Raw genomic sequence first — 57671 nt, 5'->3', positions numbered from 1 at the left:
GCGCGACGGCGAGGACGCGCAGCATCTCGGCGAGACCGAGGATTACGACGCGGTGGTGCTCGACCTCGGCCTGCCCAAGCGCGACGGCGTCTCGGTGCTGCAGGCGTGGCGCGCCGCGGGGCGCACGCTCCCGGTGCTGATCCTCACCGCCCGCGACGGCTGGAGCGACAAGGTCGCGGGCTTCAAGGCCGGCGCCGACGACTATCTCGTCAAGCCGTTCCGCACCGAGGAGCTGGTGATCCGCCTGCGGGCGCTGGTGCGCCGCGCCCAGGCCAGCGGCGCGAGCCGGCTCGTCTGCGGGCCGCTGAGCTTCGACCCCGGGCTGGGCGCCTTCGAGCGCGACGGCCTGCCCCTGAAGCTCACCGGGCTCGAATGGCGGGTGCTGTCCTGCCTGATGCTGCGCAAGGACGCGGTGGTGCCCCGCCTGCAACTGATCGAGCGGGTCTACGACGGCGACGCCGACGTCGACTCGAACTCGGTCGAGGTCATCATCACCCGCCTGCGCCGCAAGATCGCCCCGGCCCAGATCGAGGCGGTGCGCGGCCACGGCTGGCGCCTGCACGCGGACGCCGCCTGATGGCGCACGAATCCCGGCTAGTAGGCGCACCGCGCACGGGCTCGCTGGCGCGCCGCCTGCTCGCGGCCGCCTTCGTCCTCGTCACCGTCGCGCTGGTCGTGGCGGGCATCGCGATCGGCTTCATCCTCCACCGTTTCGTGCGGGGGCAGATCGACGGCCGGCTCGACGCGCAGATCGTGGCGATCCGCTCCGGGCTGGAGCAGGGCCCCGACGGTCCGCGCCTCGCCCGCGACTTCGACGCGCCGCCCTTCGACCGCGCGGGCTCGGGCTGGGCCTGGCAGGTGCGGCGCGGCGGGACGCGCCTGCGCTCCGCCTCGCTCGGCAGCGACGTGCTGCCCGTGCCGGCCGGCCCCCGTCCCGACGACGGGTCGGAGCGGCCGCAGCCCGCCGACGCGACCGATGCGAACGGGCGCGGCCTGATCCTGCGCGTCCTGACGCTGCCGGCGGAGGACGGCGGCGCGCCGACCGTGATCGCCGCCTCCGCGCCCGCCGCGGCGTTGCGCGGGCCGCTGCGCGAGGCCCTGACCACGCTGGCGCTGGCGCTCGCGGTGCTCGGCCTCTGCCTGATCGGCGGGGTGCTGGCGCAGGTGCGCCTCGGCCTCGCGCCGCTGCAGCGCCTGCGCGCGGACCTTGCCGAGGTGCGTGCCGGGCGGCGCGAGCGGGTGCCGGTGGCGCAGCCGACGGAGATCCGGCCGCTGGTCGCCGAGCTCAACGCGCTGCTGGACCAGAACGCGGCCAACCTCGATCGGGCCCGCACCCATGTCGCGAACCTCGCCCACGGCCTCAAGACGCCGCTCGCCACCCTGACCCTGGCGCTCGCCGACCCGGCCCGCGACGCCGACGGCACCTTGAGCGACCTCGTCGGCTCGATGGACCGGCAGGTCCGCCACCACCTGCGCCGGGCGCGCGCCGCGGCGCTGGAAGGCACGGCCCGCGGCCGGATCGACCTCGCGAGCCCTGTCGGGGACCTCGCCGCGACGCTGGGGCGGCTGCATGCGGCCAAGGGCGTGCGGATCCAGGCAAACCTCGCCGAGGGGTTGGCCGTGGGATGCGAGGCGCAGGACCTCGACGAGATGCTCGGGAACCTGATGGACAACGCTTGCCAGTGGTGCCGCGGCGAGGTCCGCGTCTCGGCGGCCCCGGCCGAGGGGGCGGTGGCGATTCGCGTCGAGGACGACGGGCCGGGCCTCGATCCGGCCGAGGCGGCGTCCGTCCTGCGCCGCGGGCAGCGGCTCGACGAGAGCGTGCCGGGCAACGGCTTCGGCCTGTCGATCACCCTGGAGCTGGCCGAGCTCTACGGCGGCGGCCTGACGCTCGACCGGTCCGGCCTCGGCGGCCTGCGCGCGACCCTCGTTCTGCCGGGCTAGAGCCGAACGCGGAAAGCCCTCGACGGCACGAAGCCGGAGGGCTGATTCGGTCTGGATGGGGAGGGAGGAAACGTGGCGCGGGCGACGGGACTCGAACCCGCGACCTCCGGCGTGACAGGCCGGCACTCTAACCAACTGAGCTACGCCCGCACGGCGCATCCGCTCGAAGGCCCGGTGGGCCTCGGCGACGAGCGGGGGTTTATGTGGGGGGGCAGGGAGTGTCAAGCGCGAGCTTGCCACGCGGAGCGCGATTGTCCGCATGGCCCGATCCCGGTGCCGCCGGGCCGGCTCGGACCTTGCCGGGCCTGCGCCGATCTGCCGTGTTGGCGAAGGCCTGACACAGCGCCACCTGTCTGTCTCAAGCCGCGATTGTGCGACGCGCAAACGGCTTGTTTCACCGGGTCGGCTCGACTAAGCCTCGGCCCGCGCGCACTCTGGCATTGGAGCAATTCCATATCGCCGTTCGGTGAAACTCAGGGCGGCGCAGTCCAGCGCGTGAGAGGTGTCGCATGACCGGTCTCCTGGCGGATTACCTGCCGCTCATCGTGTTCCTCGGCGTATCGCTGTTCATCGCGGCGGCTCTCCTGGTGGCCCCGTTCCTGGTGGCCTATTCGAGCCCGGATCCGGAAAAGCTCTCGGCCTACGAGTGCGGCTTCAACGCCTTCGACGACGCCCGCATGAAGTTCGACGTGCGGTTCTACCTCGTCGCCATCCTGTTCATCATCTTCGACCTCGAAGTCGCCTTCCTGTTCCCCTGGGCCATCACGTTCGGGGATCTCGGCTGGTTCGGCATGTGGTCGATGATGGCCTTCCTCGGGGTCCTCACCGTCGGCTTCGTCTACGAGTGGCGCAAGGGCGCCCTCGAATGGGATTAGCCCGCGTCGTCGCCCCGCCCGTCCGCTCCTGAGGCATCCATGGCCTTCACTCCCGAACTGTCCCGCGCCCCGGCGATCGCGCCGCAGGCCAAGGGGCTCGTCGACCCGAACACCGGACGTCCGATCGGCGCGGACGACCCGACCTTTCTGACGATCAGCGCCGAGCTCGCCGACCGCGGGTTCCTGATCACCTCCACCGACGACCTGATCAACTGGGCCCGCACCGGCTCGCTGATGTGGATGACGTTCGGGCTGGCCTGCTGCGCCGTCGAGATGATGCAGATGTCGATGCCGCGCTACGATTGCGAGCGCTTCGGCTTCGCCCCGCGCGGTTCGCCCCGCCAGTCCGACGTGATGATCGTCGCCGGCACGCTGACAAACAAGATGGCCCCGGCGCTGCGCAAGGTCTACGACCAGATGCCGGAGCCGCGCTACGTGATCTCGATGGGGTCCTGCGCCAACGGCGGCGGCTACTACCACTATTCGTATTCGGTGGTGCGCGGCTGCGACCGGGTCGTGCCGGTCGACATCTACGTTCCGGGCTGCCCGCCGACGGCGGAAGCGCTGCTCTACGGCGTGCTGCTCCTGCAGAAGAAGATCCGCCGCACCGGCACGATCGAGCGCTGAGGTGACGCGATGACCAACGGCATCTCGATCCTCGCCCACACCCAGCCGGTCTCCGGCGACGCGGCGCTGCAGGCGCTGTCGGACCACGTCGCCGGTGCGCTCGGCCCGGCGGTGGTCGAGCGCACCATCGCGCTCGGCGAGCTGACGCTGATCGTCCAGGCCTCGGACATCGTCTTCGCGCTGACGTTCCTGCGCGACGATCCGGCCTGCGCCTTCCGGAACTTCATCGACATCTGCGGCGCCGACTATCCGAGCCGCGCCGAGCGCTTCGACGTGGTCTACCACCTGCTCAGCCTGCGTCACAATTGCCGCATCCGGGTCAAGGTGCGCACCGACGAGGTCACGCCGGTCCCTTCCGTGATCGAGGTGTTCCCGGCGGCCAACTGGTACGAGCGCGAGACCTACGACCTCTACGGCATCCTGTTCTCGGGCCACCCGGACCTGCGCCGGCTGCTCACCGATTACGGCTTCGAGGGCCACCCCCTGCGCAAGGACTTCCCGCTCACCGGCTTCGTCGAGGTCCGCTACGACCAGGATGAGGCGCGGGTGGTCTACGAGCCGGTAAAGCTGACGCAGGAATTCCGGAACTTCGACTTCCTGTCGCCGTGGGAGGGCACCGAATACGTGCTTCCCGGCGACGAGAAAAAGACGGCTTGAGCGCGAATAGCGAATAGGGAGTGGCGAATAGGGGGTGGGTCGTGGACCGTGCGACGATCAACTCCTATCGGGATCTGAAGGTTTGGCAGGACGCAATGACGCTGGCTGAAGCATGCTACGGTGAGACGCGGTCGTTCCCGCGTGAGGAGACGTTCGGCCTGACGTCACAGATCCGTCGCGCTGCCGCATCCATCGCGGCCAACATCGCCGAAGGGCATGGCCGCGAGACCCCGGGGGCGTTCGTCCAGTTCCTGCGCGTGGCACAGGGTTCGCTGAAGGAACTCGAGACCCACGTGATTCTCTCGAGCCGCGTCGGTCACATGAAGGCGCCATCCGCCGCCGGTCTGCTCGCGCGCTGCGACGACCTCGGCAAAATGGTGCGTGCGCTGATCCGCTCCCTTCAGAAATCGCCGGACGGCAGGTAGGGCCTCAATCATGACGACGAACCCCTATTCGCTATTGGCTATTCGCTATTCGCCCTTCGGCAGCGCCGGAGTTCAGGCATGACCGAGCATAACATCCGCAACTTCGCGATCAATTTCGGGCCGCAGCATCCGGCGGCGCACGGCGTGCTGCGCCTCGTGCTGGAGCTCGACGGCGAGGTAGTCGAGCGCGTCGATCCGCATATCGGCCTGCTCCATCGCGGCACCGAGAAGCTGATCGAGTACAAGACCTACCTCCAGGTCACGCCGTATTTCGACCGGCTCGACTACGTCTCGCCGATGAACCAGGAGCATGCCTTCTGCCTGGCGATCGAGAAGCTCGCGGGCATCGAGGTGCCGCGGCGGGCCCAGCTCATCCGCACCCTGTTCTGCGAGATCGGCCGGCTGCTCTCCCACCTTCTGAACGTCACGACGCAGGCGATGGATGTCGGCGCGCTGACGCCCCCGCTCTGGGGCTTCGAGGAGCGCGAGAAGCTGATGATCTTCTACGAGCGGGCCTCGGGCGCCCGGCTCCACGCCAACTACTTCCGTCCCGGCGGCGTGCACCAGGACCTGCCGCCCGCGCTGATCGACGACATCGAGGCGTTCTGCGACCCGTTCCTGCAGGTGGTGCAGGACCTCGACGACCTCGTCATGTCCAACCGCATCTTCAAGCAGCGCAACGTCGACATCGGCATCGTCTCGGTGGACGAGGCGATGGCCTGGGGCTTCTCCGGCCCGATGGTGCGCGGCTCCGGCATCCCGTGGGACCTGCGCAAGTCGCAGCCCTACGAGTGCTACGAGGAGATGGAGTTCGACATCCCCGTGGGGAAGAACGGCGACACCTACGATCGCCAGGTGATCCGCATGGAGGAGATGCGGGAATCCGTGAAGATCATGCGGCAATGCTGCGTCAAGCTGCGCGAGCCGGCGGGGCAGGGGCCGATCGCCTCGATCGACGGCAAGTTCGCGCCGCCGCCGCGCCGGGAGATGAAGCGCTCGATGGAAGCGCTCATCCACCACTTCAAGCTCTACACGGAAGGGTTCCACGTGCCCGCCGGCGAGGTCTACGCCGCGGTCGAGGCGCCCAAGGGCGAGTTCGGCGTCTACCTCGTCTCCGACGGCACCAACAAGCCGTATCGCTGCAAGATTCGCGCTCCGGGCTTCGCCCACCTCCAGGCGATGGACTGGATGTGCCGCGGGCACCTGCTCGCCGACGTGTCCTGCGTGCTCGGCACGCTCGACATCGTCTTCGGCGAGGTGGACCGGTGAGCTGGAAGGGCCAGAACTGATATGTCGAACCGCAGGCTCGCCCCCGCCGCCGAGCAGCCCGAGAGCTTCGCGTTCACGCCGGAGAACGCGGACTGGGCCAGGGGCCAGATCGAGAAGTACCCGGAGGGCCGCCAGGCCTCCGCCGTGATCCCGCTGCTGTGGAAGGCGCAGGAGCAGAACGGCGGCTGGCTGCCGCGGCGCGCGATCGAGGCGGTGGCCGACGAGCTCGGCATGCCTCACATCCGCGTGCTCGAGGTCGCGACCTTCTACACGATGTTCGCGCTGGAGCCGGTGGGCCGGTTCTGGATCCAGCTCTGCGGCACGGTGCCGTGCGATTCCTGCGGCGCGCGCGAGCTGAAGGACATGCTGCACGCCCGCCTCGGCGCGCCGGGGCACGTGTCCGCCGACGGCAACTTCTCCTGGCTGGAGGTCGAGTGCCTCGGTGCCTGCTGCAATGCGCCGATGGTGCAGATCAATCAGGACTACTACGAGGACCTGACGCCCGAGAGCCTCGGCCGGCTGATGGACGACCTCGCCGCCGGCCGTCCGGTCAAGGTCGGCTCGCAGACCGGCCGCGTCTCGTCGGAGCCGCAGGGCGGCGCCGCGACGCTGACCGACGCGACGCTGTTCGACGGGTCGCGCGTCGGCGCCTGGCGCCAGCGCTTCGAGGACAAGAGCAAGGCCGAGGGCGAGGAGGCCCGGGGCAAGGACGAGGCCGCCTCGACCGAGGCGCGCGCGGCGAGCGAGCCGAAGATCGCCAAGCCCGATGCCGGCCGCGCCGTCGAGCGCCCGGCCGCCGACGCCCCGGCCCAGCGCGCCGCGGACGGCGATGCGCCGACCAAGGCCGGCGACAAGGCCGACGCCGACGTCCTGGATTCGCCGGCCAAGCGCGTCGTCGAGGGCGAGCCCGCCGGCGCCGAGGCGGGCGCGCAGTCCGACCTGCCGCGCGACGCGGTGCCGCCGCAGCCGGAAGCCTCGGGCGCGAGCGGGGACGCACCCGCCGCGGAGCCATCGAAGCCCGACGCGGCGCCGTCCAAGACCGACCCGGCCACCTGAGACACGGAAAGCCAAAGCCATGCTGGCCGATCAGGATCGCATCTTCACCAACCTGTACGGGTTGCACTCGCCGGGCCTCGAGGCCGCGCAGAAGCGCGGCGCGTGGGACGGCACCAAATTCCTTCTCGAGATGGGCCGCGACTGGATCATCGACGAGATGAAGGCCTCGGGCCTGCGCGGCCGCGGCGGCGCAGGCTTCCCGACCGGCCTCAAGTGGTCGTTCATGCCCAAGAAGTCGGACGGGCGGCCGCACTACCTCGTGGTCAACGCCGACGAGTCCGAGCCCGGCACCTGCAAGGACCGGGAGATCATGCGGCACGATCCGCACCTCCTGATCGAGGGCTGCATGCTGGCCTCGTTCGCGATGGCGGCGCATGCCTGCTACATCTACATCCGCGGCGAGTACGTCGCCGAGAAGCACGCGCTGCAGCGGGCGGTCGACGAGGCCTACGCCGCCCGGCTCGTCGGGCAGGACAACGTCCACGGCTACCCGTTCGACATCTACGTCCACCACGGCGCCGGGGCCTACATCTGCGGCGAGGAGACGGCGCTGCTGGAAAGCCTCGAGGGCAAGAAGGGGATGCCGCGCCTCAAGCCGCCGTTCCCGGCCAACATGGGCCTCTACGGCTGCCCGACGACGGTGAACAACGTCGAGTCGATCGCGGTCGCCGGCACGATCCTGCGCCGCGGCGGCGCGTGGTTCGCGGGCTTGGGCGGCAAGAACAACACCGGCACCAAGCTGTTCTGCGTCTCCGGCCACGTCAACAAGCCGTGCAACGTCGAGGAGGAGCTCGGGATCACCTTCCGCGAGCTCGTCGACAAGCATTGCGGCGGCATGCGCGGCGGCTGGGACAACCTGCTGTGCTCGATCCCCGGCGGCTCCTCGGTGCCGCTGGTGCCGGCCGAGCAGATCATCGACGCAAAAATGGACTTCGACACCCTGCGCAACCTCGGCTCCGGCCTCGGCACGGCGGCGGTGATCGTGCTCGACCGCTCGACCGACATCGTCCAGGCGATCGCCCGCATCGCGTACTTCTACAAGCACGAGTCCTGCGGGCAGTGCACGCCCTGCCGCGAGGGCACCGGCTGGATGTGGCGGGTGATGCTGCGCATGGCGGAAGGCCGCGCTCAGAAGCGCGAGATCGACATGCTGCTCGACGTCACCAAGCAGATCGAGGGTCACACGATCTGCGCGCTCGGCGACGCGGCGGCCTGGCCGATCCAGGGCCTGATCCGCCATTTCCGCCCCGAGATCGAGAAGCGGATCGACCGCTACAGCGCCAACCCGCATTCCGATGCGGTGCCGATGGCCGCGGAGTGAAGCCGATGACCGACCAGCCCGACAACCCGATGCTCGTGTACCTCCATCGCATCGAAGAGAATCTGGCGGGCGTCCATCGCCGGATCGACCGTCTCGAACTTCGGGTCGAGCGGATCGAGCGCAGGCTCGATCTCGCCGACACGACGCACTGAGAAGCGCGCATGACCAAAATCCTCGTCGACGGCATCGAGGTCGATGTTCCGGCCGAATTCACCCTGCTGCAGGCCTGCGAGATGGCGGGCGCGGAGATCCCGCGCTTCTGCTTCCACGAGCGGCTCTCGATCGCCGGCAATTGCCGGATGTGCCTGGTCGAGCTGAAGGGCGCGCCGAAGCCGGTGGCCTCCTGCGCCTACGCGGTCAAGGATTGCCGGCCCGGCCCGAACGGCGAGCCGCCGGAGGTGCTCACGCGCTCCGGAACGACGAAGAAGGCGCGCGAGGGGGTGATGGAGTTCCTCCTCATCAACCACCCGCTCGATTGCCCGATCTGCGACCAGGGCGGCCATTGCGATCTGCAGGACCAGGCGATGGCCTACGGCGTCGACTCGACCCGCTACGGCGAGAACAAGCGCGCGGTCGAGGAGAAGTACATCGGCCCGCTGGTGCGGACCGCGATGAACCGCTGCATCCACTGCACCCGCTGCGTCCGCTTCCTCGCCGAGGTCGCCGGCGTGCCGGATCTCGGCGCGATCGGCCGCGGCGAGGACATGGAGATCACGAGCTACCTCGAGGAGGCGATGGGCTCGGAGCTGCAGGGCAACGTCGCCGACCTCTGCCCGGTCGGCGCCCTCGTGCCCAAGCCGCAGAGCTACAACATCCGCCCGTGGGAGCTGTCGAAGACCGAATCGGTCGACGTGATGGACGCGGTCGGCTCGGCGATCCGCGTCGACGCCCGCGGCCGCGAGGTCATGCAGATCGAGCCTCGGGTCAACGAGGACATCAACGAGGAGTGGATCTCCGACAAGACCCGCCACCCCGTCGACGGCCTGCGCGTCCAGCGCCTCGACCGGCCGTACCTGCGCGAGAACGGCCGCCTGCGCCCCGCCTCCTGGGGCGAGGCCTTCGCTGCGATCGCGGCCAAGGTGAAGGGCACCGATCCCAAGCGCATCGGCGCGCTGGTCGGCGATCTCGCCGGGGTCGAGGAGACCTACGCGCTCAAGAGCCTGATGACCGCGCTCGGCGTCGCAAACCGCGATTGCCGCCAGGGCGGCGAGCGGCTCGATCCGGCCTGGGGCCGCGCCGCCTACGTGTTCAACCCGACGATCCCCGGCATCGAGGCGGCGGACGCGATCCTGCTCGTCGGCGCCAACCCGCGGACCGAGGCGTCGCTCCTCAACGTCCGCATCCGCAAGCGCTGGCGGATGGGGCCGCTCGCGGTCGGCCTGATCGGCGAGGCCACCGATCTCACCTATCCCCACACCTATCTCGGGGCCGGCACCGACACGCTGACGGCGCTCGCCAAGGGCGAGCACAGCTTCCTCGAGATCCTGAAGGGCGCCGAGCGTCCGCTGGTGATCGTCGGTGCCGCGGCGCTCGCCGACCCGGCGGTGCTCGCCGCCGCCGCCGCGCTCGCCAAGGACGTCGGCGCCGTCACGCCGGCGTGGAACGGCTTCGGCGTTCTGCACACCGCGGCCGCCCGCGTCGGGGCGCTGGATCTGGACTTCGTGCCGGGGGAGGGCGGGCTCGGCTTCGCCGGCATGATCGCGCCCGGCGCCCTCGACGTGGTGTTCAACCTCGGTGCCGACGAGTGCACGGTCGGGGCCGGCGCCTTCGTGATCTACCAGGGGACCCACGGCGACCGCGGCGCCTCCCGCGCCGACGTGGTGCTTCCGGGCGCCGCCTACACCGAGAAGAGCGCGACCTACGTCAACCTCGAGGGCCGGGTTCAGCAGGCCAACCGCGCCGGCTTCCCGCCGGGCGACGCCCGCGAGGACTGGGCCATCCTGCGCGCGCTCTCGGACGTGCTCGGCCACCGCCTGCCGTTCGATTCACTGGTGGCCCTGCGCCGGGCGCTCTACGCCGAGCACCCCCACATGGCCGCCATCGGCAGCGTCGAGCAGGGCGACACGGTCGCGGCGGTCGATCGCCTGGCCGGCCTCGGCGGCGAGGTCGCGAAGGCGACCTTCGCCTCGCCGGTGCTCGACTTCTACCTCACCAATCCGATCGCGCGCGCCTCGCGCGTGCTCGCCGAATGTTCGAGCCTCGCCCGCGGGCGCGCCCTCGAAGCCGCCGAGTAAGGGGCCGCCATGACACCTTGGGAAACCGTGGGCCTCGTGCTGCTGCTGGCGTTAAAGAGCTTCCTGCTGCTCGCCTGCCTGCTCGTCTTCATCGCCTACGCGCTGCTTGCCGACCGCAAGATCTGGGCGGCGGTGCAGCTGCGACGCGGGCCGAACGTGGTCGGCCCGTTCGGCCTGTTCCAGTCCTTCGCCGACCTCTTGAAGTTCGTGCTGAAGGAGCCGGTGATTCCCGCCGGCGCCAACAAGGCGCTGTTCCTGCTGGCGCCCCTGGTCTTCGCGACGCTGGCGCTCGCGGCCTGGGCCGTGATCCCGCTCGCGGAGGGCTGGGCGCTGGCCGACCTCAACGTCGGCATGACCTACATCTTCGCGATCTCGTCGCTGGGCGTCTACGGCGTCCTGATGGGCGGCTGGGCCTCGAACTCGAAATACGCCTTCCTCGGTGCGCTGCGCTCGGCGGCGCAGATGATCTCCTACGAGGTCTCGCTCGGCTTCGTGATCATCTGCGTGCTGCTCTGCGCCGGCTCGCTCAACCTGTCGAAGATCGTCATCGCGCAGGACACCTCGCTCGGCATCCTCGGCTGGTACTGGCTGTGGCTGTTCCCGATGTTCGTCGTGTTCTTCATCTCGGCGCTCGCCGAGACCAACCGTCCGCCCTTCGACCTGCCCGAGGCCGAATCGGAGCTCGTCGCCGGCTACATGGTCGAGTACTCCTCGACCCCGTACCTGCTGTTCATGCTCGGCGAGTACGTGGCGATCATGACCATGTGCGCGCTCGGCACGGTGCTGTTCCTCGGGGGCTGGCTCTCGCCGATCCCGTTCGCACCCTTCACCTGGGTGCCGGGGCTGATCTGGTTCGCGCTCAAGGCCAGCTTCCTGTTCTTCATGATCGCCATGGTGAAGGCCATGGTGCCGCGCTACCGCTACGACCAGCTCATGCGGCTGGGCTGGAAGGTTTTCCTGCCCCTTTCGCTCGCCTCGGTCGTCGTCGTCGCCTTCGTGCTCAAGCTGACCGGCCTCGCTCCAGGTGCATGAGTGACGTCGCGCGTGAGCCTCACCCAGGAATCGGAGATCGCGGCATGAAGCTTGATCAGGTCGCCAAGGGCCTTCTGCTGAAGGAGTTCGTCTCGGGGTTCGTCCTCGCGATGAAGTATTTCTTCAAGCCGAAGGCGACGATCAACTACCCCTTCGAGATGGGCCATCGCGGGCCGCGCTTCCGCGGCGAGCACGCGCTTCGCCGCTACCCGAACGGGGAGGAGCGCTGCATCGCGTGCAAGCTGTGCGAGGCGATCTGCCCGGCGCAGGCGATCACCATCGAGGCCGGCCCGCGCCGCAACGACGGCACGCGCCGCACCACGCGCTACGACATCGACATGGTGAAGTGCATCTACTGCGGCATGTGCCAGGAGGCCTGCCCGGTCGACGCCATCGTCGAGGGGCCGAACTTCGAGTTCTCGGTCGAGACCCGCGAGGAGCTGCTCTACGACAAGGAGAAGCTTCTTCTGAACGGCGACCGCTGGGAGCGCGAGATCGCGCGAAACCTCGCGATGGACGCCCCCTACCGCTGACATCCCCGCCCCGTCGCCGGCGCCGCGGGTTGTGCGGCGCGGGAGCGGGTTCTATAGACGGCCGGCCGGGTCCGGACCGTTTTTGCGGACCGTTTTCTCATGAGGCAGAAGGGGCCGCTCCGGCGGCCGATCCCGACAAGCGCATGACCGCAGCCGCCGCCTTCTTCTACCTGTTCGCGGGCCTCACCATCGCCTCGGGCTTCATGGTGATCGCGTCCCGCAATCCCATCGCCTCGGTGCTGTTCCTGATCCTGGCCTTCGTCAACGCGGCCGGCCTGTTCGTGCTGATGGGCGCCGAGTTCCTGGCGATGATCCTGGTCGTGGTCTACGTCGGCGCGGTCGCGGTGCTGTTCCTGTTCGTCGTGATGATGCTCGACGTGGATTTCGCCCAGCTCCGGCAGGGGTTCCAGCAGTATCTCCCGGTCGGCGCGATGATCGGCGCGGTGTTCCTGATCGAGCTTCTGCTGGTCGTCGGCTCGTGGACGATCGATCCCGGCCTGGTGCAGGCGCCGCTCGGCAACGTGGCGGCGGGCGAGCACACCAGCAACACGGTGATCCTCGGCCGGGTGCTGTACACGGAATACGTCTACTTCTTCCAGATCGCCGGCCTGATCCTGCTCGTCGCGATGATCGGCGCCATCGTGCTGACCCTGCGCGACCGCCCCGGCGTCAAGCGGCAGAACATCGCCCTGCAGAACGCGCGGACCCAAGGGGACGCGGTCGAGACCCGGAAGGTGCCCTCGCGCCAGGGCGTCGAGGTCTGATGGCCGCGGCTCGGACGGCTTGGGCGATCCTGAAGACTTGGGCGGAGACAGCACGATGATCGGCCTCAGCCACTACCTCACGGTCGCCGCGATCCTGTTCACGCTCGGCGTGCTGGGGATCTTCATCAACCGCAAGAACGTCATCGTCATCCTGATGTCGATCGAGCTGATCCTGCTCGCGGTCAACATCAACTTCGTCGCGTTCTCGACCTACCTGAACGACATCACCGGCCAGGTCTTCGCCCTGTTCGTGCTGACCGTCGCCGCGGCCGAGGCCGCGATCGGGCTCGCCATCCTCGTGGTGTTCTTCCGCAACCGCGGCTCCATCGCGGTCGAGGACATCAGCATGATGAAGGGCTGAGCGGGGACCCCCGCGACGTCCTTCCGCCAGAAACCCGCTGCCCCGCGAGGCCGGACCGCACGATGTATCACGCGATCGTCTTCTTCCCGCTCATCGGCGCCCTGATCGCCGGGCTGTTCGGGCGCTTCCTCGGCGCGCGGGTCTGCGAGTACGTCACCACCGCCTGCCTCGCCTTCTCGGCGCTCCTGTCCTGGGGCGTGTTCATCGAGGGCGACCACGCCACGCGGGTGCAGGTCGCGACCTGGTTCACGGCCGGCGACCTCACCGTCGACTGGGCCTTCCGCATCGACACGCTGACCCGGGTGATGCTCGTCGTCGTCACCACCGTCTCGACGCTCGTGCACCTCTACTCCGTCGGCTACTTGGAGGAGGATCCGCACCGGCCGCGCTTCTTCGCCTACCTGTCGCTCTTCACCTTCGCCATGCTGATGCTGGTGACGGCCGACAACCTCGTGCAGATGTTCTTCGGCTGGGAGGGCGTCGGCCTCGCCTCCTACCTGCTGATCGGGTTCTGGTACGAGAAGCCCTCTGCGAACGCGGCCGCGATGAAGGCCTTCATCGTCAACCGCGTCGGCGATTTCGGCTTCTCGCTCGGCATCTTCCTGGTCTTCGTGCTGTTCGGCTCGGTCGCCTTCGACGGCATCTTCCCGCGGGTGAACGAGCTCAAGGACGCGCATTTCCACTTCCTCGGTCAGGACTGGCACGCGCTCACCCTGACCTGCCTGCTGCTGTTCATGGGCGCGATGGGCAAGTCGGCGCAGTTCCTGCTCCACACCTGGCTGCCGGACGCGATGGAAGGCCCGACCCCGGTCTCGGCCCTGATCCATGCCGCGACCATGGTCACCGCCGGCGTCTTCATGGTGGCGCGCCTGTCGCCGCTGTTCGAGCTCGCGCCCGACGCGCTGGTCTTCGTCACGGTCATCGGCGGCATCACCGCCTTCTTCGCCGCCACCGTGGGCCTGGTGCAGAACGACATCAAGCGGGTGATCGCGTACTCGACCTGCTCGCAGCTCGGCTACATGTTCGTCGCGCTCGGCGTCGGCGCCTATTCCGCCGGCATCTTCCACCTGTTCACCCACGCCTTCTTCAAGGCGCTGCTGTTCCTCGGCGCCGGCTCGGTCATCCACGCGATGCACCACGAGCAGGACATGCGGAACATGGGGTCCTTGCGCCGCTACATCCCGTTCACCACGGCGATGATGGCGATCGGCACCCTCGCGCTCATCGGCTTCCCCTTCACCGCCGGCTACTATTCCAAGGACGCGATCATCGAGGCGGCCTATGCCTCGACGCGTCCCGGGCACACCCTGGCCTTCCTCGCCACCGTGATCGCGGCGTTCTTCACCTCGTTCTACTCCTGGCGCCTGTTCTTCCTCACCTTCGAGGGGCCGGCCCGCTGGGGGGCGCATGCCCACCACGACGACCACGCGGCGCCGGCCGTCGCCCACGCCTCCGCGGCCCACGAGGCCGACGGCGCGCCCGGCCATACCGAGGGCGTCGCCCACGACGATCGCGGCCACGACGTCGAGCCGGCGCACAGGAGCGACCTCGTCGCCGACGACCATCACGGGCACGGCCATCACGGCGATCACACGCCGCACGAATCGCCCCTGGTGATGACGATCCCGCTCGGCGTGCTCGCCTTCGGCGCGCTCTTCGCCGGCCTGATCTTCAAGGACCGCTTCATCGGCGAGGGCATGGAGGCGTTCTGGGGCCACGCGCTGGCGCACGGCCCCGACAACCACATCATGCACGACATCCACCACGTGCCAGCGCTCGTCTCCTACGCCCCGTTCATCATGCTGGTGCTCGGCTTCGTGCTGGCCTTCGTGATGTACATCCGCCGGCCGAAGCTGCCGGCCGAGCTCGCCGCCCAGCAGCCGGTGCTGTACCGGTTCCTGCTCAACAAGTGGTACGTCGACGAGCTCTACGACCGGATCTTCGTGCGCCCGGCCAAGGATTTCGGCCTGTTCCTGTGGAAGCAGGTCGACGGCCGCGCCATCGACGGCGCCGGCCCGGACGGGATCGCGGCCCGCGTCGTCGACGTGACCCGCGGCGTCGTCCGCTTCCAGACCGGCTACGTCTACCACTACGCGTTCGTGATGCTGATCGGCGTCGCGGGCATCCTGAGCTGGTACCTGATGGCCGGCCTGCCGAAGCCGGGGGGGCACTGATGGGCCTCGCGTCGCAACCCGCCCTCACGAACGGGATGGATCGCTAGATGTTCGGCTTAGGGCTCCTCTCCGGGCTGCTGATCGTGCCGCTCTGCGGCGCGGCCTTCATCCTGACCTTGTCGGGCGACGAGAAGGCGGTGGCGAAGAACGCCCGCTGGGCGGCGCTCGCCACCACGGTCGTCACCTTCCTGCTCTCGCTGGTGGCCTGGAACCGCTACGACGCGACCTCGGCTAGCTTCCAGCTGGTCGAGAGCCATGCCTGGCTCGCCGAGACGATCCGGTTCAAGCTCGGCGTCGACGGCTTCTCGATGCCGCTGGTGCTGCTGACGACGTTCCTGATGCCGTTCTGCATCGGCGCCTCGTGGCATTCCATCGAGACGCGGGTGAAGGAGTACTTCATCGCCTTCCTCGTGCTCGAGACGACGATGATCGGCGTGTTCCAGGCGCTCGACCTGGTGCTGTTCTACCTGTTCTTCGAGGCCGGCCTGATCCCGATGTTCCTGATCATCGGCATCTGGGGCGGCAAGCGGCGCATCTACGCCAGCTTCAAGTTCTTCCTCTACACGCTGCTCGGCTCGGTGCTGATGCTGCTCGCCATCATGGCGATGTACTGGCAGGCCGGCACGACCGACATCCCGACCCTGCTCCAGACCCGCTTCCCCGTGGGCATGCAATGGTGGCTGTGGCTGGCCTTCTTCGCGAGCTTCGCGGTGAAGATGCCGATGTGGCCGGTCCACACCTGGCTCCCCGACGCGCACGTCGAGGCGCCCACCGCCGGCTCGGTGATCCTGGCCGGCATCCTGCTCAAGATGGGCGGCTACGGCTTCATCCGGATCTCGCTGCCGATGCTGCCGGATGCGAGCCACACCTTCGCGCCGCTCGTCTTCGCGCTGTCGGTGATCGCGATCATCTTCACCTCGCTCACCGCGCTGATGCAGACCGACATCAAGAAGCTGATCGCCTACTCCTCCGTGGCGCATATGGGCTTCGTCACCCTCGGCCTGTTCACCCTCAACGAGCAGGGCATCCAGGGCGCGCTGTTCCTGATGATCTCCCACGGCATCGTCTCCGGCGCGCTCTTCCTCGGCGTCGGCGTGGTCTACGACCGGATGCACACCCGCGAGATCGCCGCCTATGGCGGCCTCGTGAAGCGGATGCCGCTCTACGCGGTGGCGATGATGGTGTTCACCATGGCCAATGTCGGCCTGCCCGGCACCTCCGGCTTCGTCGGCGAGTTCCTGGCGATGATGGGGGCGTTCAAGGCCAACCCGACGGTGGCGTTCTTCTCGGTCTTCGGCATCATCCTGTCGGCCGGCTACGCCCTGTGGCTCTACGCCCGCGTGATCTACGGCAGGCTCGAGAAGCCCAACCTCCAGGGCATCCTGGACCTCGACAACCGCGAGAAGCTGATCCTCGCGCCGCTCGTCGCGCTGACGATCTACTACGGCGTCCACCCGGCCCCGATCCTCGACGTCTTCGCCCCCTCCACCGAGGCGCTGATGACGAGCATGAAGGCCGCCCTCTCGAACACGCAGACCGCGGCCGCCGCGCTGCCCCTCGCGCGCTGAAGGCAGGGCCAGAGATGCCGACCGTCCAGACCGTGCAGACCGTCCTGCCCTCGCTCACCCCGCTGCTGCCCGAGCTGATCCTCGGCATCGGCGTGATGGTGCTGATCCTCTACGGCGCCTTCCGCGGCGAGCGCTCCGTCGAGACCGTCAACGTCGGCGCCCTCGCGCTGCTCTTGGTGGCCCTCTTCGTGGTGATGTCGCAGCCGGCCGGCACCAAGGTGACCACGCTGTCCGGCAGCTTCATCCAGGACGGCTTCTCGAAGGTGATGAAGGCCCTGGTGCTGCTGGGCTCGGCCGCGACGATCCTGCTCTCGCGCGACTACTTCCAGCGCGAGCGCATCGACCGGTTCGAGTTCCCGATCCTGATCGTGCTGTGCACGATCGGCATGCTGATCATGGTCTCGGCCAACGACCTGATCGCGCTCTATCTCGGGCTCGAGCTGCAGTCGCTCGCCGCCTACGTCATCGCCGCGTTCCACCGCGACGACCTGAAATCCACCGAGGCCGGTCTCAAGTACTTCGTCCTCGGCGCACTCTCCTCGGGCATGCTGCTCTACGGCGCCTCGCTGGTCTACGGCTTCACCGGCACGGTGTCGTTCCCGGGCATCGTCTCGGCGCTGCACGAGGATGCCGGCTTCGGCATCGTGCTCGGCATCGTGTTCGTCGCGGCCGGCGTCTCGTTCAAGCTGGCGGCGGTGCCGTTCCACATGTGGACGCCCGACGTCTACGAGGGCTCGCCGACCCCGGTGACGGCGTTCTTCGCCTCCGCCCCGAAGATGGCGGCGATGGCGATGACGGTCCGCGTCTTCATCGGCGCCTTCCCCGACGTGACCGCGATCTGGCAGCAGATCATCGTGTTCATCGCCATCGCCTCGATGACGCTGGGCTCGTTCGCGGCGATCGGCCAGCGCAGCCTCAAGCGCCTGATGGCCTACTCGTCGATCGGCAACGTCGGCTACGCGCTGATCGGGCTGGCCGCCGGCACCGAGGAGGGCATCCGCGGCGTGGTGGTCTACATGATCATCTACCTCGCGATGACGCTCGGCGCCTTCGCGATCATCCTCTCGCTCCGCCGCCGGAACGAGATGTTCGAGACGATCGAGGACCTGTCGGGCCTCTCACGCACCCATCCCTGGATCGCGTTCTGCCTCGCGATGATGATGTTCTCGCTGGCCGGCATCCCGCCGCTCGCGGGGTTCTTCGGAAAGTTCTACGTCTTCGCCGCCGCGATCCACGCCAACCTCGTGGCGCTGGCCGTCATCGGCGTGGTCACCAGCGTGGTCGGGGCGTACTACTACATCCGCGTGGTCAAGATCATGTACTTCGACGAGGCCAAGGCGCCCTACGAGGTGATGGCGCCGGGCCTGCGCATCGTTCTGGCCCTGTCGAGCGTCGTCGTGATCCTGTTCTGGCTGCTGCCGGCACCGCTCGTCGGGGCGGCGGGCGCGGCAGCCAAGTCGCTGTTCTAGGCCTTGGACTTCCGTCTCGGCGAGGGTGCGCGGGCGGCCGGGCACCGCCTTCACGTCCACGACCGCCTCGGCTCGACCAACACCGAGGCGCTAGACCAGGGCCGCGCCGGCGCGACCGGGCCGCTCTGGATCGCGGCGCGTGCCCAGGAGGCCGGCCGCGGCCGGCGCGGCAACGTGTGGGCCTCGATCCCGGGGAACCTGACCGCGAGCGTGCTCTGGCCGGTGGCCGGTGTCGAGCCGGAGCGGGTCGCCGGCCTCGGCTTCGTCGCCGGCATCGCGCTGGTCGAGGCCCTGGAGGCGGCCTGCGGCCCCGACTCGGCCGGGACGTTCGGCCTCAAATGGCCGAACGACGTGCTCGCGGGCGGGGCCAAGCTCGCCGGCATCCTGCTCGAGGCGGAGACGCTGCGGGGCGGCCGGCGGGCGGTGGCGATCGGGTTCGGCGTCAATGTCGCAGACGTCCCGGAGGCGTTTTCGGCCTCCGCCACCTCTCTGGCGGGGCTCGGATACCCACTTGATGCCGGCATGGTGTTGGCGGATCTGACGAATAAGCTTGCCGTGGCGGCCCGTATCTGGGATCGCGGACGGGGATTTCCTGAGATTCGCGAGCGTTGGCTCGCACGGGCTTCCGGCCTCGGATCGCGCATCGCGGTCCGCAGCGGGACGGAGACCCTGGTCGGCGATTTCGAAGACATCGACGAGGGGGGGCGGCTCGTGATCCTCGCCCCCGATGGAACGCGGCGGACCGTGACGGCGGGCGAGGTGCATTTTGGGACGGCCGCGACGGCGGCATGAGATGGATTCTGGATTTATGACAACGGGACAGGACGAGCTTGTCTTCCTGCCGCTCGGCGGCGTGGGCGAGATCGGGATGAACGCGGCGCTCTACGGCTTCGGGCCGGAGAAGGGCCGCAAGTGGATCATGGTCGATTGCGGGATGGGGTTCGCGAGCGAGGAGGCGATGCCCGGCGTCGATCTCATGTTCCCGGACCTCTCCTACATCGAGGAGCGCAAGAAGGACCTTCTCGGGATCTTCATCACCCACGCGCACGAGGACCATATCGGCGCGATCAGCGAGCTGTGGCCGCGCCTCAAGGTGCCGGTCTACGCGACCCGCTTCGCCAAGAGCCTGCTCGAGACCCGGCGCCTGTCGGAGCCGGGCGCGCCGAAGGTCGACCTGCGCGAGATCAAGCCGGGCCGGCGCGTGACGCTCGGGCCGTTCGAGATCGACTACGTGCCGGTCTCGCACTCGATCCCGGAATCGAATGCGGTGGCGATCCGCACCTCGGCCGGCCTCGTGCTGCACACCGGCGACTGGAAGATCGACCCGACGCCGATCCTCGGCGACGTGACCTCGGCCGAGGCCTTCCGCGCCATGGGCGACGAGGGCATCCTGGCGCTGGTCTGCGATTCGACCAACGTCGTCCGCGAGGGCTTCTCGCCGAGCGAGGCCGAGGTCGCCTCGACCCTGGCCAAGCTGATCGCGGCCGCGCCCCAGCGCGTGGCGGTGACGACCTTCGCCTCGAACGTCGCCCGCATCCGCGCGGTGGCCGAAGCCGCCAAGGCCTGCGGGCGCGAGGTGGTCGCGGTCGGCCGCGCCATGGACCGGGTCATCGACGTCGCCCGCGAATGCGGCTTCCTCGACGGGCTGCAGGAGTTCCGCCGCGCCGATTCGTGGCGCGACCTGCCGCGCGACAAGGTCGTGGCGCTGCTCACCGGCTCGCAGGGCGAGCCCCGGGCGGCGCTCGCCCGCGTCTCCCGCAAGGACCATCCGGACATCGCGCTCGCCGCCGGCGACCAGGTGATCTTCTCCTCGCGCGCCATCCCCGGCAACGAGCGCGACGTCGGCGCGATCATCAACGACCTGATCGAGCAGGGTGTCGAGGTCATCACCGACCGGACCGAGCTGGTCCACGTCTCCGGCCACCCGCGCCGCGACGAGATGGCCGAGATGTACGCCTGGACCCGGCCGCAGACGGCGATCCCCGTCCACGGCGAGGCGCTTCACCTCGACGAGCACGCGCGCTTCGCCCGCGCCCACGGCGTCGACAACGTGGTCAAGGCCCGCAACGGCACCCTGATCCGCCTGAGCCCGGGCAAGCCGGAGATCATCGACCACGTGAAGTCGGGCCGCCTGTTCAAGGACGGCAACGTCCTGATCGACGGGAAGGACCGCGCGATCCCCGAGCGGCGCAAGCTCGCCCAGGCCGGCCTCGTCTCGGTGGCGATCGCCATCGACGAGAGCGGCGAGGTATTGGGCGAGCCGGCGGTCGACATCATCGGCCTGCCCAACCGCGGCCGCGGCGGCGCGCCGCTGATCGACACCGTGGTCGATTCGGTCTCGCGCACCCTGTCGGGCATGTCCAAGGGCAAGCGCCGCGACTCGGAGGCCGTCGAGAAGGCGGTCGACCGCGCCGTGCGCTCGGCCGTCAACGAGGTCTGGGGCAAGAAGCCCGCCTGCCACGTGCAGGTGGTCGAGGTCTGATTTCTACCTTCCCCCCGCTGGGGGGAGGGCGCCTCGCGAATGCAAGGCGGGAGAGGGGCCGGCACGGGTCTTTCCGGAACTGTCGCTCCCCTCTCCCGACCCACTCCGTGGGCCACCCTCCCCCGCAGAGGGGGGAGGGAGAAATCCGTCGCGGAATTCAAGGAGAAACCAATGATCGGCCGGCTCAACCACGTCGCCATCGCGGTGCGCGATCTCGACGCCGCCTGCAAGGTCTATCGCGAGACGCTGGGCGCGACGCTGACCGCGCCGCTGCCGCAGCCCGAGCACGGCGTCACCGTCGTGTTCGTCGAATTGCCCAACAGCAAGATCGAGCTGATGGCGCCGCTCGGCGCGGATTCGCCGATCGCCAGCTTCGTCGAGCGCAACCCGGGCGGCGGCGTCCACCACGTCTGCTACGAGGTCGACGACATCATCGCCGCCCGCGACCGGCTCAAGGCCGAGGGCGCCCGCGTGCTCGGCACCGGCGAGCCCCGCATCGGCGCGCACGGCAAGCCGGTGCTGTTCCTGCACCCGAAGGACTTCCTCGGGACGCTGACCGAGCTGGAGCAGGTCTGATCCGGGTGAACGCGCTCCTGAAGGCCGTGGCGCGCACGACGCTGCGGACGCTCGGCGTCGTGCTGGTTCTGGTGGCCGCCTTCGTCGCGGTGGCGGTTCTGCAGTTCCGTCTCACGGTGTTCGGCGCGAGCGCGTTGTACTTCGTGGTGTGGTGGACGCTGCTCTTCGCGATCCTGCCGATCCGCAACCAGGCCGAGACCGACCCGGCCCGCGTGGTGCCGGGCCAGGATCCCGGCGCGCCGGCCGCGCCGCGGCTCCGCGAGAAGGCGATCTGGACGACGCTCGCCGCCGGCGCGGCCTTCCTGGTCGCGCTCGCCGCGTTCCCCCTGACGGGCCTCTAGGCGCCTACCGCTCCCGGATGTCGCGTTGACAGCCCGTCGACGCTTGGCGAAAGCTTCGCCGTGGCGCGGCGCTCGACCGCCCGTCATCCCAGGACCACGGAGGATCGCATGCTGGCGCCGGGCGCAACGCCGGAGGGCGAGGCCGCCGCCGGTGCGGCGGCACGGCGGCTCCTGCCGATCGTCCTGGCGCTGTTCTTCACCTGGGGGCTCGCCACCGTTCTCGTCGACATCGTCACCCCGAAGTTCAAGAGCCTGTTCGCGCTGAGCTACGCCGAGGCGACGCTGACGCAGTTCGCGTTCTTCATCGCCTACGCGGTGGTCTCCCTGCCGGCCGGCCTCCTCGTCTCCCGCATCGGCTACATGCGCGGGCTGGTGCTCGGGCTCCTGGTGATGACGGCCGGCTGCGTGCTGTTCGCGCCCGCCGCGCGGGCCGGCGTGTTCCCGCTGTTCCTCCTCGCCCTGTTCGTGATGGCGTCCGGCATCGCGGTGCTGCAGGTCGCGGCGAACCCGCTGGTCGCGCGGCTCGGTGCGCCCGAGCGGGCGTCGAGCCGGCTGACGCTGGCGCAGACCTTCAACGCGCTCGGCACCACCGTCGGCCCGGCGGTCGGCGCCTGGGCGATCCTCGGCCGCGACGCTCCGGCGCCGGCCGATGCGGCGACCGCCTCGCCCGCCATGCTCGCCGCCGCGCGGCAGGCCGAGGCGGCGGTGCTGCAGGGGCCGTTCCTCGCCATCGCGGCCGGCCTCTTCGCGCTGGCGATCCTGTTCTGGTCGCTTCGCGGCAGCGTCCGGGAGACGCCGACGGCGGCGGTCGCGGGCTTCGGCCTCGATCTGCTCGCCCGGCCGCGCCTCGCCCTCGGCGCCCTGGCCTTGTTCCTCTACGTCGGGGCGGAAGTCTCGATCGGCACGCTGATGGTCAGCTACCTCGAGGAGCCGCGCGTCCTCGGGGCGGATCCGGCCACCGCCGGCCATCTGCTCAGCGTCTACTGGGGCGGCGCGCTGGCCGGGCGCATCGTCGGCAGCCTCGCGCTGCGCCATGTCCGGGCCGGCGCGGCGCTCGCGGCCTGCGCCGTCGCGGCCGGCCTCCTCGTCACGGTGTCGGCCCTGTCCCACGGGTCGGTCGCCGCCTGGACGCTGCTCACGGTCGGCCTCGCCAACGCGATCCTGTTCCCGACGATCTTCGCGATGGCGATCGAGGGCCTGGGCGATCGCACGGCGCAGGGGTCGGGGATCGTCTGCGTGGCGATCGTCGGCGGAGCGATCGTGCCGGTGATCACCGGAACCCTCGCCGACCATGCCGGGCTCGGGACCGCCCTCGGGGTGCCGGTGCTGTGCTACCTCTGCGTGGCGGGCTACGGGCTGGCCAACCTGCGCACCGCTCGAGACGTGCCGGCCACCGGGCCGCTGCCGGCCTGAGCGTTAACGGGCGTACGAAACAAAAAAGCAAGGCCCGAGGCCTTGCTTTTCAAGCAGTCAATCTGGTTCGACCTTTGGTTGTCCTACGCATTGACTGCGTGGCGGTCGATTTTCCTCCCGAGACCCGGACCTTTGCGTTCCCTCTGAGGGGCTACGCAACCATCGCGGGCTGCTTATAGGAACAACATTTCGTCCTGTCACCGGGTCGAAGGGACAAATCTGCGTTTTTTCGCCGAGAAATTGCAGGGAACCGTCTCCGGGGCCGTCGGCGGGTGGCGAAGCGACGAAACCGGGCTCCGGCCGGCCCCGAAGACCCAAGCCGCTTGTGTTTTCCGGTTGCAATGTGTTGTGTGCCCCCGGCAACGGGATCGGCGTCCGCGCGCGCCGCCAGACCCGAACCGACCGCCGGATCCGTCAAAGAAGCCTCATGCGTCTGTCCCGCTACTTCCTGCCGACCTTGCGCGAGACGCCCAAGGAAGCCGAGATCGTCTCGCACCGGTTGATGCTGCGCGCCGGCCTCGTGCGCCAGGAATCGGCCGGCATCTACGCGTGGCTGCCGCTCGGCCTGCGGGTGCTGAACAAGGTCTGCGACGTGATCCGCACCGAGCAGGACCGGGCCGGGGCGGTCGAGCTGCTGCTGCCGACGATCCAGTCCGCCGAGCCGTGGCGGGAATCGGGCCGCTACGACGCCTACGGCAAGGAGATGCTGCGCATCAAGGACCGGCACGACCGCGAGATGCTGTACGGCCCCACCGCCGAGGAGGTCGTGACCGGGATCTTCCGGGCGAGCGTGCGCTCCTACAAGGACCTGCCGAAGAACCTTTACCAGATCTCCTGGAAGTTCCGCGACGAGGTGCGCCCGCGCTTCGGCACGATGCGCTCGCGCGAGTTCCTGATGAAGGACGCCTACTCCTTCGACTTCGACCAGGCCGGCGCCCGCCACGCCTACAACCGGATGTTCGTGGCCTACCTGCGCACCTTCGCGGGCCTCGGCCTCAAGGCGATCCCGATGCGGGCCGATACCGGGCCGATCGGCGGCGACCTCAGCCACGAGTTCATCATCCTCGCCCAGACCGGTGAGAGCGAGGTGTTCTGCGACCGCGCCTATCTCGACTTCGAGATCCCGCCCGCGACCGTGGATTTCGAGGACGTCGCCGGCCTGCAGGGCCTCGTCGACGCCTGGACCTCGCACTACGCCGCCACCGACGAGATGCACGAGGCCGACGCCTTCGCCGAGGTGCCGGAGGAGAACCGCATGTCGGCCCGCGGCATCGAGGTCGGGCACATCTTCTACTTCGGCACGAAGTATTCCGAGCCGATGGGCGCCAAGGTTGCCGGCCCGGACGGGATCGAGCGCCCGGTCCACATGGGCTCCTACGGCATCGGCCCGAGCCGCCTGGTCGCCGCGATCATCGAGGCGTCGCACGACGAGGCCGGCATCATCTGGCCGGATGCGGTCGCGCCGTTCGACGTCGCGCTGATCAACCTGAAGACCGGCGACGCCGCGGCCGACGCCGCCTGCGCCGAGATCCAGGGGACGCTCGAGGCCGCCGGCCTCAGCGTGCTCTACGACGATCGCGACGAGCGGCCGGGCGCGAAGTTCGCCACCGCGGACCTGATCGGCCTGCCCTGGCAGGTGGTGGTCGGTCCCAAGAGCCTGGCCGAGGGCAAGGTCGAGCTGAAGCGCCGCGCCGGCGGTGAGCGCGAGACCCTGGCGCCGGTGGACCTGATCACCCGAATCCGGCGTGCCTGAGGCTCCGATGGCGGTCGAAGCCGGCACCGAGGCGAGCACGCGGAAGCCGGCATGGCTGCGCGGGGCGACCGCGCCGTTCGCGGCCTTCGAGTGGATCATCGCCGGACGCTACCTGCGCGCGCGCCGCCGCGGCGGCGGCGTCTCGGTGGTGGCGTTCTTCTCGGTGCTCGGCATCGCACTCGGCGTCGCGACGCTGATCATCGTGCTCTCGGTGATGAACGGCTTCCGGACCGAGCTGCTGTCGAAGATCGTCGGCATCAACGGCCACATCTTCGTCACCCCGATCGACCGGACCTTCACCGATTTCGCCGACCTGTCCGAGCGCCTGTCGAAGGTGGCGGGCGTGCGGGCCGCGATCCCGCTGGTCGAGGGCCAGGCCTTCGCCTCGTCGCCCTACGGCGGCAGCGGCGTGCTGGTCCGCGGCGTGCGCGGCGACGACCTCGGGGCGATCGGCGGCATCGCCAAGTCGCTTCGCGGCGGCACGCTGGAGGGCTTCGACGACGGCTCGGGGGTGCTGATCGGCCGCCGGCTCGCCGACAGCCTGGCGATCCAGGCCGGCGACACCATCACGCTCTCGACGCCGAAGGGCGCGACCACGGCCTTCGGCACCGCGCCGCGGACCAAGAGCTACACGGTCAAGGCGATCTTCGAGATCGGCATGACCGAGTTCGACTCGACCTTCGTGTTCATGCCGCTCGCGGAATCGCAGGCGTTCTTCAACCGCGAGGGCGACGTCAGCCTGATCGAGATCTACATCGACAACCCCGACGCGGTCGCCGCCATGCGCGAGCCGCTGGAGCTGGCGGCCGAGCGGCCGGTGCTGCTCACCGATTGGCGCCAGCGCAACCGAACCTTCTTCGGGGCGCTCGAGGTCGAGCGCAACGTGATGTTCCTGATCCTGAGCCTCATCGTCGTCGTGGCGACCTTGAACATCGTCTCCGGCCTGATCCTGCTGGTGCGCGACAAGTCGAGCGACATCGCCATCCTGCGCACCATGGGCGCGACCCCCGGCACGGTGATGCGCGTTTTCCTGATCAACGGCGCGCTGATCGGCCTCGTCGGCACCCTGTCGGGCCTCGGGCTCGGCATCCTGATCACGCTGAACATCAAGCCGATCCAGCGCGTGCTGTTTCCCGGCGCCTGGGACCCGACGGTGCGGTTCCTCGCCGAAATCCCGGCCGAGATGAACCCCACCGAGATCACGGTCGTGGTGCTGACCTCGTTCCTGCTCGCGCTCGCCGCGACGGTCTATCCCTCCTGGCGCGCGGCCCGGCTCGATCCGGTGCAGGCGCTGCGCTACGGCTGAGCGGCACTTCCATGAGCGGCACCTCCGAGAGCGCCGGCATCCCGCCGGTGCCGGCCCTGTTCTTTTCCCGCGTCGAGCGGCGCTATGCGCAGGGCGACCGGTCGCTCGACATCCTGCGCGGGGCCGACCTCGCGATCTGGCCGGGCGAGCTGGTCGCGCTGGTCGCGCCGTCGGGCGCCGGCAAGTCGACCCTGCTGCACCTCGCCGGTTTGCTGGAGCGGCCGGACGGCGGCGAGGTCTACGTCGGCGGCCAGCCGACCGCGGCGATGAAGGATGCCGAGCGCACGCGCTTCCGCCGTGAGGAGATGGGCTTCGTCTACCAGTTCCATCACCTGCTGCCGGAGTTCTCGGCGCTGGAGAACGTGGTGATGCCCCAGCTCATCCGCGGGCTCGGGCGCGGCGAGGCGAAGGCGCGCGCCACCGAGCTCCTGAGCTTCCTCGGCCTCAAGGACCGCCTCGTCCACCGGCCGGCGGAGCTGTCCGGCGGCGAGCAGCAGCGCGTCGCGATCGCGCGCGCCGTCGCCAACGGCCCGCGCCTGCTGCTCGCCGACGAGCCCACCGGCAACCTCGACCCCTCGACCGCGGGGCACGTCTTCTCGATCCTGCTCTCGCTGGTGCGCGCTTCCGGCCTCGCCGCCCTCATCGCCACCCACAACATGGAGCTCGCCGCCCGCATGGACCGCCGGGTCACCATCCGCGACGGGCTGATCCAGCAGCTGGACTGAGGGCGCACGGCGCGGTTCGGGATCCGCGCTCCATCCGTGCCGAATCGGAGCATTCGTCGCGAGATCCGCGCAGGCGTTGCAACCGAAACGAAGGGTCGCGGATTACCCGTTCGGACACGCACGAAGCGTCTCCGCTCCGGTGCCGGCGCGCCGGCCAAGCTGCCCAGGCGAGACCCAGATCCATGTCGACGACGTCCGTTGCTCCCGTCCTCGCGCTCGTCGCGCTCCTCGGCTTCGCCGCCCCCACGACGGCGTCGGCGGCCCCCGCCACCGCGACCGTGACCAAGGTCGCCGAGGTGACGCCCCCCGTCCGTCCGGTCTCGGCCACCGAGGGCGAGGACGACGGCGGCACCTGCAGCCGGATCCGCCGTCGTCTCTGGGTCGAGGGCGAAGGCTGGATCGTTCGCCGTATCACCACTTGCCGTTGAGCGGGATCGACTTCGGCGCCGCGCGCAATTCTGTGGGCAACAGCGCTCGCCGCGCGGTTTAAGCAGTCTTCGCCCGTGGCTTGGGCGGGCCGACCGGAACGAGATCGGCGAGACCGGGGTTTGCCCCGCATGTCAGCGTCCCGACCGGAGTTGCGATCCATGACCCGTCACCATCCGTCCCGCTCGCGGATCGCCGCCCGGTTCGCGCTCGCCGCCGCCCTGTCGCTCGGCGTCGGGGCCGCGCACGCCGAGACCGTGCGCGTCGCACCCTACGGCTACGGCTCGGCCTATGGCGGTCCGGTCGGGTACGGCTTCGCCGACGAGGCGGTGCGCGGTGCGTATATCGGTGCGCCCTTCAGCAGCGTGCCCTCGCCGAACCGCATCGTCCCGGCCCCCTGGAGCTACGGCACCTACGGCATCCCGACGATCTCGGGCGTGCGCGAGGCACCGGTGGCGGCGCCGAGCCTGACCGTGATCAACCCCGGCCTTCACCCGGCCTCCCGCCGCGGGCAGGGGCCGCGCATCCTGTCGCGCGGACGCGATGGCGCCTGGACCTCGGGCGGGCAGGTCCAGTCCGGGAACGGCGTCTCGGTCGTCACGGTCTCCGTGCCGCGGCGCTGAGCGTCAGCGGCGTTCGGGCTCGGTGAGCGCCGCGTACCACGCGGCATAGGGCGTGTTGCGCGGATGGCGCCCGCCCTGGTCCTCGGCTCCATCCGTCCACCAGACCGGCCCGCGCTCGCCGAGGGCTTCCTTGGCGGCCTGCACGCCGCCGCGCGCCGACCGCAGCAGCGCCGGAGCCTGGGGATCGCCCTTCCGTTCGGCGCGCTTGGCCGCCCCGACGGCGCGGCGCGCATCCATCAGCGCGTCGACGTGGCGTTGCCGGGCCGCTTCCGGCAGGCGCGGGTCGGTGCAGCGCCAGAGCCGCTCCCGGACGACGAAGTAGCGCCCGTCCGGCGTGCGCGGGTACGGCGCCGCCTCCGCCCCCTCCGACCTTCCTGTCGCGGTCACGCTCGCCTCCCGCACCCGCAATCGGGGTTCCCGCTCGTCCTCGGCGCCGCGTCGGCGCCGACCGGCGTTCGTACGATTCCGTCGCCGATCATCCACGTGTGCGCGAGCCGAGACTGCATCTTAAGGTTTTTAAGGCCTGGTTGCATCAGAACCCGTTTCCATCGGTATCGCGCGCCATGCACATCGTCATCGTCGATTCGAGCCGCGTCGTCCTCAAGATCATCACCGGGCTGCTGGAACCGCGCGGGCACGTCGTGAGCGCCTTCACGGACTCGGCCGCCGCCCGCGATTTCCTGGAGGAGACCCCGAGCGTCCGGGTGCTGATCACCAGCCTCGAGGTCCGGCCGGTGACGGGACTGGAGCTGTGCTGGTCGGCCCGGCTCCTCGCCGAGGCGCGCCGCCCCCTCTACGTCGTCACGATGTCGTCGGCGCGCAACGCGCGGAACCTCGCTGAGGCCTTGGACAGCGGCGCCGACGACTTCATCGAGAAGCCGCCGAGCGCCGAGGAGCTGCATGCGCGCCTGCGCGCGGCCGAGCGCCTGACCACGATGCAGAACGAGCTGATCCGGCTCGCCGAGACCGACCCGCTCACCGGCCTGCTCAACCGCCGCGCCTTCTTCGCCCGGGTCGGCGCGGCGACCGAGCGCGCCGGCAACCACGGGGCGCTCTCGGCCGTGCTCGCCGACATCGACCATTTCAAGCGCATCAACGACGAGCACGGCCACGATGTCGGCGATGCCGCGATCAAGGCCGTAGCCGAGCTTCTGGGCGCCCAGGGGATCGTCGGGCGCCTCGGCGGCGAGGAGTTCGCGGTGGTGCTGCCCGGACTTTCCCTCGCGGAGGCCGAGGCCGTCGCCGGGCGCCTCCGCCTGCAGGTGAGGGACCTCCGCATCCGCGGATCGCGCGGCCCCGTGCGCATGACGTGCAGCTTCGGCGTCAGCACCTGGTGCGAGGGCGACAGCGTCACCGCGCTGACCAAGCGCGCCGACATCGCCCTCTACGAGGCCAAGACCTCCGGGCGCGACCGCGTCGTCTCGGCCGAGAACGACCTCGTCCTCGCCCGCGCTGGCTGAAGCCCGGTCCGCTTCGCCGGCACGGGGACCCGCCGCCCTGCGTCGCTCGGTCGTCACGGAGACGGGTGGACGTTAAGGTTGATCGCGCTGTGCCTGTGCGAGACACGCGTTAAGTATAAGTCCGGCGCCGTATCTGATTTCGACACAAGTCGACTGCAAAAGACCGCAGGATTCGTCTGGAACGAGTCTTGAAGCACTTCTTCCGACCCCGGCCGAATTGTGCCATGCCGGGAAAGAAGGGTGCGCGGTATGAGTACGGCCGTAGACGTCCTGGTGTTCGACGAGCCCCAGGAGCTGAATCCCGCCTTCCGCGCGACGCTGGAGCACATGCCGGCGCTCCATACGATCGGCGAGGCCGACCTCGACCAGGTCGACCCGGCCAACACCGTCGCGCTGATCTTCCTGGACGAGACCCGGCTGCAGGTCGGGCTCAGCCACCTCGTGGACCTCAAGGCGCGCCTGCCGGCGCTGCGGACGCTGGTGGCGTTCCAAGCGCTGAACGCGGCCGACGTCGACGCGCTGCGGGAGGCCGGGGCGGACGCCTTCGTGGCCCGCTCCGCCACGCCGCGGGACCTCTGCAACGCCGTGCTGGCCCTGGCCGAGGGCGCCCCGCGGCTGATCGCCCGGAGCGAGGTCGAGGCGGGCACGGCCCCGTCCGCGGAGCCGGCCGACAGCCTCGGGCTGACGCCGCGCGAGGCCGAGGTCCTGCGCTTCCTCAGCGCCGGCTTCAGCAACAAGGAGGTCGCGCGCCGCCTGATGCTGTCGGTCCGCACGGTGGAGACCCACCGCCTGAACCTGCGCCGCAAGACCCAGACCGGACGGTTGAAGGATCTGGTCTCGCTCGCCCGTCAGCTCGGCCTCGCGCCGGTGCTCGACACCGAGCAGGGCCGTCGCGGGGCCGAATCGGCGCGGGCCAGCACGGGCGAGGGTCCGGCGCGCCATTGAGCGCGCCGCGACCCGGCCGGGCGGGCGTTCAGGCGCGCGCGGCCTCCGCGCCCTTGGCGGCCTTCGCCGCGGGCTTGCGCGGCGTGTTCGTCTTCGCCGCCTTGCCGGCCCGAGCCGTCCGGGGCGCGGCCTTCGCCGTGCCGGTCGAGGGCGCGTCTCCGGCGAGCCGGGTCTGCAGCAGGCTCAGCACCGCCGCCTCCTCCGGGCGCAGGCGGCCGAGATCCTCGACCAGCTCGCTCTCGACCGCGTCCTTCACCTGGAGCAGCAGGGCGCCTTCGAGGTAGCAGTCGATGATCTGCGGGTGGATGTAGCACTTGCGGCAGATGGTCGGCGTGTTGCCGAGCCGGGCCGATACGTTCTCGATCGCCGCGCGGACGTTCTTCTTGGCGCCGGCCTCGCCGTCGAAGGTCTCGAACTCGCGAAGCGCCAGCGCCGCCAGCACCGTGCCGGCCCAGGTGCGGAAGTCCTTCGCCGTGATGTCCTGCCCCGAGATCTCGCGCAGGTACGCGTTGACGTCCGACGAGGTCACGTCGCGCTGCTCGCCGGCCTCGTCGATGTACTGGAACAGCTCCTGGCCCGGCAGGTCCTGGCAGGCCTTGACGATCCTGGCCACGCGCCGGTCCTTCACCGACAGGTTCCAGGTCTTGCCGCTCTTGCCCTTGAAGCGGAAGGTCATCGCCGCGCCCTCGACCGTCACGTGCGGGTCGCGCAGCGTCGTCAGGCCGTAGCTCTTGTTGGCCTTGGCGTAGTCGTCGTTGCCGACGCGGATCAGCGTCGTCTCGAGGAGATGCACCACGGTGGCGAGCACCTTCTCGCGCGACAGGCCCCTGCGCCGCATGTCCGCGTCGATCCGCGTGCGGATGCCCGGCAGCGCGTCGGCGAAGGCCATGATGTGGCTGAACTTCGTCGAGTCCCGCGCCGCGCGGAAATCGGGATGGTAGCGGTACTGCTTGCGCCCCTTGGCATCGCGCCCGGTGGCCTGGATGTGGCCGTTCTTGCGCGGGCAGATCCACACGTCGGTGTAGGCCGGCGGGATCGCCAGGGACTTGATCCGCTGGACCTGCGCCTTGTCGCGGACGGGCGCGCCCTTGGCGTCGACGAAGCGGAAGCCCTTGGCGGTCTTCTTCCGGGTCAGGCCCGGCATCGTGTCGTCGACGTAGGCGAGCCCGGCCTCGGCGGCCGCGTCGCGCGGGTCGACGACGGTGCCGGCGGTCTCGTCCGAGGACACGAGATCCGATGCCATGAGCGCTGCTCCTCGCTTGCGAAAGCCTGCCCTCAACCGGTCGCCGCGCGGCCGTGTTCCGGCGTCTGCGTATCCGCCGTACACGGATGCGCGCCCGTGTTAGAGGCTCGTGCGATGGACGCCGCCCCTTCCGCCCCCGCCGCGCCGATGCGGCGCCTCGCCTTCGTCGTCACCGAGGATTGGTTCTTCGCCTCGCATTTCCTGCCGATGGCGCGGGCGGCGGTGGCGATGGGCCTGTCGGTCGCCGTGGTGACGCGGGTGCGCGACCACCGCGCGGTGGTCGAGGCGACGGGCGCCCGGGTGATCGCTTTGGAGGCGGAGCGCTCCAGCCTCAACCCGATGGCCGCCGGCTACGCCGCGGGGCAGCTCGCCGCGATCCTGAAGGCCTGGAAGCCCGACATCGTCCACTGCATCGCGCTGCGCGGGATCCTGGTCGGCGGCACGGCGGCGGCGATGGCCGGCATCCCGGCGCGCGTCTACGCGCTCACCGGCCTCGGGCTGATCGGCGCGCGCGCCGACGCGGCCGGACGCCTCTCGCGGACCGCCCTGCGCCACCTGATCCGCGGGCCGCTGGCCTCGAAGCGCACCCGCTTCCTGTTCGAGAACCCGGACGACGCCGCCGCCCTCGGCCTCGACCCGGCCGACACCGCGGTGACGATCGTCGGCGGTGCCGGCGTCGACCCGGACGCGTTCGTGCCGCGGCCGCTGCCGCCGCATCCGCCGCTCCGGGTCGCGATCGTGGCGCGGATGCTGTGGTCGAAGGGGATCGACGTCGCCGTCGAGGCGGTGCGGCTCGCCCGCGCGCAGGGCGTTGCGGTCGAGCTTGCGCTGCACGGCGCGCCCGATCCCTCGAACCGCCGGGCGATCCCCGAGGCGACGCTGCGCGACTGGTCCCGCGACGGGGTCGCCTGGCTCGGGCCGACGCGGGACGCGGTCGCGGCCTTCGCCGGCGCCCATGTCGGCTGCCTGCCCTCCCGCGGCGGCGAGGGCCTGCCGCGCACCCTGCTGGAGGCCGCCGCCTGCGGCCGGGCGCTGCTCACCACCGACGTGCCGGGCTGCCGCGCCCTGGTGCGCGACGGCATCGAGGGCCTCGTCGTCCCCCCCGGCGACGCGCCGGCGCTGGCCGCCGCCCTGGTCCGGCTCGCGGGCGATCCGGATCGCGTGGCCGCCCTCGGCGCGGCGGCCCGCAGGCGCATCGTCGAGGACGGGTTCTCGGAGCACGCGGTGGCGCAGGCCGTGTGCGGCCTCTATCGCGAGCTGCTCGGGCCATGATCACGCCGGAGAACGCCGCCGCCTTCATCCGCGCGAACACCCGCCTGCTGCCGGTGGCGCATGCGCCGGAGATCGTGCTCCACGTCGCCGACGAGGCGACGGAGCTGTGGCAGAAGACCGAGGACGAGCTCGCCGAGATCGGCCTGCCGCCGCCGTTCTGGGCCTTCGCCTGGGCCGGCGGGCAAGCCCTCGCCCGCTACCTCCTCGACAACCCGGAAATCGCCGCCGGCCGGCGCGTGCTCGACTTCGCCTCCGGCTCCGGCCTCGTGGCGATCGCGGCGGCGCGGTCCGGCGCCGCCTCGGTGCTCGCCAGCGACCTCGATGCCTTCGCGATCGCGGCGATCCCGCTGAACGCCGCCGCCAACGGCGTCTCCGGGCGCATCGCCACCTCCTCCGCCGACCTGATCGGCACGGTGCCCGACGTCGACCTCGTGCTCGCCGCCGACATCTTCTACGAGCGCGACCTCGCCGGCGCGGTCGGCGACTGGCTCGGCCGCCTGCACGCGGCCGGCACCACGGTGCTCATCGGCGATCCCGGCCGCAGCTACCTGCCGCGCGCCCGCCTCGAGGCGATCGCCAGCTACGCCGTGCCGGTGACGCGGGCGCTGGAGGATGCCGAGATCAAGCAGAGCCACGTCTGGCGCTTCGTCGCGTGATCGCGCCGCCGAAGGCCGCCGGTGATGGCCGGCGATGCGGATTTCTATCGGAGATAGTATTCGCCTGACCATCCAGTGGTTGTATGCGCCGCAACGTCATCGATCGTTTTTCGCTGCCGCAGCATTCGTTCGCGGCGGTATGTATTGCGCGGCTTGGGATCGAACGAATTGTAGGTTGATTAATGTCCGTCGGGCAAAGTTCGCTCCAGGCCACCTGAAGTTTCGGTGGGACATGGACCGGACGATGAACGATCCCAACGCTACGATCACGCTGCCCGCCGGCAGCGCGATCTTCGAGGAAGGCGAGCCCGGAACCGTGGCCTACCTGATCGTCGCCGGACGGGCCGCGATCTTCCTGCGCCGCGACGGCATCGAGCAACCGCTCGCCGAGCGCGGCCCCGGCGAGATCTTCGGCGAGATGGCGATCCTCGATTCGGGCCCGCGCCCCACCTCGGCGCGGGCGATCGAGGACTGCGTCCTCGTCCCGATCTCCGAGGCGCAGATCGAGAATCGCCTCCTGCAGGCGGACCCGATCCTGCGCCTGTGCCTCGGCGTGGTCATGGCCCGCTATCGCGACGCGATCGCGCTGCTGAAGCCGCATGCCCCGGCCGTGACGGCGCGCCCCGTCGCCGTCGAGCCCTCGCCGGCGCTCAAGGCGGATTTCCAGGCCGCGATTTCCGTGGTGATGATGGAGCGCGCCCTGCGCCGGGCGCTCGACCGCGACGAGTTCGAGCTGTTCCTCCAGCCGATCGTGCGGCTCGGCACCGAAACGCTGGCCGGCTTCGAGGCGCTGATCCGCTGGCGCCACCCCGAGCAGGGCCTGGTGCCGCCGATGACGTTCATCCCCGTGGCCGAATCGAGCGGGCTGATCGTCGAGATCACCGAATGGGTCGTCTCCGAGGTCGGCCGGATCATGCCGGAGATCATGATGGCGGCCCTGCAGAACCCGGGCGCCGCCGACGGGCCGCTGTTCCTCTCGATCAACGTCACCGGTTACGACCTCGCCCGCGCGAGCTTCCCGGCGATGGTCGGCGAGATGCTGCGCTCCACCGGCATCGCCCCCGCGACGCTGAAGCTGGAGATCACCGAGAGCACGGTGATGCGCGATCCCGCGGGCGCCACGGAGGCCCTCAGCGTGTGCCGCGAGGCGGGCATGGGCATCGCCATCGACGATTTCGGCACCGGCTACTCGTCGCTGAGCTACCTGTCGAAGCTGCCGATCACGACCCTGAAGGTGGACCGCGCTTTCGTCCGGGCGATGCTGACCACCCCGTGCAACCGCAAGATCATCCAGACCATCCTCGTGCTCGCCGACGAGCTCGGCATCCCCGTGGTGGCCGAGGGCATCGAGGCGCCGGCCGAGGCGGCCGCGCTCGCCGAGATGGGCTGCGCCTACGGCCAGGGGTACCTCTATGGCTGCCCGGTGCCGCTGGCCGACACCCTCGCCCTGATCCGGAGCTGGAAGGCCGCCGGCGGCGACGCGCCGCAGATCGCCGCGGCGTGACCGGCCGCGGATGGGCAGAGCTGTCCCGCACGCCCGGCCGATCTCATCGCGACGACCGGCTTCGACCGCGCCGCGCCGGTCGCGACCGGTGCCGCCCCGTGCGGGGATGCGCGTTTTCGCGAAGTTCGGTTAAGGATCCTCCGATAGACCGGTACGGTTGCAAGGCCGCGCCGCGCATCGGCGCTCGGAGGTTGACGGTTTTGGGCGAGGACGATCCCGATCACGACCGGCAGGGTGCCGTCTCGGGCGCAGCCCCCTCGCCGGGCACGCCCCCCGCGGACGCGCAGCCGCCGGCCTGGGAGATCGTCCTGCCGGAGGAGGGCGCGACCGAGGATCTCGGGTTGTTCCTGGCCGAGTTCCTGATGCCGGGCGACCTCGTCGCGCTCTCGGGCGGCCTCGGCGGCGGCAAGACCACGCTGGCGCGCGCGCTGATCCGCGAGCTTGCCGACGATCCGAGCCTCGAGGTCCCGAGCCCGACCTTCACGCTGATCCAGCCCTACGAGGGTCGCCTCGGCGCGATCGTCCATGCCGACCTCTACCGGCTGCGCAGCGCCGACGAGCTGGTCGAGCTCGGTTTCGACGAGATGACCGAGGCCGCGATCACGCTGGTCGAGTGGCCCGAGCGGCTTCCGCCGCGCGAGGGGCCGGTCCTGTCGATCGACCTGTCGCTGCGGCCCGAGTTCGGCGAGGGCTCGCGCTTCGCCCGCATCTCCGGCACCGAGGGCATGCGCGCCCGCCTCGACCGGGCGCGCGCGGTCCGCGCCCTTCTCGCCCGCAGCGGCTGGGACGAGGCGACCCGCACCCTGATGCAGGGCGACGCGTCGTCGCGCGCCTACGAGCGCCTGACGCATCCCGACGGCCGGTCGGCGGTGCTGATGATCTCGCCGCCGCGCGCCGACGGGCCGCCGGTGCGCGACGGAAAGCCCTACAGCGCGATCGTCAAGCTCGCCGAGAGCGTCCACGCCTTCGTCGCGATCGACCGGGGCCTGCGGGCGCTCGGCTTCTCGGCGCCGCGCATCTACGGCGAGGACCTCGACACCGGGCTGCTGATCCTCGAGGACCTCGGCACCGAGCCGGTGGTCGACGCCGCCGGCCCGCGGCCCGAGCGCTACGCCGAGGCGACGCGCCTGCTCGCCAAGCTCCACGCGGTCGAGCTGCCGGGCGTCCTGCCGGTGGCGGACGGCATCAACCACGTGATCCCGGCGTACGATGCCGAGGCGCTGTTGTTCGAGACCGAGCTGCTGCCGGACTGGTATGCCCCGGCGCTGCGCGGCGTCACGCTCCCGCCCGAGGCGCGGGACGCGTTCGGCGCGCTCTGGGCCGAGGTGCTGAAGGGCGCCATGCCCGCCCGCCCGACCTGGACGCTGCGCGACTACCATTCCCCCAACCTGATCTGGCTCCCCGAGCGCGACGGGCTGGAGCGCATCGGCGTGATCGACTTCCAGGACGCGGTGCTCGGCCACCCGGCCTACGACGTCGCCTCGCTGCTGCAGGACGCCCGGGTCGACGCCAACGCCGAGTTCGAGCTCCGATTGCTCGGGCTCTACGCCCGCGAGCGCCGTGCCCGCGATCCGGCCTTCGACGTGCAGGGCTTCGCCACCGCCTACGCCATCCTGGCGGCGCAGCGCGCCACCAAGATCCTCGGCATCTTCGCCCGGCTGAACCTGCGCGACGGAAAGCCGGCCTACCTCGCCCACATCCCGCGGATCGAGGGCTACCTCGCCCGCAACCTCGCCCACCCGGCGCTGGCGTCCCTGCGGGACTGGCACCTGCAGCACCTTCCGGGGTTGCTCGGACGCGCCGAGCCGCCGGCCGAGCCCGCCTGAACCGCCGTCCGACCTCTCCTTCGCGAGCCCCGCGCATGAGCGACACCCCCGCCTCGCCGCCGACCGCGCAAGCCGCGATCACCCGCGCCTTCGTCCTCGCCGCGGGCCTGGGCAAGCGCATGCGCCCGGTCACCGCCACGGTGCCGAAGCCCCTGGTGGAGGTCGCGGGCAAGGCGCTGATCGACCACGCCCTCGACCGGGCGGCGGAGGGCGGGATCGAGACGGCGGTGGTCAACGTCCACTACCTGCCGGACCTGATCGAGGGGCACCTGGCCAAGCGCGTCGGCCTTCCGAAGATCGTCGTGTCCGACGAGCGCGAGACCCTGCTCGAGACCGGCGGCGGCGTGAAGAAGGCGCTCGCTCTGGTCGGCGCGGACCCCTTTGTGGTGTTCAACTCGGATTCGTTCTGGCTGGAGGGCCCGACCCCGAACCTCGCCCGGCTCATCGAGGCCTGGGACGCGGCGCGGATGGACATCCTGCTCCTGGTGGCGCCGACCACCACGAGCCTCGGCTACGAGGGCTCGGGCGACTTCGTCATGGACGCCGACGGCCGGCTGGAACGGCGCGGCGAGCGCCGGGTGGCCCCCTTCATCTACGCGGGCGTCGCCATCGTGAAGCCGGAGCTGTTCGCCGACACGCCGGACGGCGCGTTCTCGCTCAACCTGCTGTTCGACCGGGCGATCGCGGCGGGCCGCCTGTCCGGGCTGCGGCTCGACGGCCAATGGCTCCACGTCGGCACGCCCGACGCGATCCGCGCCGCCGAGGAGCGCGTGCGGGTGAGCGCGCAGGAGGGGTGAGCCGCGATTCCGTTTGAGGAACGGATGCGGAACCTCTAGATTGCTCGCATCGAGGATGGCCCTGGTCGCTGCGGAGGTCCCGGTGGACGTGAAGGAAGCGGTTTCCAAGGCGAAGGACTACGCCGCCGCGGTCTTCGATGCCGAGCAGCCGACGAACATCGGTCTCGAGGAGATCCGGTTCGACGACGCGCTGAACCAGCGGCTCATCACCGTCAGGTTTTCGCGGCCCTGGGACGCGTCCAAGCCGCTCGTGACCGCTCTCGGGCGCGATCTCGATCCGAAACGATCCTACAAGGTGGTGCACCTCAAGGACGATGACGGCCGCGTCGTCTCCGTCACCGACCGCCGGGTCGAACCTTCAGTGCCGGACGCCTGCTCGTCGACACGAACCTGCTTCTGCTGCTCTTCGTCGGGACCGCCTCCCGATCATGCATCGCCGCGCATCGGCGCGCGCGCATCCACACGATCGACGACTTCGTGCTGCTGAAGCTCCGGATCGGGGATGCGGCGATCTTCGCCGCCACGCCGAACGTCCTTGCCGAGACCTCGTGCCAGATCCGACAATTCGACCAGGCCCGCCTGGCTCCGGTTCTCGAGGCGTTCCGTTGCTTCGCGGAGGCGGCGACGGAGACGTATGCGCCGAGCGCGGATGCCGTCGGTTCCGTCGACTTCGACAGGCTGCCCCTCAACGACGTCTCGATCCCGAACGCGCGGGAGCCGGACGTCACCCTGATCACCGACGACCTCCACCTCTACCGCACCAGCGCGATGTCGGGCAGGAAGGTGCTCAACTTCTCGCACGAGCGCGAACGGATCCTCGGTTGACCCAGATCGACCCGACCGACCCACACGCCCACGTCTTCACCATCACCCGTGGCGCGCCGTTCCTGCCGACGCTGGTCGATGCGCTGCTCGACGGGCGCCTCGTCGGCGATCTCGGGCGCGACCCGCTCGCGCTCGCCGCCGTCACGATCTACCTACCGACGCCGGGCGTGGCGAAGGAGCTGGCCAAGCGCCTGGCGGCGCGGCTGGGCGAGGCGGCCCTGCTGCCACGGATGATCCCGCTCGGCGAGGCGGACGAGGCCGAGCTGGATCTCGCCGCGATGCCGCTGGTCGCGAACGCCGCCGTTGGCCTCGACCCGGAGATGCAGAAGCTCGAGCGCCGGCTGATCCTCGCCCGGCTGGTGCAGTCCTGGGCGCAGGCGGTCGACCGCTCGCTGCTGCCGATCGACGAGGAGGTGCCGTTCCTGGTGCCGGCCTCGCCCGCCGACGCGGTGGCGCTCGCCGCCGACCTCGAAGGGCTGATGGACGCGCTGACCGTCGAGGGCCTGCCCTGGTCCGAGATCGCGGGTGCCGTCGAGGCCGAGTACTCGCGCTATTTCGGCCTGACCCTCGATTTCGTCCGGATCGCCGCCGAGAACTGGCCGCGGATCCTGGCGGAGCGCGGCCTTACCGATCCGGTCTCGCGGGCGCGCGACCTCGTGCTGGCGGAGGCCGCCCGCCTCACCCGCGAGCGTCCGCGCGACCCGGTGGTGATCGCCGGCTCGACCGGCTCGGTGCCGGCCACCGCCAAGCTCATCGCCGCGGTGGCGGGCCTGCCGCACGGCGCGGTGGTGCTCCCCGGCCTCGACCTCGATCTCGACGCGGCCGGCTGGGACGCGATCGAGACCGGCGCCGGCTTCGAGCGCGAGATCGCCCACGGCCACCCGCAGGCCGTGCTGCATCGGCTGCTCGGCCCCGGCTGCCTCGGCGTCGCGCGGGACGCGGTCGTCGACCTCGGCGGCCACGATCCCGAGGTGACCGCCCGCGCCGCGCTGCTGTCGCAGGCCCTGCGCCCGGCCGAGACCACGGATGCCTGGGCGCGCCTCGACGGGACGGCGCGCGAGACCCTCGGCCGGCAGGGTTTGGCGGGGCTCGCCGTCGCCGAGGCGGCCGACGAGCGCGACGAGGCGCTGATGGCCGCCGTCGCCCTGCGCGAGGCGCTCGCCGCGCCGGGCCGGACCGCCGCGCTGATCACGCCCGACCGGGCGCTCGCCATGCGGGTCGCCGCCGAGCTCGCCCGCTGGGATATCGTCGCCGAGGACGGCGCTGGTCTCGCGCTCAGCCGCAGCGCGGCGGGCCGGATGGCGCGCCTCTCGGCGGAACTCGCCGTCGACCTCCACCGAGAGCAGGGCGACGCGATCCCGGCGCGGATCATCGCGCTCCTGGCCCATCCGCTGGTCGGCCTCGGCCTCCCGCGCGGCGACGTCGTGCGCGGCGCGGCGGCCCTGGAGATCGGCGTGCTGCGCGGCCCGGCGCCGGCCGGCAGCTTCCAGGGGCTCAAGGATGCGCTCGCCGTCCAGCGCGCCGCCCCGCACAGGCACCAGCCCCGGGCCAAGCAGCGCCTCGGCGACCGCGATTGGGACCTGGCGGCGACGATCCTCGATCAGCTCGAGGCCGCGTTCGCACCGCTCGCCGCGTTCGCCGGCTCCTGCGGCGCCGAGGCGGCCGCCTGCGATCTCGTCGAGGCGGCGCGCCTCCATGCCGAGGTGTGCGAGGCGCTGCTGGCGCGGCCGGCGGAGGTGGCCGAGCCGATCGCCGATGCCTCGCTGAACTGCCTCGACACGCTGTTCGACGACGTGCGGAACCTCGTCGGCCACCGCGCCGAGGCCGACGCGGCGCTGCTGCCGGGGAGCTTCGACGACTACCCCGCCTTCCTTACTACGCTCGCCGCCGATCGCACCGTGCCCTGCGCCGGGCCGGCGCCGCATCCGCGCCTGAGCATCCTCGATCCGCTCGGATCGCGCCTGATGCACTACGACCGCGTCGTGCTCGCCGGGCTCGACGAGGGCGTCTGGCCCGGCAAGACCACCACGGATTCCTTCCTCAACCGGCCGATGCGCGAACGCATCGGCCTCAACCCGCCCGAGCGCCAGCTCGGCCAGGCGGCGCACGACTTCGTCCAGGCCCTCGGCTGCCGCGACGCGGTGATCACCCGCGCGGCCAAGCGCGAGGGCTCGCCGACCGTGCCGTCGCGCTTTCTCCAGCGCATCCGCGCCTTCGCCGGTGAGGCGGCCTGGGCGGCCACCCTCGACGCCGGCCGGCGCTTTGCCGGCTATGCGCGCGTGCTCGACACGGCGCCCGCGCAGCCGCGCCTGACCCAGCCGAAGCCCAAGCCCGACCCGGCCCTGTTCCCGCGCAGCCTCAGCGTCACCGAGATCGAGACGCTGGTGCGCGACCCCTACGCCGTCTTCGCCCGCCACGTGCTCGGGCTCGATCCGCTCGAGGCGGTGGCCGAGCGGCCCGGCGCGGGGGACCGCGGCACCATGATCCACGCGATCTTCGGCCGATTCGCCGAGCGCTATCCCGATGCGCTGCCCGATCCCGCAATCGCCTGGGAACGGCTCAACCAGATCGCGGTCGAGGCCTTCGCCGGCACCGCCGACACCTACCCCGAGCTCTACGCCGAGTGGTGGCCGCGCTACGAGCGCATGGCCGCCGTCTACCTTCCCTGGGAGATCGCGCGGCGGGCGACCCTCGCGCGGGTCGAGCCCGAGATCTTCGGACGGTGGGCGATCCCGCTCGGGCCTGAGACCTTCACGCTCCGGGCGCGCGCCGACCGGATCGAGCGCGGGGCGGACGGCGCCTGCATCGTCGACTTCAAGACCGGTGCGCCGCCCTCGGCCCGCGAGATCTTTGCCGGCTTCTCACCGCAGCTCACCCTGGAGGCGGCGATGCTGATGCACGGCGCGTTCGACGGGTTTCCGGCGACGAACGCGACGCCGGACCTGCTCTACGTCCACGCCTCGGGCGGGCGGAAGCCGTTCGTGCCGCTGGCCGTGAAGCCGCCGAAGGGCGATCCGCGCACCGTGGCGGAGATCGTCGAGGAGCACGCCACCCGCCTGAGGGGGCTCGTCGCCCGTTTCATGACCGGGCAGGCCGCCTACACCTCGCGGCCCTACGCGAAGTACGCCAAGTCCTACGGCGACTACGACCACCTCGCCCGCGTCGGCGAATGGTCGCTCGGGGGAGATGGCGAGGGCTGATCCGGTTGCCTCCGGTCGATCGGAGCGGATGCACGCGTCTCCCTCCCCCGCAGTGGGGGGAGGGAAAGGCGCGAGAGCAGCCTCCGAATCTATCCGTCGGCGAACCGAGGCTTCAGACCGGCGCCAGCGCCGCGCGGGGATCGTGGCGGGCGAGCCGGCCGAGCAGGTACTCGACCTCGGCGACCGCCTTCGGGCCCAGTGTGCCGCCGGGCTTGCGCTGGGCGGCGGAGGCGATCAGCCCGCGGCGCGCCATGACGTATTTGCGCACCGCCAGCCCGATGCCGGGCTGCTGCTCGTAGCGCAGCAGCGGCAGATGGGCGTCGAACAGGTCGTGGGCGGCGTCGCGCTCGCCGGCGGCCGAGAGGTGGACCACGTCGGCGAGCATGTCGGGGAAGGCGTAGCCGGTCATCGCCCCGTCGGCGCCGCGCTCGGTCTCGAAATCGAGGAACAGGCCGCCGTTGCCGCACAGGATCGAAATGTGCCGCATCGAGCCCTCCGCCTCGAAGCCGCGCAAAGCCGAGATCTTCTCGAGCCCCGGCCAGTCCTCGTGCTTGAGCATCCGGCAGGCCGGGTTGTCGTTGACGATCCGGCGGATCACGCCCGGCGTCATCACCACGGTGAAGGTGAGGGGATAGTCCTGGATCACGAACGGCACGTCGGCGCCGATCGCCTCGGCGGCCTGCGCGTAGTAGGCGACGATCTGGTCGTCCGTGCGCAGGGAACTGGGCGGCGCGATCATCACCCCGGCCGCGCCCGCATCCATCGCGCTGCGGGCCAGCGACGCCATCGCGGCGAAGCCCGGCGCCGAGACGCCGACGATCACCGGCAGGCCCTTCGCCCGCACGATGAAGCGTCGGGCGACGTCGAGCGCCTCGCCCTGGTCGAGCTTGGGCGCCTCGCCCATCACCCCGAGCACGGTGAGGCCGGTGGCGCCGTTCGCGGCGTAGAAGTCGGTCAGCCGGTCGATCGAGTTGTGGTCGATGCGGCCGTCCGGGTGGAACGGCGTCGGGGCGATCGGGAAGACGCCGCGTTCGGAGGCATCGAGGCGCATGGGGTTTGATCCTTCGTGACGGCGTCGGGACGAGGAACGCGGACGATAGACCGACTCGGCGGTGGCGTCGCAGCCGCTCAGGCGATGCCGAGGGCCCGGATCAGCACGAGGCTGATGCCGATGAGCACGAGGAGCGAGCCGGTGACGGCGGCGGTGACGCGTCCGCCGACGCGCGCGAGGATGCGCACGTCGACGCCCAGGCCGAGCGCGGCCATCGAGACGATGGTGAGGATGCCGGCGAGCCTCGTCAGCGGAAGCGCGGCCGCGTCGGGGATCAGGCCGAGGGAGCGCAGGCTCGCCAGCACCAGGAAGCCGACGATGAACCACGGCACGAGCTTGGTCAGGCTCAGGCGCCCGGGCCGGGCCGCCGCGCCGCCCTCGGCCGGCAGCCGGCGGGCGATCAGCGAGAAGGCGAGCACCACCGGGCCGAGCATCAGCACGCGCACCAGCTTGACCAGGGTGCCGACCTGGGTGCTGGCGAGGCTCACCGGCACGGTGGCGGCCAGCACCTGCGGCACCGCGTAGACGGTGAGCCCGGCGAGCACGCCGTACTGGTTGTCGGACAGGTGGGCCAACGGCACGAACAGCGGCAGGCCGAGCACCATCAGCACGCCGAGCACGGCGGTGAAGGCGATCGCGGCGGCGATGTCCTTGTTGTCGGCCCCGATCACCGGGGCGACGGCGGCGATCGCCGAGTTGCCGCAGATCGCGTTGCCGCAGGCGACGAGGATCGCCATCCGCGCCGGCAGCGCCAGCAGGCGGCAGATGCCGTAGCTCGCCGCGATCGTCAGGATCACCGTGCCGACGATGCCGGTGAGCAGCGCCGGGCCGGAGGCGACGATCGCCCCGAGGCTCAGGGAGGCGCCGAGCAGCGTCACGGCGAGCTCGAGCAGCTGCTTGGCGCTGAAGGCGATGCCGCTGCGGAAGCGCGCCCCCGGCACCCACGCGCTGCGGAGCGCGATTCCGAGCAGGATCGCGATCACCAGCGCCTCGATATACGGATGGTCGAGCGCGCGCTCCTCGACCGCCTGCACGCCCATCGCGATCCCGGTGATCGCGACGCAGACGAGGATGCCCGGCAGCAGCGCGAACGGGCCGGCGGCGACCGTGGGCGCGGCGTGCGCGGGCGGGGTCATCGGCTTCGAGTCTGCGGTCACGCGGCCTCTCGCTCGGCGGATTCCGCACCCGGGGATGCGTCGAGGAACGAACTTCCACACCGGCGATCCGGCGGAGAAGAAGCCTCTCTTTGTCAAGGAATCTTCGGAAGACGCAACCATTGATCCGGCGGCGGCCAAGCGCGACATCTCCCATCATGACCGCCCAGCTCGACCAGCGCACGACCGCCTACGATCCCTTCGGCGAGCCGATGGAGATGCCGCGCGCCTGCGTCGATGCGAAGGCCGTGGGCGCAGCCGGCAGTTACCGCGAGACGCGCCGTGCGGCCCTGGTGTTCTGGGCTCTGGCGCTTCTGTTCGTCGGCGGCCGGATCTACTTGGCGGATCAGACCCCGTCGCAGGTCGCGGACGCGGCGCCCGTGCAGGTCACGGCCCTGCGCTGATTTCAGGCCGGCCGCCGGCGGGGACACCGCGACGCGGTCCATCCCTGTCATCCTGCACGTCGAGGCCCGATGTCCGCCGAAGGCCTCATGGATGGGACGACCGCGATCATCGTTCGACGCGTGCCGTCGCGGCGTGAGCCGTCGTGACGACGCCGAAAGCAAAAACCCTCCCGCGATCGCCCGATCGCGGGAGGGTTTTTTGTCACTTCAGCCGGGCGGCGGCCCAGGCGATGTGGTCGTCCATGAAGCTGGAGATGAAGAAGTAGGAGTGGTCGTAGCCCTCGCGCATGTTGAGGGTCAGCGCGATGCCGGCCTTCTTGCAGGCCTCTTCCAGCAGCCACGGCCGCAGCCCGTCCTGAAGGAAGCTGTCGGCGGTGCCCTGGTCGACGAGGAACTCGGGGAAGTGGTGCCCGTCCTCGATCAGCGCGGTGGCGTCGTGGGCGCGCCAGGCCGCCGCGTCCGTGCCGAGATACTTCTCGAAGGCCGGCTTCGACCAGCCCGCCGTGGAGGGCTGGGCGATCGGCGCGAAGGCCGAGCAGGACTTGAAGCGGTCGGGATAGGTCAGCGCGATCGTGAGCGCGCCGTGCCCGCCCATCGAGTGGCCGAAGATGCCCTGGCGGCTCATGTCGGCGGGGAAGTTCTTCGCGACCAGCGCCGGAAGCTCCTCGGTGACGTAGCTCCACATCCGGTAGTTCGCGGAATAGGGTGCCTGCGTCGCGTCGAGGTAGAAGCCCGCGCCGGAGCCGAACTGCCAGTTGCCGGCCTCGTCGGGAATGCCCTCGCCGCGGGGCGAGGTGTCGGGCGCGACGACGATCACGCCGTGGCGAGCGGCGGCCTGCCGGTACTCGCCCTTGTCCATGACGTTGGCGTGGGTGCAGGTCAGCCCCGAGAGGTACCACAGCACCGGCACCGGGCCGTCCTTGGCCTGGGGCGGCACGAAGACCGCGAAGGTCATCGGGCAGCCGGTGGTCGTCGCGTCATGCTTGTACACGCCCTGGACGCCACCGTGCGAGAGGGCCTTCGAGACGGTTTCCATGGGGTGATCTCCTGGGGGCTCTGGGGCCGTTACCGGCCGATGGGTCGATACAGGCTCCTCCCTCCCCCGCAGAGGGGGGGAGGGAAGCGCGCGTCGGTCCGAGTGTCGGTCCTAGTACAGCACCACCGAGCGGATCGACTTGCCCTCGTGCATCAGGTCGAAGCCGTGGTTGATCTCGTCGAGCGGCATGGTGTGGGTGATCAGGTCGTCGATGTTGATCTTGCCCTCCATGTACCAGTCGACGATCTTCGGCACGTCGGTGCGGCCGCGCGCCCCGCCGAAGGCCGAGCCCTTCCAGACGCGGCCGGTGACGAGCTGGAACGGGCGGGTCGAGATCTCCTTGCCGGCCTCCGCCACGCCGATGACGATCGACTCGCCCCAGCCGCGGTGGCAGCACTCGAGCGCCTGGCGCATCACGTGGACGTTGCCGGTGCAGTCGAACGAGAAGTCGGCGCCGCCGCCGGTGGCGTCGAGGATCGCCGCGACGACGTGATCGTTGCCGACCTCCTTCGGGTTAATGAAGTGGGTCATCCCGAACTTGCGCGCCATCTCCTGCTTGTCGGGATTGATGTCGACGCCGATGATCTTGTCGGCCCCCACCATCCGCGCGGCCTGGAGCACGTTGAGGCCGATGCCGCCGAGGCCGAACACCACGACGTTGGCGCCGGGCCAGACCTTCGCGGTGTAGATCACCGCGCCGATGCCGGTGGTGACGCCGCAGCCGATGTAGCAGACCTTGTCGAAGGGGGCGTCCTCGCGGATCTTCGCCAGCGCGATCGCCGGCAGCACGGTGAAGTTCGAGAAGGTCGAGCAGCCCATGTAGTGGAACAGGGTGTCGGACCCGCCCGGGCTGCCGCCGGTGGAGACGCAGGAGAAGCGGCTGGTGCCGTCGGGCATCACGCCCTGGCCCTGCGTCGCGCGGATCGCGGTGCAGAGGTTGGTGCGCTGCGACAGGCAGGACTTACAGCCGCGGCATTCGGGCGTGTAGAGCGGGATCACATGGTCGCCGACCTTCAGGTCGGTGACGCCGGCGCCGATTTCGCGGACGATGCCCGCGCCCTCGTGGCCGAGGATCGCCGGGAACTTGCCCTCCGAATCGAGGCCCGAGAGGGTGTAGGCGTCGGTGTGGCAGATGCCGGTGGCCATCACCTCGACGAGGACCTCGCCGGCCTTCGGCCCCTCGATGTCGATGGTCTCGATCGTGAGCGGCTTCTTCGCCTCCCACGCCACGGCTGCGCGCGTCTTCATGATGTCGGGTTCCCTGTGCCTGGACGATAACGGACGGCGTCGACAGGCGACGGCGCTTCGGATCGCTCCACCTGGCGGCGGCGATCCGAACGGCCCGAAATACGAGACGCCTGATGCTGGTTCTCGGCCCCAGACGCAACCGCCATTTCCGCAGGGGGACCCCGCCGCAGGCGCGGACCCGGGCGCTCAGGACCCGGCCGCTCAGGACCCTGCCACGTGCGGCCGCGTCACGCCGCGGCCAGCCCGAGCCCGGCCAGCGCCTCCGCGATCTCCGCCTCGCTCAGGAGCCGGATCACCGGTCCCGAGGTCCAGACCAGCATCGGGCGGATCGCGTGGTCCGGGTAGATCCGCGCGAGCAGGCGGGCGTAGAGGGCGATCTGCGCGGTCTCGGGCCGCGGCGGCGGCGCGCCCTCGGCGGGCGGGCGCCCGGTCTTGAAGTCGGCGAGCCGCACCGTGCCGTCGGCGACCGCGAGGCGGTCGATGCGGCCGAAGACCGGCCGCTCGATGCCCGCGACCACGACCCGCCCCGACAGGCTGACCTCGGCCCGCGCCTCGCGGGCGAAGAGCGGCGCGAGGTCCGGCGTCGCGATGAGGTTCAGGGCCGCCTGCACGATCGCCGCGCGCTTCGGGCGCGAGAAGGACGGCGCGCGGGCGGCCACGAAGGCGGTCGCGGCGCTCTCGCGGGCGGCCGGGTCGAGGCGCGGCAGGTGCTCCAGCAGGGCGTGGATCAGCTTGCCGCGCCGGCGCGCCTCGGTATCGGCCTGCCGCGGCGGGATCTGGCGCTCGCCGTCGGCCGCGCGCATCGCGCCGGACGGGCTGATCGGCGGCGCCGGGGCCGCCTCGGCCGCGACCGGCTCGCGCAGCCAGGACGGCAGAGCGCCGGGCTCGGGCGCCGCCTCGGCCGGCGCGGTCCCGGTCTCCGGCCCGGATCCGTCCCGCCACAGGATGGCCGGCCCGTAGGCGGTCTCCACCGCCTCGCCCTCGCCGAAGGCCTGCACCATCCCGGTGCGGATCATCTCGCACCAGGCGGTCGGGCCCACCGGCGTCTGGCCGCGGAACGGCGCGACCACGAGCCGGTCGGCGGCCCGCGTCATCGCCACGTAGAGCAGGCGGTTGTGCTCCTCCCGCGCCCGCGCGTGCAGGGTCTCGCGCGCCGCGCCGATCGCCTCGGAATCGTAGGGCTTCGCGCTCGACCAGACCGGCGGGACGTCGCCCGGCATCACCAGCAGCGGCGGGTCGTTGCCCCCCGGCGCCTCGCAGCCGTCGATCATCACCACCACCGGAGCCTCCAGGCCCTTGGCGCCGTGCACGGTCATCACCCGGACCTCGTCGCGGCCGGATTCCATGTCGCGCTTGACCGTGTGGCCGGCCTCGCCCCGGCCGCCGGCGCAGTAGCGCGCCAGGAAGCCGGCGAGCGAGGGTGCGTCCGCGCCCGCCTCGGCCTGCGCCGCGCCGAGCAGGAACACGTCGATCGCGTCGCCCGCCTCGCCGCCGAGGCGCGCGACGAGGCGGGCCCGGCCCTCGCCCGGCCCGAGCAGGGCGGCGTAGAACCCGAACGGCCCCTGCGCGCCGGCGGCCGCGATCCAGCCGGCCAGCGCCTCGCGCCCGACGATCGCGGCCGGGTCGCCCGCGTCCGCATGCCGGGCGAGCGCGTCCTCCAGCGTCTCGGACCGGTCGCGGCCGGCGGCGATGCGGACGAGATCCTCGTCGGTGAGCCCGACCAGCGGCGTCTTCAGCGCGCAGGCCAGCGTCAGGTCGTCGGCGGGCAGCAGCCCGGCGCGGCCGATCGAGACGAGGTCGGCCACCGCGATGTGCGCGCCGACGTCGAGCCGGTCCTGGCCGGCGACCGGCACGCCGGCGCCCTTCAGCGCGCGGATCACCTCCTCGAAGGCCGGCCCGCGCTTGCGCACCAGCACCAGCACATCGCCCGGCCGCCAGACCCGGCCGCTGGTGTCGCCCGCGGTGACCCAGGTCCGCACCGCGCGGGCGATCCGGCGCGCGGTGACGATCGCGGGCGCGTTGGCCTCCGGCGCGTCCACGGGCGCGGCCCAGGCGTCGGGCTCGACCTCCTCCACCGGCTCGGCGATAGGCCACAGCTCGACGGTGCCGGGCGCGCCGGCCCGCGCCGTGGTGTGGACGGTGCCGACCGCCGCATCGTCGAAGCCGAGGCCGTCGTAGTGCTCGGGCAGGTGGAAGGTGGCGTCGACCGCCCGCAACACGCCGAGGGTCGAGCGGAACGACAGCTTCAGGTCGACGTCCTCGAACCGGAGTTTGGCCGAGCGCGCCTCGCCCTTCCACTTGCCGTGCATCGTCGCGAACTCGCGCGGCTCGGCGCCCTGGAAGCTGTAGATCGACTGCTTGGGGTCGCCGACGGCGAAGCGGGTGCGCAGGGTCTCGCGCGCGCCGGCGCCGGTGGCGAACTCGGCGGTGATCCGGTCGAGGATCTGCCATTGCTGCGGGTTGGTGTCCTGCGCCTCGTCCACGAGCACGTGGTCGACGCCGCGGTCGAGCTTGTACAGCACCCAGGCGGCGTCGACCCGCGCGAGCAGGTCGAGGGTCTTGTGGATCAGGTCGTCGAAATCCAGCGCCCCGAGCTTGGCCTTCTGCGCCTCGATCCGGCGGTGGATCTCGGCGGCGAGGGTGAACAGCGCCTCGGTGCGGGCGAGCGCCCGGGCGCTGCGCAGGGCGTCGAACAGCGGCGCGAGCCGGTCGCGCTCGTCGATCAGCGCCGCGCGCACGTCCTCGGAGGCCGCCTTGGTGCCCAGGCTCTTGTCGGCCTTCGGCTCGTCCTTGGCGGTGAAGAACACCGCGCGATAGAGGTCGAGCGCCTCCGGCCGGCCGTCGGCGGCCTCGGCCGCGAGCAGGCCGTCGGCGAGCTTCTCGTCGGTCGCCTTGCCGGTGCGCAGGCGCTCGGCGAAGGCCGGCTTGTCGGAGATCCCGCCGTTCAGGATCGTCTCCACCAGCGACGCATCGGTCTGGCCCGCGGCGAGGCCGAGGGCGGTGCCGAGCCGGGCGAATTGCCGCGTCAGCCCGCCCCGTGCGGCCAGCACCGTGCGCGCGGCCATGGCCTGCCGGATCGCCTTGCGCAGCGCATCGCCCGTCGCCTCCGGCGTCACGAGGTCGAGGGCGTGGCCGAGCCGCGCGTCGCCGCCGATTGCGGCGGCGAGCACCTGGTCGGTCTCGTTGGCGAACATCTCGCGCGACAGGTTCTCGTCCAGCACCGCGAACCGGGCGGGCACGTTGGCCTCGAACGGGAACATGTGCAGCAGCCGCTCGCACAGGGCGTGCAGCGTCTCGATCTTCAGCCCGCCCGGCGTCTCGACCGCGCGGGCGAACAGGCGCCGCGCCGCATCGAGGTCGTTCGGCGAGGCGGTGCGCCCCGTGAGCGCGGCGAGCTCGGCCGACAGCGCCGCGTCGCCGAGGGTCACCCACCGCCCCAGCGTCCGGAAGATCCGGATCGACATGTTGGCGGCGGCGGCCTTGGTGAAGGTCAGGCACAGGATGCGCGACGGCGCGGCCCCGTCGAGCAGCAGGCGCACCACCCGGTCGGTGAGCACCTTGGTCTTGCCCGCCCCGGCATTGGCCGAGACCCAGGCCGAGGCGCGCGGGTCGGCGGCGCGGCGCTGCGCGTCCTCGGTTCCGGGATCGACGACGAAGGCCTCGCCCGCTTGGCGGCTCATGAACGCATCCCCAGGGGCCGCCCCGCGGCCCGCGACGGGCGGACCATCGGGCGTGGGCGCGCGGATCGCAAGCGCGGCCGCGGCGAGGCGGTGTCGCGGCCTGGGCTCGGCCCGGCGAGCGCCCGCTTGCGGTCCGGCCCGGACGCCTGGAAGGTCCGCGGCCCGGGCGCTCGGCGGATGGCGAGCGGCGACCGGCTCGGACGGGCAGGAGAGCAAGGCATCGTGTTCACCCCATCGCTCAGGGACGCCGCGATCGGCGTCGGGCTCGCCTTCGTCGCCGGCTTCGTGGACGCCGCCGCCTTCATCGCCCTGACCGGCCTGTTCACCGCCCACGTCACCGGCAACTTCGTCCTGATCGGCGCGGAGCTGGTCTCGACCTCGACCGGCGTCCTCGCCAAGCTGCTCGCCCTGCCGACCTTCATCCTGGCCGTCGCGCTCACGCGCCTGATCGCCCTGGCGTTGGAGCGGCGCGGGACGTCGCCGCTGCGCCCCTTGCTGGCCCTCGAGGCGGCCGTCCTGATCGCCTTCGCGAACTTCGGCGCGGCCCTGTCGCCGCTCGGCTCGCCGGACGGCGCGCGGGCGATCGGCATCGGCATGCTCGGGGTCGCCGCGATGGGCATCCAGAACGGCATCGGGCGCCTGGTGATCGGCCACCTCGCCGCGACGACGGTGATGACCGTGAACGTCACGCAGGCCGTCATCGATATCACCGATCACCTGTGCGGGACCAAGCTCGGCGCGCAGGCCGGCGCCCGCCTGCGGCGCACGCTGTCCGCGGTGCTGGCCTTCGCGGCAGGTGCCCTGGCCGGCGCGTTCGGGGTCGCCGCCCTGTCCTTCTGGTGCGTGCTCGTGCCGGCCCTGGTGCTGATCGGGTTGCTGGCCGTTCCGGACCCGACCCCGCCGCGATGACCGGTGCGTCGGGTTCGGCGCGGACCATCCGTGTTCGGTTGATCGACAAAAACCCGTTCATCACCGGCAGCGGATCTGCGGGCTCACCGGCGAAACGCAGCCGTCCTCCGAGCTGATCCCGTCGAGCCCTGTCCTCTCAGTCCATCACCTGCACCGCGTGCTCGGCGATCGCGCCCGCGGTGGTGAGCCAGACCGTGTCGCGGTGAGCGGCGATGCGGGCCAGCACCGCGCGCAGGGGGCGCAGGCGCTGCGGCTGGCCGACGATGTAGGGGTGGAGCGCGATCCCCATCACCAGCGGCGCGTGGCGCGACTGCTCCAGCATCTCATCGAAGGCGTCGGAGATCGCGTCGGCGAATTGCCGCCCGGTCTCCTTGCGGGCGACGATCGCCGGGATGTCGTTCAGCTCCTGCGGATAGGGCACCGAGAGGATGCGGCCGCCGTCGCGGGTCCCGAACCACGTCGGCTGGTCGTCGTGCGCCCAGTCCAGCAGGTAGCGGTAGCCCGCCTCGGCCAGGAGGTCGGGCGTCGCCGTCGACTGCGAGATCCACGGGCCGAGCCAGCCGGCGGGCGGGCGGCCCTCGTGCTCGGTCAGCAGCGCCGTCGCCTCGGCGATCAGCGCGCGCTCGCCCGCCTCGTCGAGGCTGCCCTGGCGCTCGGCGTTGGTGCGGCCGTGCCCGACGATCTCGTCGCCGCGGGCGCGGAAGGCCTCGATCAGGCCGGGGCAATCCGCATAGAGGCGGCTGTTGACCAGGACGCTCGCCGGCAGCCCGAGCGCGTCGAGCATCGCCTTGATCCGCCACGCCCCGACCCGGTTGCCCCAGTCGCGCCAGGCGTAGTTCAGCACGTCGGGCTGCGGCCCGCCGGGGGCAAGCTCGGCGCCGAGCCCCGATCCGAAATTGAAGGTCTCGAGGTTGAGCGCGACGTAGACCGCCAGGCGCCGGCCACCCGGCCAGTCGTAGAGCGGCCGGTCCGGCAGCGCGCTGTAGCCGTAGCGGCCGTGGCCCTTGGAGGGTTCCATGCGTCCTCAGGTCTCCGTCGATCGGGGATGATGCGAGGGACATGGCGCGCGGCGCGCCGGCATCCACGTCGCTGGAAGATGCGCTATCGCGCCGGCAGGGCCGCGGAGGAGCGCGGCGCGGCCGCGGCGAACGCGGCCTCCATCGTTTCCGCGAAGGACGGCAGCAGCACGTCGTTGGCGTAGCCGCTGACGTGGTCGCCGTCGAAGAGCAGCGGGCGCCCGTCGCGGAAGGCGCGGCAGGTGGTCTCCGGGCACAGGATCGGGAACGGATCCCAGATCGAGACCTGCCGCAGGTCCCGCATCGCCGCCGCCATGCGGGCGAGGATCGGCGCGCGCAGCGCTTCCAGCTCGCTCCGATCGATCGCGAAGCCCGGCGCGCAGACCGGGTTCGTCGCATTGAACCAGTCGGCGCAGCGCATCGGCGGCGCCTTGAACAACGGCTTGGGGGCCTCGAAGACGATGCGGGCGCCGCTGGCGGCGATGCGGCGCAGATGGCTGCGCGCGACCGCGACGGCGTCCGGATCGGGGGCGCCGGAGGCGGCCGCGGCGTATCCCGAATCGCCCCATTGCTCGACGTAGCGCGGCAGGCGCAGGGACGGCAGGAAGACGATGTCGGCGGGCGTCAGGACCTCGGCCAGCTCGTCGGCGAGCCGCGCCTCGAAGGCCGCGCACGCGCCCGTGGCCGGTTCCTGCCGCAGCCCGATCATCGGGCAGCCGGCGAGCCAATAGGTGCGCACCTCGCGGCCGGTCGCGTAGGCGTAGTTCCAGAGCATGCGCTCGTAGGCACCGACATGGGAGTCGCCGGCGACGATCAGCCGTCCGCCCTGCGCCGGGGTCCCGCATCCCGTCGGCCGCAGGATGGTCATGACGCCGTCGGGGCGCGGCACCACCTGCTTGGCGATCGCGCAGCCGGCCTGCGGCGGGACCGTGTAGCGGCCCTCCGGGTACCAGGTCGCGAGGTCCCGGGTCCCGCCGAGCATGAAGGCGGACTTGAACTTCAGCATGCCTCCGGTCGCCACCGCGAGCACCAGCGCGACGGCGAGGCCCGCGCGCACGACGGCGGCGGGCGCGTGCCGGTTCGCCCGCTGCCACGCGCGCGCCGGCATCTCGACGGTGCGGTAGCTCAGCGTCGCGAGGGCGACGGTCGCGGCGACGGCGACGAGGCCCTGCGCGGCGGTCTCGAGGCCGACCGTCCAGCGCATCAGCACGTAGACCGGCCAGTGCCAGAGATAGAGCGCGTAGGAGATCCGGCCGGTGCCGACGCACGGCGCCGTCGCGAGCAGGCGGGCGACCGGCGTCGCCGGGGACGCGACCGCGACCGCGATGAGCCCGAGGGTGCCGAGCACCGGCAGCAGCGCCCAGGGAACCGGAAAGCCGAACCGCAACGGCTCGACGAACGCGGCCGCGAGCAGGGCGGCTGACGCTGCCGCGATCACCGTCGCGACCCGCGGCGCCCCTGCGAGCCACGGCGTCCACCGCGCCCGGGTAAGGCACAGGAGCATGCCCGCGCCGAGTTCCCAGAAACGCGCCGGCAGCGTGTAGAAGGCGATCGTCGGGCGCGTCGCGCTGAGGAGCGCGCCGGCGGCGAAGGAGGCTGCGACGAGGGCGAGCAGGATCGGGACGCGACGGTCGCGCGGGCCGGCCGCGCCTGCGTCCTTCGAGCCGAAATACATGATCAGCGGGAACAGCAGGTAGAACTGTTCCTCGACCCCAAGCGACCACGTGTGGGTGAAGACGTTGAAGGCCGCCTTCACCGAGAAGTAGTCGTCGCCGGCGGCGAGCACGAGGTTGCTTAGGCCGAAGATCGCGGCCAGCCCGGTCTTGGCGATGGTGTCGCCGAGCCAGGCCGAGGGGATGAAGAGCGCGTAGGCGATGGCCGAGACGGCGACCGTCAGCGCCAGCGCCGGCAGGATCCGGGCGATGCGGCGGGCATAGAAAGCCAGCACGAAGTCACCGAACGAGCCGCCCTGCCGCTGCGCGACGGACGCCGTGACCACGAAGCCCGAGATGACGAAGAACACGTCGACCCCGGTCAGGCCCCCCGGAAGCCAGCCCTCCCGCAGATGGAACACCATCACGGCGATGACCGCGACGGCGCGCAGCCCGTCCACCGCACGGTAATGGTCCGCCGTCGCCCGGCCCGGTTCGATGGCCGGAGCCCTGTCGAGGACGGGCGCCGCCGGAAGCAGTCGGTCTCTCAGGCGCACGATCACCACGATCCTCGAGCGATGGAAGGGTTGCGCAGTACAACCGCCTCATCCTACCGCAGAGGGCCGACGCGACGCGGCAGTTTCCAGCGGTAAGATTAACGTTCCTCGCTTTAGAGAAGTCTATGTGAGCCCGCTGCCCGTGGGTTCGGCCGCGCGATGCTTGCATTCTTGCGAATGAGCGGAACGTGCCGCCCGGCCGGTGCGCCGATCCGAGACCCGTCCCCGCGCGACTTCGTCCAGATTCTGGCCGGGGGCGCGGGCTCGCTCGCAAGCATTCTCAAACCCGTCCTGCCGCAGGGTGCGATCGGGCTGCGCGGAATCGGCAGGCACGGGCGCAGGCCGCGACCGGCCTTCCGCCCCAGCCGCGGATCGGAAGGGGGGAGACCATGCGGATCGCGCAGGGAAGGCCCGGTCTCGTCGAGGTCGCGTCGGCGATGCCCGCGGCCGGGGCGGGATCGCTGACGCGTCTCGACCGGCTGGTGATCCTCGGCATCGGCTTCGTGCTTCAGCTCAATCCCATGACCTCGACCTTCGGGCTGCCGTTCATGCGGCTCTCCGACATGCTGCCCTTCCTGACGATCCCGTACTTCCTGATCCGGCCCGGCATCCTCTCGGCAATGCTGGCGCGGGCACTGCCGATCGGCCTCGTGGTCGCGCTGTTTGCGGCCTCGCTGGCGTTGAAGTCCGAGGTGCAGCCGGGCGACCTGTACTTCACCCTCGTGCTGCTGCTGTACTTCGTTCAGGCGGTGCAGCTCGTGATCCTGTTTCGCGCGCCGGCCGGCGCCGACTGCTTCGCCGTCGGCACGCTGGCGGGCTTCGCCGGCTCGCTCCTGGTGCTGCTTGCCGCTTCGGCGGGCGTCGACCTTACCGGCGTCGGCCTCGCGGTGCCGACAGACGGCGTCGAGCCGGAGCTCGTCCTGTTCATGAAGGACAAGCTCGGCGGCCTCTGGACCGCCGGGAACGAGACCGGCCACGTCTTCGCGGTCGCCGGCGCGGCGGCGGCCTATCTCTGGTACCGCACCGGGCGCAGCGCGATCTACGTCGCGTACTTCGCCGCGCTGCTCGTCAGCTTCCCGCTGACCAACAACCGCGCCGGGATGATCCTGCCGGCGATCTTCCTCGTGCTGATCCTGCGCAGGAGCGTGAGCGTCTACGCCGTCCTGTCGGGGGCGGCGGCCGTCTGCGCCCTGATCATGCTGTTCGGCGCCACCGGCTACGCGCCGGTGCCCGAGACGTTGCAGTCCGCGATCGAGAAGCGGTTCGTGGACGACAGCCACGCCGACAGCAACATCCTGGAACGCCTCGATTCGACCGCGGCCGGGCTGCAGCTCGCCGCCGCCCATCCGTTCGGCCTCGGCAACGTCTCCAAGGAGAACCAGCTGCTGATGATGGCCGGCGTCGGCACGCCGCACAACGCCGTCGTCACCCTCGCGCTCCAGAGCGGCGTCCTCGTCGTGCTCGCCTTCCTGGCCGGAACGGTCCGGATCGTCCTCGCCCCCCGGCGGTTCGGCCCGCTCCCGTTCTACACGGTGCTGTTCATGGTGCCCTCGCTGATGTTCGAGGAGCTGTCGATCAACCAGGTGTTCCTGTTCGGCTTCGCCCTCGTGCTCGCGGCCTCCGCGATGACGCGGAGCGGCGATCCGGCGGGCGCGCAGGCCTGATCGCGCCGCGTCCGGCCCGGCCGTCGACGCCGGGGGTTGCAGCCGGGGACCCGGCGCCCCGCCCGCTTGCCATCGCCGGAAGCTCCCGCCATATAGGCCGCGGGAGGTTGGCGAGGGACGTTTCACTCGCCAACCGGGTCAGGTCCGGAAGGAAGCAGCCCTAACGAGACCGAGCGGGTCTTCGTCCAGCCTCCCACCTCGTTCCACCGCAGGAACCGCGGGTCGATCGGCCCGCAGCGGCGGCCAAGGCACGACCGCGAAGAGCGAAGACGCACCCCCGAAGAGCGCATGGACGCGAGCACCGGCACGCCTGACGACGAGCCGGGCCTGCCCGGGTTTCCGGCGCCTGCCCTCGCGCAGACGCCGTACCGCGTGCTGGCGCGCAAATACCGTCCCAAGGATTTCGTCGACCTGATCGGCCAGGGCGCGATGGTGCGAACGCTCGGCAACGCGTTCGCGGCCGGGCGCATCCCGCAAGCCTGGATGCTGACCGGCGTGCGCGGCGTCGGCAAGACGACCACCGCGCGCATCCTCGCCCGCGGCCTGAACTACGCGCCGGTCGGCGCGCCCGACACCGGCCCGACCATCGCGATGCCGGGGCTCGGGGTCCATTGCCAGGCGATCATGGAATCGCGGCACATGGACGTGCTGGAGATGGACGCCGCCTCGCATACCGGCATCGAGGACGTGCGCGCGATCATCGACGGCGTGCGCTATTCGCCGGTCTCGGCGCGCTACAAGGTCTACATCATCGACGAGGTCCACATGCTCTCGGGCAACGCGTTCAACGCGTTCCTGAAGACGCTGGAGGAACCGCCGCCGCACGCGAAGTTCGTGTTCGCGACGACCGAGATCCGCAAGGTCCCGATCACCATCCTGTCGCGCTGCCAGCGGTTCGACCTGCGCCGGGTCGAGGCCGACGTGCTCTCCGCCCATCTCCAGAAGATCTGCGCGGCCGAAGGCGTCGGCGCCGAGGACGAGGCGGTGGCTGCGATCGTGCGCGCGGCGGAGGGCTCGGTGCGCGACGCGCTCTCGCTGCTCGACCAGGCCATCGCCCACGGCGCCGGCGCCGTCACCGCCGCAGGCGTGCGCGACATGCTCGGGCTCGCCGACCGGGCCCGCATCCTCGACCTGTTCGAGGCGGTGATGCGCGGCGACGTGCCCGCGGCCTTCGCCGAGCTGCGCAGCCAGTACGAGTCCGGTGCCGACCCGTCGGTCGTGCTCTCGGATCTCGCCGCCTTCACCCACCTCGTCACCCGGCTGAAGCTCGCGCCGGAGGCGGCGGCCGCCGACCCGACGCTGAGCGAGATCGAGCGGCGGCGCGGCGGCGATTTCGCCGGCCGCCTGCCCGTGCGGGCGCTGTCGCGGGCCTGGCAGATCCTGCTGAAGGCGATACCCGAGGTGCAGAGTGCGGCCCGCCCGCTCGCCGCGGCCGAGATGGCCCTGGTGCGGCTCGCCTACGCCGCCGACCTGCCGACGCCGGACGAGGCGTTGCGACAACTCAGGGCCGAAGCGCTCGCCGCCGGTGCGCAGGAGGGCGACGCACCGGCTCGACCAGCCCTCACCGCCCCGGCGCCCCGCGCGATCGCGCCGCCTCCGCCGGCCCCCGTCTCGGTGC

Annotated in this window: 51 protein-coding genes, 1 tRNA gene and 1 other RNA gene (1 of these 53 running past the window's edge); 43 read left to right on the top strand and 10 right to left on the bottom strand. The window is 71.1% G+C overall.

The window, feature by feature from the left end; translation table 11 throughout:
- Together FV227_RS10260 and FV227_RS10255 are read left to right on the top strand one after the other, a co-directional pair.
- Positions 1 to 577 carry the 3' portion of a response regulator transcription factor gene (locus FV227_RS10260; RefSeq protein WP_147729022.1) on the top strand. The gene continues 89 nt to the left of window position 1, outside the view, so the window shows 577 of its 666 coding nt (coding positions 90-666); the start codon falls outside the window, past its left edge; its stop codon occupies positions 575 to 577.
- Positions 577 to 1944, top strand: coding sequence for a sensor histidine kinase (locus FV227_RS10255; RefSeq protein ID WP_147858862.1), 1368 nt, complete (start codon positions 577 to 579; stop codon positions 1942 to 1944). Before FV227_RS10260 ends, FV227_RS10255 begins: the two co-directional genes overlap by 1 nt.
- Before the next feature lie 73 nt (positions 1945 to 2017).
- Here FV227_RS10255 and FV227_RS10250 read toward each other — a convergent pair.
- Positions 2018 to 2094: transfer RNA gene (locus tag FV227_RS10250), tRNA-Asp, on the bottom strand.
- A gap of 359 nt (positions 2095 to 2453) precedes the next feature.
- Between FV227_RS10250 and FV227_RS10245 the strand changes: the two genes are divergently transcribed.
- The 26 genes from FV227_RS10245 to FV227_RS10125 all read left to right on the top strand — a co-directional run bounded on the left by FV227_RS10245 (position 2454) and on the right by FV227_RS10125 (position 27954).
- The gene (locus tag FV227_RS10245; RefSeq protein WP_147728471.1) at positions 2454 to 2819 is read left to right on the top strand and encodes an NADH-quinone oxidoreductase subunit A; all 366 of its coding nucleotides are present in this window, start codon (positions 2454 to 2456) and stop codon (positions 2817 to 2819) included.
- A gap of 39 nt (positions 2820 to 2858) precedes the next feature.
- Complete coding sequence (locus FV227_RS10240) at positions 2859 to 3446, top strand: NADH-quinone oxidoreductase subunit B (protein WP_147728470.1); 588 nt, start codon at positions 2859 to 2861, stop codon at positions 3444 to 3446.
- Between the two features lie 9 nt (positions 3447 to 3455).
- On the top strand, positions 3456 to 4103 hold the full coding sequence (locus FV227_RS10235) for an NADH-quinone oxidoreductase subunit C (protein WP_147728469.1): 648 nt from the start codon (positions 3456 to 3458) through the stop codon (positions 4101 to 4103).
- Positions 4104 to 4144: 41 nt separating this feature from the next.
- Positions 4145 to 4528, top strand: coding sequence for a four helix bundle protein (locus FV227_RS10230; protein ID WP_281406288.1), 384 nt, complete (start codon positions 4145 to 4147; stop codon positions 4526 to 4528).
- A 78-nt stretch (positions 4529 to 4606) separates the two neighbouring features.
- Positions 4607 to 5797 (top strand): NADH-quinone oxidoreductase subunit D, encoded by a 1191-nt coding sequence (locus FV227_RS10225; RefSeq protein WP_147728467.1) that lies wholly within the window; start codon positions 4607 to 4609, stop codon positions 5795 to 5797.
- Positions 5798 to 5818: 21 nt separating this feature from the next.
- A complete protein-coding gene (nuoE, locus tag FV227_RS10220; RefSeq protein WP_147858861.1) occupies positions 5819 to 6853 on the top strand; it encodes an NADH-quinone oxidoreductase subunit NuoE in 1035 nt (344 codons plus the stop codon).
- 19 nt (positions 6854 to 6872) lie between these two features.
- Positions 6873 to 8174, top strand: coding sequence for an NADH-quinone oxidoreductase subunit NuoF (gene nuoF, locus FV227_RS10215; RefSeq protein ID WP_147726111.1), 1302 nt, complete (start codon positions 6873 to 6875; stop codon positions 8172 to 8174).
- Positions 8175 to 8179: 5 nt separating this feature from the next.
- Entirely contained in the window at positions 8180 to 8326 is a 147-nt protein-coding gene (locus FV227_RS28930) for a hypothetical protein (RefSeq protein WP_187274745.1), read from the top strand.
- Between the two features lie 9 nt (positions 8327 to 8335).
- Entirely contained in the window at positions 8336 to 10408 is a 2073-nt protein-coding gene (nuoG, locus tag FV227_RS10210) for an NADH-quinone oxidoreductase subunit NuoG (RefSeq protein ID WP_147858860.1), read from the top strand.
- A gap of 9 nt (positions 10409 to 10417) precedes the next feature.
- The gene (nuoH, locus tag FV227_RS10205; RefSeq protein WP_147726109.1) at positions 10418 to 11440 is read left to right on the top strand and encodes an NADH-quinone oxidoreductase subunit NuoH; all 1023 of its coding nucleotides are present in this window, start codon (positions 10418 to 10420) and stop codon (positions 11438 to 11440) included.
- Positions 11441 to 11484: 44 nt separating this feature from the next.
- On the top strand, positions 11485 to 11973 hold the full coding sequence (gene nuoI / locus FV227_RS10200) for an NADH-quinone oxidoreductase subunit NuoI (protein WP_147726108.1): 489 nt from the start codon (positions 11485 to 11487) through the stop codon (positions 11971 to 11973).
- 143 nt (positions 11974 to 12116) lie between these two features.
- On the top strand, positions 12117 to 12737 hold the full coding sequence (locus FV227_RS10195; RefSeq protein WP_147726107.1) for an NADH-quinone oxidoreductase subunit J: 621 nt from the start codon (positions 12117 to 12119) through the stop codon (positions 12735 to 12737).
- A 55-nt stretch (positions 12738 to 12792) separates the two neighbouring features.
- The gene (nuoK, locus tag FV227_RS10190) at positions 12793 to 13098 is read left to right on the top strand and encodes an NADH-quinone oxidoreductase subunit NuoK (protein WP_147726106.1); all 306 of its coding nucleotides are present in this window, start codon (positions 12793 to 12795) and stop codon (positions 13096 to 13098) included.
- Between the two features lie 62 nt (positions 13099 to 13160).
- Positions 13161 to 15272 carry an NADH-quinone oxidoreductase subunit L gene (gene nuoL, locus FV227_RS10185; protein ID WP_147858859.1) on the top strand — a complete coding sequence of 704 codons (2112 nt, stop codon included), beginning with the start codon at positions 13161 to 13163 and terminating at the stop codon, positions 15270 to 15272.
- A 47-nt stretch (positions 15273 to 15319) separates the two neighbouring features.
- A complete protein-coding gene (locus FV227_RS10180) occupies positions 15320 to 16840 on the top strand; it encodes an NADH-quinone oxidoreductase subunit M (RefSeq protein WP_147726104.1) in 1521 nt (506 codons plus the stop codon).
- A 14-nt stretch (positions 16841 to 16854) separates the two neighbouring features.
- Positions 16855 to 18309, top strand: coding sequence for an NADH-quinone oxidoreductase subunit NuoN (nuoN, locus tag FV227_RS10175; RefSeq protein WP_147726103.1), 1455 nt, complete (start codon positions 16855 to 16857; stop codon positions 18307 to 18309).
- A gap of 3 nt (positions 18310 to 18312) precedes the next feature.
- Positions 18313 to 19101 carry a biotin--[acetyl-CoA-carboxylase] ligase gene (locus tag FV227_RS10170; protein ID WP_147726102.1) on the top strand — a complete coding sequence of 263 codons (789 nt, stop codon included), beginning with the start codon at positions 18313 to 18315 and terminating at the stop codon, positions 19099 to 19101.
- 16 nt (positions 19102 to 19117) lie between these two features.
- On the top strand, positions 19118 to 20791 hold the full coding sequence (locus tag FV227_RS10165) for a ribonuclease J (protein ID WP_147726101.1): 1674 nt from the start codon (positions 19118 to 19120) through the stop codon (positions 20789 to 20791).
- Between the two features lie 171 nt (positions 20792 to 20962).
- Complete coding sequence (gene mce, locus FV227_RS10160) at positions 20963 to 21367, top strand: methylmalonyl-CoA epimerase (protein WP_147726100.1); 405 nt, start codon at positions 20963 to 20965, stop codon at positions 21365 to 21367.
- Positions 21364 to 21708, top strand: coding sequence for a DUF1467 family protein (locus tag FV227_RS10155; RefSeq protein ID WP_147858864.1), 345 nt, complete (start codon positions 21364 to 21366; stop codon positions 21706 to 21708). The genes mce and FV227_RS10155 overlap by 4 nt, the downstream gene beginning before the upstream one ends.
- Before the next feature lie 108 nt (positions 21709 to 21816).
- Positions 21817 to 23121 (top strand): sugar MFS transporter, encoded by a 1305-nt coding sequence (locus FV227_RS10150; RefSeq protein ID WP_147858858.1) that lies wholly within the window; start codon positions 21817 to 21819, stop codon positions 23119 to 23121.
- A 427-nt stretch (positions 23122 to 23548) separates the two neighbouring features.
- Positions 23549 to 24874 (top strand): proline--tRNA ligase, encoded by a 1326-nt coding sequence (gene proS / locus FV227_RS10145; protein WP_147727872.1) that lies wholly within the window; start codon positions 23549 to 23551, stop codon positions 24872 to 24874.
- A gap of 7 nt (positions 24875 to 24881) precedes the next feature.
- Positions 24882 to 26180: a lipoprotein-releasing ABC transporter permease subunit gene (locus FV227_RS10140; protein WP_147727873.1), complete on the top strand. Its 1299-nt coding sequence runs from the start codon at positions 24882 to 24884 to the stop codon at positions 26178 to 26180.
- 11 nt (positions 26181 to 26191) lie between these two features.
- The gene (locus FV227_RS10135) at positions 26192 to 26905 is read left to right on the top strand and encodes an ABC transporter ATP-binding protein (protein ID WP_147727874.1); all 714 of its coding nucleotides are present in this window, start codon (positions 26192 to 26194) and stop codon (positions 26903 to 26905) included.
- A 182-nt stretch (positions 26906 to 27087) separates the two neighbouring features.
- Positions 27088 to 27333 (top strand): hypothetical protein, encoded by a 246-nt coding sequence (locus FV227_RS10130; protein ID WP_147727875.1) that lies wholly within the window; start codon positions 27088 to 27090, stop codon positions 27331 to 27333.
- Positions 27334 to 27492: 159 nt separating this feature from the next.
- Complete coding sequence (locus FV227_RS10125) at positions 27493 to 27954, top strand: hypothetical protein (RefSeq protein ID WP_147727876.1); 462 nt, start codon at positions 27493 to 27495, stop codon at positions 27952 to 27954.
- A gap of 3 nt (positions 27955 to 27957) precedes the next feature.
- Here FV227_RS10125 and FV227_RS10120 read toward each other — a convergent pair whose 3' ends face one another.
- A complete protein-coding gene (locus FV227_RS10120) occupies positions 27958 to 28341 on the bottom strand; it encodes a hypothetical protein (protein ID WP_147858857.1) in 384 nt (127 codons plus the stop codon).
- A gap of 176 nt (positions 28342 to 28517) precedes the next feature.
- On the opposite strand from FV227_RS10120, the gene FV227_RS10115 reads away from it, so the two are divergent.
- Both FV227_RS10115 and FV227_RS10110 read left to right on the top strand, forming a co-directional pair.
- On the top strand, positions 28518 to 29414 hold the full coding sequence (locus tag FV227_RS10115) for a diguanylate cyclase (protein WP_147727878.1): 897 nt from the start codon (positions 28518 to 28520) through the stop codon (positions 29412 to 29414).
- 249 nt (positions 29415 to 29663) lie between these two features.
- Positions 29664 to 30359, top strand: a complete 696-nt coding sequence (locus FV227_RS10110) for a response regulator transcription factor (RefSeq protein ID WP_147727879.1) — start codon at positions 29664 to 29666, stop codon at positions 30357 to 30359.
- Positions 30360 to 30387: 28 nt separating this feature from the next.
- Here FV227_RS10110 and FV227_RS10105 read toward each other — a convergent pair whose 3' ends face one another.
- A complete protein-coding gene (locus FV227_RS10105; protein WP_147729742.1) occupies positions 30388 to 31602 on the bottom strand; it encodes a DNA topoisomerase IB in 1215 nt (404 codons plus the stop codon).
- 114 nt (positions 31603 to 31716) lie between these two features.
- Between FV227_RS10105 and FV227_RS10100 the strand changes: the two genes are divergently transcribed.
- From FV227_RS10100 to addB, 8 genes are all read left to right on the top strand, one after another.
- On the top strand, positions 31717 to 32874 hold the full coding sequence (locus tag FV227_RS10100; RefSeq protein ID WP_147858856.1) for a glycosyltransferase: 1158 nt from the start codon (positions 31717 to 31719) through the stop codon (positions 32872 to 32874).
- Positions 32871 to 33530, top strand: coding sequence for a methyltransferase (locus FV227_RS10095; protein WP_147858855.1), 660 nt, complete (start codon positions 32871 to 32873; stop codon positions 33528 to 33530). Before FV227_RS10100 ends, FV227_RS10095 begins: the two co-directional genes overlap by 4 nt.
- A 244-nt stretch (positions 33531 to 33774) precedes the next feature.
- Positions 33775 to 35034, top strand: coding sequence for an EAL domain-containing protein (locus FV227_RS10090; protein WP_147729209.1), 1260 nt, complete (start codon positions 33775 to 33777; stop codon positions 35032 to 35034).
- A 302-nt stretch (positions 35035 to 35336) separates the two neighbouring features.
- Positions 35337 to 36860, top strand: a complete 1524-nt coding sequence (tsaE, locus tag FV227_RS10085; protein ID WP_246686432.1) for a tRNA (adenosine(37)-N6)-threonylcarbamoyltransferase complex ATPase subunit type 1 TsaE — start codon at positions 35337 to 35339, stop codon at positions 36858 to 36860.
- Positions 36861 to 36895: 35 nt separating this feature from the next.
- Entirely contained in the window at positions 36896 to 37657 is a 762-nt protein-coding gene (locus FV227_RS10080; RefSeq protein ID WP_147729627.1) for a nucleotidyltransferase family protein, read from the top strand.
- A gap of 40 nt (positions 37658 to 37697) precedes the next feature.
- Entirely contained in the window at positions 37698 to 38144 is a 447-nt protein-coding gene (locus tag FV227_RS10075) for a hypothetical protein (protein WP_147729628.1), read from the top strand.
- Positions 38135 to 38482: a hypothetical protein gene (locus FV227_RS29765; RefSeq protein WP_147729629.1), complete on the top strand. Its 348-nt coding sequence runs from the start codon at positions 38135 to 38137 to the stop codon at positions 38480 to 38482. The genes FV227_RS10075 and FV227_RS29765 overlap by 10 nt, the downstream gene beginning before the upstream one ends.
- Entirely contained in the window at positions 38479 to 41682 is a 3204-nt protein-coding gene (addB, locus tag FV227_RS10070) for a double-strand break repair protein AddB (RefSeq protein WP_246686431.1), read from the top strand. Before FV227_RS29765 ends, addB begins: the two co-directional genes overlap by 4 nt.
- Before the next feature lie 112 nt (positions 41683 to 41794).
- Here addB and FV227_RS10065 read toward each other — a convergent pair whose 3' ends face one another.
- Together FV227_RS10065 and FV227_RS10060 are read right to left on the bottom strand one after the other, a co-directional pair.
- Entirely contained in the window at positions 41795 to 42733 is a 939-nt protein-coding gene (locus FV227_RS10065) for a dihydrodipicolinate synthase family protein (RefSeq protein ID WP_147858852.1), read from the bottom strand.
- 77 nt (positions 42734 to 42810) lie between these two features.
- Positions 42811 to 43869 carry a putative sulfate exporter family transporter gene (locus FV227_RS10060; RefSeq protein ID WP_147727893.1) on the bottom strand — a complete coding sequence of 353 codons (1059 nt, stop codon included), beginning with the start codon at positions 43867 to 43869 and terminating at the stop codon, positions 42811 to 42813.
- Between the two features lie 176 nt (positions 43870 to 44045).
- Here FV227_RS10060 and FV227_RS10055 point away from each other — a divergent pair, with 176 nt between their 5' ends.
- A complete protein-coding gene (locus FV227_RS10055; protein ID WP_147727890.1) occupies positions 44046 to 44291 on the top strand; it encodes a hypothetical protein in 246 nt (81 codons plus the stop codon).
- A 202-nt stretch (positions 44292 to 44493) separates the two neighbouring features.
- Here FV227_RS10055 and fghA read toward each other — a convergent pair whose 3' ends face one another.
- From fghA to addA, 3 genes are all read right to left on the bottom strand, one after another.
- Positions 44494 to 45327: an S-formylglutathione hydrolase gene (gene fghA, locus FV227_RS10050; protein WP_147858851.1), complete on the bottom strand. Its 834-nt coding sequence runs from the start codon at positions 45325 to 45327 to the stop codon at positions 44494 to 44496.
- Positions 45328 to 45438: 111 nt separating this feature from the next.
- Positions 45439 to 46575: an S-(hydroxymethyl)glutathione dehydrogenase/class III alcohol dehydrogenase gene (locus FV227_RS10045; protein ID WP_147727892.1), complete on the bottom strand. Its 1137-nt coding sequence runs from the start codon at positions 46573 to 46575 to the stop codon at positions 45439 to 45441.
- Between the two features lie 227 nt (positions 46576 to 46802).
- Positions 46803 to 50255, bottom strand: a complete 3453-nt coding sequence (gene addA / locus FV227_RS10040; RefSeq protein WP_147858850.1) for a double-strand break repair helicase AddA — start codon at positions 50253 to 50255, stop codon at positions 46803 to 46805.
- Between the two features lie 222 nt (positions 50256 to 50477).
- On the opposite strand from addA, the gene FV227_RS10035 reads away from it, so the two are divergent.
- Positions 50478 to 51164, top strand: a complete 687-nt coding sequence (locus FV227_RS10035; RefSeq protein ID WP_246686430.1) for a YoaK family protein — start codon at positions 50478 to 50480, stop codon at positions 51162 to 51164.
- Positions 51165 to 51300: 136 nt separating this feature from the next.
- On the opposite strand, the gene FV227_RS10030 is transcribed toward FV227_RS10035, so the two are convergent.
- On the bottom strand, positions 51301 to 52182 hold the full coding sequence (locus tag FV227_RS10030; RefSeq protein WP_147729359.1) for a polysaccharide deacetylase family protein: 882 nt from the start codon (positions 52180 to 52182) through the stop codon (positions 51301 to 51303).
- An 83-nt stretch (positions 52183 to 52265) separates the two neighbouring features.
- Entirely contained in the window at positions 52266 to 54389 is a 2124-nt protein-coding gene (locus FV227_RS10025; RefSeq protein ID WP_147858849.1) for an acyltransferase family protein, read from the bottom strand.
- Between the two features lie 389 nt (positions 54390 to 54778).
- On the opposite strand from FV227_RS10025, the gene FV227_RS10020 reads away from it, so the two are divergent.
- From FV227_RS10020 to FV227_RS10010, 3 genes are all read left to right on the top strand, one after another.
- The gene (locus tag FV227_RS10020) at positions 54779 to 56053 is read left to right on the top strand and encodes an O-antigen ligase family protein (protein ID WP_246686429.1); all 1275 of its coding nucleotides are present in this window, start codon (positions 54779 to 54781) and stop codon (positions 56051 to 56053) included.
- Between the two features lie 100 nt (positions 56054 to 56153).
- An RNA gene (gene ffs / locus FV227_RS10015) (signal recognition particle sRNA small type) lies at positions 56154 to 56252 on the top strand.
- Positions 56253 to 56341: 89 nt separating this feature from the next.
- A partial coding sequence (locus FV227_RS10010) for a DNA polymerase III subunit gamma/tau (protein WP_147858848.1) occupies positions 56342 to 57671 on the top strand: 1330 nt, incomplete at its 3' end.

Origin of the sequence: Methylobacterium sp. WL119, assembly GCF_008039875.1 — a bacterium.
Taxonomy (GTDB): Bacteria; Pseudomonadota; Alphaproteobacteria; order Rhizobiales; family Beijerinckiaceae; genus Methylobacterium.
This window is presented reverse-complemented; position numbering and strand designations above follow the sequence as displayed.

Coding starts and splice junctions, on each gene's coding strand:
- FV227_RS10235 (WP_147728469.1), top strand. CDS start 3,456: ATGACCAACGGCATCTCGATCCTCGCCCACACCCAGCCGGTCTCCGGC.
- FV227_RS10135 (WP_147727874.1), top strand. CDS start 26,192: ATGAGCGGCACCTCCGAGAGCGCCGGCATCCCGCCGGTGCCGGCCCTG.
- nuoG (WP_147858860.1), top strand. CDS start 8,336: ATGACCAAAATCCTCGTCGACGGCATCGAGGTCGATGTTCCGGCCGAA.
- FV227_RS10045 (WP_147727892.1), bottom strand. CDS start 46,575: ATGAAGACGCGCGCAGCCGTGGCGTGGGAGGCGAAGAAGCCGCTCACG.
- nuoL (WP_147858859.1), top strand. CDS start 13,161: ATGTATCACGCGATCGTCTTCTTCCCGCTCATCGGCGCCCTGATCGCC.
- FV227_RS10105 (WP_147729742.1), bottom strand. CDS start 31,602: ATGGCATCGGATCTCGTGTCCTCGGACGAGACCGCCGGCACCGTCGTC.
- FV227_RS10115 (WP_147727878.1), top strand. CDS start 28,518: ATGCACATCGTCATCGTCGATTCGAGCCGCGTCGTCCTCAAGATCATC.
- FV227_RS10245 (WP_147728471.1), top strand. CDS start 2,454: ATGACCGGTCTCCTGGCGGATTACCTGCCGCTCATCGTGTTCCTCGGC.
- FV227_RS10150 (WP_147858858.1), top strand. CDS start 21,817: ATGCTGGCGCCGGGCGCAACGCCGGAGGGCGAGGCCGCCGCCGGTGCG.
- FV227_RS10240 (WP_147728470.1), top strand. CDS start 2,859: ATGGCCTTCACTCCCGAACTGTCCCGCGCCCCGGCGATCGCGCCGCAG.
- FV227_RS10255 (WP_147858862.1), top strand. CDS start 577: ATGGCGCACGAATCCCGGCTAGTAGGCGCACCGCGCACGGGCTCGCTG.
- FV227_RS10100 (WP_147858856.1), top strand. CDS start 31,717: ATGGACGCCGCCCCTTCCGCCCCCGCCGCGCCGATGCGGCGCCTCGCC.
- FV227_RS10030 (WP_147729359.1), bottom strand. CDS start 52,182: ATGGAACCCTCCAAGGGCCACGGCCGCTACGGCTACAGCGCGCTGCCG.
- FV227_RS10140 (WP_147727873.1), top strand. CDS start 24,882: ATGGCGGTCGAAGCCGGCACCGAGGCGAGCACGCGGAAGCCGGCATGG.
- fghA (WP_147858851.1), bottom strand. CDS start 45,327: ATGGAAACCGTCTCGAAGGCCCTCTCGCACGGTGGCGTCCAGGGCGTG.
- FV227_RS10110 (WP_147727879.1), top strand. CDS start 29,664: ATGAGTACGGCCGTAGACGTCCTGGTGTTCGACGAGCCCCAGGAGCTG.
- FV227_RS10080 (WP_147729627.1), top strand. CDS start 36,896: ATGAGCGACACCCCCGCCTCGCCGCCGACCGCGCAAGCCGCGATCACC.
- FV227_RS10195 (WP_147726107.1), top strand. CDS start 12,117: ATGACCGCAGCCGCCGCCTTCTTCTACCTGTTCGCGGGCCTCACCATC.
- FV227_RS10020 (WP_246686429.1), top strand. CDS start 54,779: ATGCGGATCGCGCAGGGAAGGCCCGGTCTCGTCGAGGTCGCGTCGGCG.
- addA (WP_147858850.1), bottom strand. CDS start 50,255: ATGAGCCGCCAAGCGGGCGAGGCCTTCGTCGTCGATCCCGGAACCGAG.
- FV227_RS28930 (WP_187274745.1), top strand. CDS start 8,180: ATGACCGACCAGCCCGACAACCCGATGCTCGTGTACCTCCATCGCATC.
- mce (WP_147726100.1), top strand. CDS start 20,963: ATGATCGGCCGGCTCAACCACGTCGCCATCGCGGTGCGCGATCTCGAC.
- FV227_RS10165 (WP_147726101.1), top strand. CDS start 19,118: ATGACAACGGGACAGGACGAGCTTGTCTTCCTGCCGCTCGGCGGCGTG.
- nuoH (WP_147726109.1), top strand. CDS start 10,418: ATGACACCTTGGGAAACCGTGGGCCTCGTGCTGCTGCTGGCGTTAAAG.
- FV227_RS10055 (WP_147727890.1), top strand. CDS start 44,046: ATGACCGCCCAGCTCGACCAGCGCACGACCGCCTACGATCCCTTCGGC.
- FV227_RS10065 (WP_147858852.1), bottom strand. CDS start 42,733: ATGCGCCTCGATGCCTCCGAACGCGGCGTCTTCCCGATCGCCCCGACG.
- FV227_RS10130 (WP_147727875.1), top strand. CDS start 27,088: ATGTCGACGACGTCCGTTGCTCCCGTCCTCGCGCTCGTCGCGCTCCTC.
- FV227_RS10090 (WP_147729209.1), top strand. CDS start 33,775: ATGAACGATCCCAACGCTACGATCACGCTGCCCGCCGGCAGCGCGATC.
- nuoE (WP_147858861.1), top strand. CDS start 5,819: ATGTCGAACCGCAGGCTCGCCCCCGCCGCCGAGCAGCCCGAGAGCTTC.
- FV227_RS10125 (WP_147727876.1), top strand. CDS start 27,493: ATGACCCGTCACCATCCGTCCCGCTCGCGGATCGCCGCCCGGTTCGCG.
- nuoN (WP_147726103.1), top strand. CDS start 16,855: ATGCCGACCGTCCAGACCGTGCAGACCGTCCTGCCCTCGCTCACCCCG.
- FV227_RS10095 (WP_147858855.1), top strand. CDS start 32,871: ATGATCACGCCGGAGAACGCCGCCGCCTTCATCCGCGCGAACACCCGC.
- nuoK (WP_147726106.1), top strand. CDS start 12,793: ATGATCGGCCTCAGCCACTACCTCACGGTCGCCGCGATCCTGTTCACG.
- FV227_RS10225 (WP_147728467.1), top strand. CDS start 4,607: ATGACCGAGCATAACATCCGCAACTTCGCGATCAATTTCGGGCCGCAG.
- proS (WP_147727872.1), top strand. CDS start 23,549: ATGCGTCTGTCCCGCTACTTCCTGCCGACCTTGCGCGAGACGCCCAAG.
- nuoI (WP_147726108.1), top strand. CDS start 11,485: ATGAAGCTTGATCAGGTCGCCAAGGGCCTTCTGCTGAAGGAGTTCGTC.
- FV227_RS10060 (WP_147727893.1), bottom strand. CDS start 43,869: ATGACCCCGCCCGCGCACGCCGCGCCCACGGTCGCCGCCGGCCCGTTC.
- FV227_RS10180 (WP_147726104.1), top strand. CDS start 15,320: ATGTTCGGCTTAGGGCTCCTCTCCGGGCTGCTGATCGTGCCGCTCTGC.
- nuoF (WP_147726111.1), top strand. CDS start 6,873: ATGCTGGCCGATCAGGATCGCATCTTCACCAACCTGTACGGGTTGCAC.